46 protein-coding genes and 1 pseudogene (1 of these 47 only partly in view) are annotated in these 57,671 nt (G+C 43.5%); 23 read left to right on the top strand and 24 right to left on the bottom strand.

Annotated elements, in window-relative coordinates:
- The 5 genes from bioB to serB form a co-directional block, all read right to left on the bottom strand.
- A protein-coding gene (gene bioB / locus IE130_RS10800) for a biotin synthase BioB (protein WP_189585824.1) crosses the window boundary here: on the bottom strand, positions 1-797 show its 5' portion. 274 nt of this gene lie to the left of the window's left edge; 797 of the gene's 1,071 nt are visible here — the first part of the coding sequence; its start codon is at positions 795-797; its stop codon lies off the left edge, out of view.
- Positions 798-1,132: 335 nt separating this feature from the next.
- A complete protein-coding gene (locus tag IE130_RS10795; protein ID WP_189585708.1) occupies positions 1,133-1,639 on the bottom strand; it encodes an SCP2 sterol-binding domain-containing protein in 507 nt (168 codons plus the stop codon).
- Between the two features lie 225 nt (positions 1,640-1,864).
- The gene (aciT, locus tag IE130_RS10790; RefSeq protein ID WP_227676203.1) at positions 1,865-2,266 is read right to left on the bottom strand and encodes an AciT family ciprofloxacin tolerance protein; all 402 of its coding nucleotides are present in this window, start codon (positions 2,264-2,266) and stop codon (positions 1,865-1,867) included.
- A gap of 238 nt (positions 2,267-2,504) precedes the next feature.
- A complete protein-coding gene (locus IE130_RS10785) occupies positions 2,505-3,494 on the bottom strand; it encodes a DUF368 domain-containing protein (RefSeq protein WP_189585705.1) in 990 nt (329 codons plus the stop codon).
- 225 nt (positions 3,495-3,719) lie between these two features.
- Positions 3,720-4,910, bottom strand: a complete 1,191-nt coding sequence (gene serB / locus IE130_RS10780) for a phosphoserine phosphatase SerB (RefSeq protein WP_189585702.1) — start codon at positions 4,908-4,910, stop codon at positions 3,720-3,722.
- 460 nt (positions 4,911-5,370) lie between these two features.
- Here serB and IE130_RS10775 point away from each other — a divergent pair, with 460 nt between their 5' ends.
- From IE130_RS10775 to IE130_RS10745, 7 genes and pseudogenes are all read left to right on the top strand, one after another.
- Complete coding sequence (locus IE130_RS10775) at positions 5,371-6,924, top strand: hypothetical protein (RefSeq protein ID WP_189585699.1); 1,554 nt, start codon at positions 5,371-5,373, stop codon at positions 6,922-6,924.
- A 194-nt stretch (positions 6,925-7,118) separates the two neighbouring features.
- Positions 7,119-7,352, top strand: a complete 234-nt coding sequence (locus tag IE130_RS10770; protein ID WP_010201674.1) for a PA3496 family putative envelope integrity protein — start codon at positions 7,119-7,121, stop codon at positions 7,350-7,352.
- A 534-nt stretch (positions 7,353-7,886) separates the two neighbouring features.
- Positions 7,887-8,444 carry a YecA/YgfB family protein gene (locus IE130_RS10765; protein WP_010201673.1) on the top strand — a complete coding sequence of 186 codons (558 nt, stop codon included), beginning with the start codon at positions 7,887-7,889 and terminating at the stop codon, positions 8,442-8,444.
- A gap of 96 nt (positions 8,445-8,540) precedes the next feature.
- A complete protein-coding gene (locus IE130_RS10760; protein WP_189585696.1) occupies positions 8,541-9,065 on the top strand; it encodes a hypothetical protein in 525 nt (174 codons plus the stop codon).
- 25 nt (positions 9,066-9,090) lie between these two features.
- Positions 9,091-9,435 (top strand): annotated as a pseudogene (locus IE130_RS10755) (YbjQ family protein); the annotation flags it as partial.
- 163 nt (positions 9,436-9,598) lie between these two features.
- Positions 9,599-10,084 carry a YbjQ family protein gene (locus IE130_RS10750; protein ID WP_010201671.1) on the top strand — a complete coding sequence of 162 codons (486 nt, stop codon included), beginning with the start codon at positions 9,599-9,601 and terminating at the stop codon, positions 10,082-10,084.
- Positions 10,085-10,478: 394 nt separating this feature from the next.
- Entirely contained in the window at positions 10,479-11,402 is a 924-nt protein-coding gene (locus IE130_RS10745; protein WP_189585690.1) for a bile acid:sodium symporter family protein, read from the top strand.
- Positions 11,403-11,559: 157 nt separating this feature from the next.
- On the opposite strand, the gene IE130_RS10740 is transcribed toward IE130_RS10745, so the two are convergent.
- The gene (locus tag IE130_RS10740) at positions 11,560-12,687 is read right to left on the bottom strand and encodes a formate/nitrite transporter family protein (protein WP_189585687.1); all 1,128 of its coding nucleotides are present in this window, start codon (positions 12,685-12,687) and stop codon (positions 11,560-11,562) included.
- A 356-nt stretch (positions 12,688-13,043) separates the two neighbouring features.
- Here IE130_RS10740 and IE130_RS10735 point away from each other — a divergent pair, with 356 nt between their 5' ends.
- The 5 genes from IE130_RS10735 to IE130_RS10715 all read left to right on the top strand — a co-directional run bounded on the left by IE130_RS10735 (position 13,044) and on the right by IE130_RS10715 (position 20,389).
- On the top strand, positions 13,044-15,989 hold the full coding sequence (locus IE130_RS10735; RefSeq protein ID WP_189585684.1) for a valine--tRNA ligase: 2,946 nt from the start codon (positions 13,044-13,046) through the stop codon (positions 15,987-15,989).
- A 209-nt stretch (positions 15,990-16,198) separates the two neighbouring features.
- The gene (locus IE130_RS10730) at positions 16,199-17,947 is read left to right on the top strand and encodes a hypothetical protein (RefSeq protein WP_189585681.1); all 1,749 of its coding nucleotides are present in this window, start codon (positions 16,199-16,201) and stop codon (positions 17,945-17,947) included.
- Between the two features lie 8 nt (positions 17,948-17,955).
- Positions 17,956-19,248 (top strand): VWA domain-containing protein, encoded by a 1,293-nt coding sequence (locus IE130_RS10725; protein WP_189585677.1) that lies wholly within the window; start codon positions 17,956-17,958, stop codon positions 19,246-19,248.
- 264 nt (positions 19,249-19,512) lie between these two features.
- Entirely contained in the window at positions 19,513-19,935 is a 423-nt protein-coding gene (locus tag IE130_RS10720; protein WP_189585674.1) for a YbaN family protein, read from the top strand.
- A gap of 244 nt (positions 19,936-20,179) precedes the next feature.
- Positions 20,180-20,389 (top strand): cold-shock protein, encoded by a 210-nt coding sequence (locus IE130_RS10715; RefSeq protein WP_010201661.1) that lies wholly within the window; start codon positions 20,180-20,182, stop codon positions 20,387-20,389.
- Positions 20,390-20,682: 293 nt separating this feature from the next.
- Here IE130_RS10715 and IE130_RS10710 read toward each other — a convergent pair whose 3' ends face one another.
- On the bottom strand, positions 20,683-21,768 hold the full coding sequence (locus tag IE130_RS10710; RefSeq protein WP_189585671.1) for a YeiH family protein: 1,086 nt from the start codon (positions 21,766-21,768) through the stop codon (positions 20,683-20,685).
- 248 nt (positions 21,769-22,016) lie between these two features.
- Between IE130_RS10710 and IE130_RS10705 the strand changes: the two genes are divergently transcribed.
- Positions 22,017-22,952, top strand: a complete 936-nt coding sequence (locus tag IE130_RS10705; RefSeq protein ID WP_189585668.1) for a LysR substrate-binding domain-containing protein — start codon at positions 22,017-22,019, stop codon at positions 22,950-22,952.
- Positions 22,953-23,106: 154 nt separating this feature from the next.
- Here IE130_RS10705 and IE130_RS10700 read toward each other — a convergent pair whose 3' ends face one another.
- Entirely contained in the window at positions 23,107-23,568 is a 462-nt protein-coding gene (locus IE130_RS10700; protein ID WP_010201658.1) for a universal stress protein, read from the bottom strand.
- 434 nt (positions 23,569-24,002) lie between these two features.
- Here IE130_RS10700 and IE130_RS10695 point away from each other — a divergent pair, with 434 nt between their 5' ends.
- Entirely contained in the window at positions 24,003-27,080 is a 3,078-nt protein-coding gene (locus IE130_RS10695) for an insulinase family protein (RefSeq protein ID WP_189585665.1), read from the top strand.
- A 72-nt stretch (positions 27,081-27,152) separates the two neighbouring features.
- On the opposite strand, the gene IE130_RS10690 is transcribed toward IE130_RS10695, so the two are convergent.
- A complete protein-coding gene (locus IE130_RS10690) occupies positions 27,153-27,716 on the bottom strand; it encodes an NUDIX hydrolase (RefSeq protein WP_189585662.1) in 564 nt (187 codons plus the stop codon).
- 655 nt (positions 27,717-28,371) lie between these two features.
- Here IE130_RS10690 and IE130_RS10685 point away from each other — a divergent pair.
- Positions 28,372-29,109, top strand: a complete 738-nt coding sequence (locus tag IE130_RS10685) for an NUDIX hydrolase (protein ID WP_189585659.1) — start codon at positions 28,372-28,374, stop codon at positions 29,107-29,109.
- A gap of 54 nt (positions 29,110-29,163) precedes the next feature.
- Here IE130_RS10685 and IE130_RS10680 read toward each other — a convergent pair whose 3' ends face one another.
- Both IE130_RS10680 and nhaA read right to left on the bottom strand, forming a co-directional pair.
- Positions 29,164-30,495 (bottom strand): oxygenase MpaB family protein, encoded by a 1,332-nt coding sequence (locus IE130_RS10680; RefSeq protein ID WP_189585656.1) that lies wholly within the window; start codon positions 30,493-30,495, stop codon positions 29,164-29,166.
- Positions 30,496-30,576: 81 nt separating this feature from the next.
- On the bottom strand, positions 30,577-31,776 hold the full coding sequence (nhaA, locus tag IE130_RS10675; RefSeq protein ID WP_189585653.1) for a Na+/H+ antiporter NhaA: 1,200 nt from the start codon (positions 31,774-31,776) through the stop codon (positions 30,577-30,579).
- 502 nt (positions 31,777-32,278) lie between these two features.
- Here nhaA and IE130_RS10670 point away from each other — a divergent pair.
- Positions 32,279-33,034: a TSUP family transporter gene (locus IE130_RS10670; protein WP_189585651.1), complete on the top strand. Its 756-nt coding sequence runs from the start codon at positions 32,279-32,281 to the stop codon at positions 33,032-33,034.
- Positions 33,035-33,512: 478 nt separating this feature from the next.
- Here IE130_RS10670 and IE130_RS10665 read toward each other — a convergent pair whose 3' ends face one another.
- From IE130_RS10665 to radC, 3 genes are all read right to left on the bottom strand, one after another.
- Positions 33,513-34,889, bottom strand: coding sequence for a dicarboxylate/amino acid:cation symporter (locus IE130_RS10665; protein ID WP_189585648.1), 1,377 nt, complete (start codon positions 34,887-34,889; stop codon positions 33,513-33,515).
- 465 nt (positions 34,890-35,354) lie between these two features.
- Positions 35,355-38,252: an acyl-CoA dehydrogenase gene (locus tag IE130_RS10660; RefSeq protein WP_189585644.1), complete on the bottom strand. Its 2,898-nt coding sequence runs from the start codon at positions 38,250-38,252 to the stop codon at positions 35,355-35,357.
- 541 nt (positions 38,253-38,793) lie between these two features.
- The gene (gene radC / locus IE130_RS10655) at positions 38,794-39,477 is read right to left on the bottom strand and encodes a RadC family protein (protein WP_189585640.1); all 684 of its coding nucleotides are present in this window, start codon (positions 39,475-39,477) and stop codon (positions 38,794-38,796) included.
- A gap of 128 nt (positions 39,478-39,605) precedes the next feature.
- On the opposite strand from radC, the gene coaBC reads away from it, so the two are divergent.
- A complete protein-coding gene (gene coaBC, locus IE130_RS10650; RefSeq protein WP_189585638.1) occupies positions 39,606-41,030 on the top strand; it encodes a bifunctional phosphopantothenoylcysteine decarboxylase/phosphopantothenate--cysteine ligase CoaBC in 1,425 nt (474 codons plus the stop codon).
- 39 nt (positions 41,031-41,069) lie between these two features.
- Positions 41,070-41,852, top strand: coding sequence for a sulfite exporter TauE/SafE family protein (locus tag IE130_RS10645; RefSeq protein ID WP_189585634.1), 783 nt, complete (start codon positions 41,070-41,072; stop codon positions 41,850-41,852).
- 48 nt (positions 41,853-41,900) lie between these two features.
- Here IE130_RS10645 and IE130_RS10640 read toward each other — a convergent pair whose 3' ends face one another.
- The 3 genes from IE130_RS10640 to IE130_RS10630 form a co-directional block, all read right to left on the bottom strand.
- A complete protein-coding gene (locus IE130_RS10640; RefSeq protein ID WP_189585631.1) occupies positions 41,901-42,818 on the bottom strand; it encodes a histone deacetylase family protein in 918 nt (305 codons plus the stop codon).
- Between the two features lie 118 nt (positions 42,819-42,936).
- Positions 42,937-43,770 (bottom strand): YbjN domain-containing protein, encoded by an 834-nt coding sequence (locus tag IE130_RS10635; protein WP_189585628.1) that lies wholly within the window; start codon positions 43,768-43,770, stop codon positions 42,937-42,939.
- Positions 43,771-43,834: 64 nt separating this feature from the next.
- Positions 43,835-44,872 (bottom strand): hypothetical protein, encoded by a 1,038-nt coding sequence (locus tag IE130_RS10630; protein ID WP_227676202.1) that lies wholly within the window; start codon positions 44,870-44,872, stop codon positions 43,835-43,837.
- Between the two features lie 133 nt (positions 44,873-45,005).
- Here IE130_RS10630 and ccmA point away from each other — a divergent pair, with 133 nt between their 5' ends.
- From ccmA to ccmE, 5 genes are all read left to right on the top strand, one after another.
- Positions 45,006-45,635, top strand: coding sequence for a heme ABC exporter ATP-binding protein CcmA (gene ccmA, locus IE130_RS10625; RefSeq protein WP_189585622.1), 630 nt, complete (start codon positions 45,006-45,008; stop codon positions 45,633-45,635).
- Between the two features lie 56 nt (positions 45,636-45,691).
- Positions 45,692-46,429 carry a heme exporter protein CcmB gene (locus IE130_RS10620; RefSeq protein ID WP_227676201.1) on the top strand — a complete coding sequence of 246 codons (738 nt, stop codon included), beginning with the start codon at positions 45,692-45,694 and terminating at the stop codon, positions 46,427-46,429.
- A gap of 218 nt (positions 46,430-46,647) precedes the next feature.
- The gene (gene ccmC / locus IE130_RS10615) at positions 46,648-47,436 is read left to right on the top strand and encodes a heme ABC transporter permease CcmC (protein ID WP_189585619.1); all 789 of its coding nucleotides are present in this window, start codon (positions 46,648-46,650) and stop codon (positions 47,434-47,436) included.
- A 44-nt stretch (positions 47,437-47,480) separates the two neighbouring features.
- Positions 47,481-47,702: a heme exporter protein CcmD gene (ccmD, locus tag IE130_RS10610; RefSeq protein ID WP_189585616.1), complete on the top strand. Its 222-nt coding sequence runs from the start codon at positions 47,481-47,483 to the stop codon at positions 47,700-47,702.
- Between the two features lie 253 nt (positions 47,703-47,955).
- The gene (gene ccmE / locus IE130_RS10605; protein WP_189585613.1) at positions 47,956-48,456 is read left to right on the top strand and encodes a cytochrome c maturation protein CcmE; all 501 of its coding nucleotides are present in this window, start codon (positions 47,956-47,958) and stop codon (positions 48,454-48,456) included.
- A 272-nt stretch (positions 48,457-48,728) separates the two neighbouring features.
- Here ccmE and IE130_RS10600 read toward each other — a convergent pair whose 3' ends face one another.
- The 7 genes from IE130_RS10600 to IE130_RS10570 form a co-directional block, all read right to left on the bottom strand.
- On the bottom strand, positions 48,729-49,577 hold the full coding sequence (locus IE130_RS10600) for an aldo/keto reductase (protein WP_189585610.1): 849 nt from the start codon (positions 49,575-49,577) through the stop codon (positions 48,729-48,731).
- A 357-nt stretch (positions 49,578-49,934) separates the two neighbouring features.
- Positions 49,935-50,894: a MetQ/NlpA family ABC transporter substrate-binding protein gene (locus IE130_RS10595; RefSeq protein ID WP_189585607.1), complete on the bottom strand. Its 960-nt coding sequence runs from the start codon at positions 50,892-50,894 to the stop codon at positions 49,935-49,937.
- Positions 50,895-51,063: 169 nt separating this feature from the next.
- Positions 51,064-51,750, bottom strand: a complete 687-nt coding sequence (locus IE130_RS10590) for a methionine ABC transporter permease (protein ID WP_189585604.1) — start codon at positions 51,748-51,750, stop codon at positions 51,064-51,066.
- 19 nt (positions 51,751-51,769) lie between these two features.
- Positions 51,770-52,540 (bottom strand): methionine ABC transporter ATP-binding protein, encoded by a 771-nt coding sequence (locus IE130_RS10585; protein WP_189585601.1) that lies wholly within the window; start codon positions 52,538-52,540, stop codon positions 51,770-51,772.
- 281 nt (positions 52,541-52,821) lie between these two features.
- The gene (locus tag IE130_RS10580; protein ID WP_189585598.1) at positions 52,822-55,029 is read right to left on the bottom strand and encodes a HAMP domain-containing sensor histidine kinase; all 2,208 of its coding nucleotides are present in this window, start codon (positions 55,027-55,029) and stop codon (positions 52,822-52,824) included.
- A 111-nt stretch (positions 55,030-55,140) separates the two neighbouring features.
- Entirely contained in the window at positions 55,141-55,863 is a 723-nt protein-coding gene (locus IE130_RS10575) for a response regulator transcription factor (RefSeq protein ID WP_010201627.1), read from the bottom strand.
- A gap of 295 nt (positions 55,864-56,158) precedes the next feature.
- Positions 56,159-57,388, bottom strand: a complete 1,230-nt coding sequence (locus tag IE130_RS10570; RefSeq protein WP_189585594.1) for an efflux RND transporter periplasmic adaptor subunit — start codon at positions 57,386-57,388, stop codon at positions 56,159-56,161.
- Positions 57,389-57,671: the final 283 nt, after the last annotated feature.

Below are 57,671 nucleotides of genomic sequence, written 5' to 3'. Positions count from 1 at the left end.
GCCACGGCAATCGTACGAATCCACTCAAGTACAGGCAGCTGACCTTCTGCTAATACCTTATCGCCAATCGGGGTGCCTTTAATGGGCACTAATAGATTGACTGGAATCGACTCTGGCGCTTTGGGCATTTTTAGCAGCTCGTGTACCCAGTCGATGCGATCGTCACGGCTTTCACCCATACCAACGATATTGCCGCTACAGACATTGATACCTGAGTTGCGCACGTTATTGATAGTATCTAAGCGCTCGTCATAGCTGCGCGTGCTGACAACTTGCTCATAGTAGCGGCGCGAGGTATCCAAATTATGATTGTAATAATCCAATCCTGCATCCGCCAATTGCGTTGCTTGATTGGTATCAAGCATACCAAGCGTCATACAGGTCTCAAGACCTAACGCTTTTACTTCTTTGACCAGTTCAACCACATAGGGCATGTCTTTGGCGCTAGGATGTTTCCACGCTGCACCCATACAGAAGCGTGACGAGCCACTGGCTTTGGCACGTTTGGCTGCGGCAATGACCTTATCGACTTCTATGCGTTTCTCTGCTTGCAGGTTGGTGGTATCGCGATGATGACCTGATTGCGAGCAATAGCCACAGTCTTCTGGGCAGTTACCTGTTTTAATAGACAGCAAGGTGCTGATTTGCACTTCATTCGCTTTAAAATGTTGACGGTGGATAGTTTGTGCTTGTAATAATAAATCCATCAAAGGCAAATCAAAGAGCTGAGAAATTTGTTCACGGCTGTGTTTGCTGGTCACATTTTGGTCTGTTTTAATCGCGTCTGTGGCTAGCATCGCCAACAACTCATTGGTTGTATTGGCTTGATTGTTAAGTGTGTCAGTTTGGCTGTCGGCGTTAGGTTCTGAGATACTAAGCAGTCCTGCCATAATATAAGTCCTTTTATAACGGTATTAAAAATATGGATATTTGCGTCTTTTATTGTTTTAAAGTATTTAATGGTTCTAAAACAATAAAAAAGGCTGCGATATAGTATACCGCAACCTTTTTAGAAAGTCAGAACGCGACTAGATAGTATTTAGAATGGCTACAATTAAGCACATTAGAAACATCTTAGAGGCACATCAATAGTCATCGTTGGCTATTCAGTTATCTAACTTTTTATGTCTGACTATTTACCCAATTTATGCTTAGCAACACCAACCCAATGCTCAGCAAATTTCTGTGCTTTATAGGCATAAGGTTTGGCTTTATCAAGATAAGGCTTACACTCTTCTGGAATGGCTGGCACGATGTGTTTGGCAAGCTTGTTGAACCACATCATTAGACTGTAATCACCCTCGATGCTCAGGTTACCTTCTTGTACTGCTGTCATAAAAGCAGGCAGACTGCCTTGGGTCAAAAGCTTAACGCCAGTCATAGAGTCTTTGAAATTGATGGTTAGGTCCGCTTCTTTTGCATGACCGCTGTGTTGGCTAAACTGTCCATTATCAAAGCTAAAAGAACGGGCAATATCAGATTCAGTACTGGCAAATTCAATCGTGACTTTGCGATCAGCAAATAGTGCTTTGACGTCTTCATTGTCGCTATCAGCTAGCATAGACAGGCGATAACCGACCACGGCCAATAATGCATCTAATGGGTCAGATTTGATATCTAATACAGGAATAGTAAACATAGTAGAACTCCTAAAGGGTGGGGCATAACAATAAAGCGTACTTTATACCAGTTTTTATGATAAATATATAATTAGATTATAAACTATTGAGTGGTATCAATTCTTTAGGAGTTAAGTAGAGCGTGTTAAGTATCTTGTAACATTGGTCGTTTAAGGTTGACCGATTGCTTGGCATCTGTGTTTTTGATTATCTACCTTCTGATTAATGGTTTTCTGTTTAGCCGTCTAATGAAAACGCGGCTGATAATCGTCGTCGTAGACAGGTGTGTGCTCGACATAGCGAGCCGCTTCCAACTCGCGCTGCTGACTGACCGACTGACTCACATCATCGTAGCGTAATGCCCGATACAGCACCCAGACCGCCAAAGGTAGCCAGCTTATTCCCATAGCGATGACGTAGCTGTGCCATTCTGAAAGCTCTGATAGTGTAGGGCGACCTGACAAAATATTTTGGATAACTTCGACACTCAACCAGTAGACCATACCGCCAAACAGATATAGCAAGAGCCAACGATGCGATGAGAGAGCAAGTGCCACGACCACACCTGCTAGCACCCCATAACCAAGCCATGCCGCGCTGCTCCACGCATCAACACCGATAAAAGAAAAAATAGTCAGTAACATCATTCATCTCGCTATTCATAAGGTGAATTCCAATGAGGCTATTATGAAAGGTTATTGAACAAAGCTGAAGAGGGTGTAGGCGACTTTGCGACAACCGTTGACGTTTGGTTTTTTGAATGATTTTGACCATTTAGCGTAGGGAGTTGCTAGAAAAAGCGCCGCAAGAATGGGCACTTTTTATTGGTAATGAAGGGAAGGTTTTGTTAATTCTAGATGAGATTGATACAGGCTTGAGGCAGGGCTAAGCTCGATTGGTACGGTTGCCCCACCAAGACAATAGTGAGACTAAAATAGCACCGAGTAGCATAAGTCCGACTGTGCTTAACCAGTGCGCGCCAGTAGGATATTGCCATGGCATGACATTGGTGATCGCCTCGCTATTTAGAGAACCTAAGGCGTCGACTTTCCACGGCCAGACTTTAACCAAAGATCCGGCGATAAAGCCTGTGAGCAAGGCTAATGTAGCTTGATAATAGCGAGACAATAACCATTTAAGCGCACGAGTAAATAATAACAATCCCGTTGCCATACCCGCCATAACAGTAAAAATGACGGTGAAATTATGAGTATGGACAGCCTCCAATACCGTATCGTATGCCCCCATCAACAGTAAGATAAACGATCCTGAAATACCCGGTAAAATCATCGCACAAATAGCAATGGCTCCGGCAAAAAATAGATAAGGTAAGCTTGGAGTGGTGGTCAGTAAAGGCAAGCTACTGATAGTAACAGCTGTTACTATTCCAATGATAAACAGTACTGCTCGCCCTATATTCCAGCGCTTAATTTCGCTTAATAAAATAAATACGGTTGCGACGACCAGCCCAAAAAAGAATGACCAAATCAGTAATGGCTCATTGTCCAGTAGATGCTTAATCATACCAGCCAAGGTCAAAAAACTGGTGGCAATACCGAGTAGCAGACATAACAAAAAAGTGGCATCCACTTGTCGCCAAACCGCAACTAAACCTTTGATGCCACCTTCTTGGCGGAATATCTGCCACAGATGGGGGCCAATGCTACTAAGTGCATTAATCAGGCGCTCGTAAATACCTGCAATTAGTGCAATGGTGCCACCAGAGACACCAGGTACGATATCAGCGGCGCCCATGGCCATACCTTTGAAATAGACGCCTAATAGCTGTTTTGGACTGTCAGTAGTAGTCACACTGGTATCTAATGGTTGCGGCACTGACGACTCGCTTGGTTTGGGTGATTGGGGTGCCGTCATGGACAGTCCTTGAGTGATTTAAGATGAGCGTTGAAGGTGAGTGCCAATACTTAGATTAAAGTCATGAGTTAGACTAAAGTCATGCTCAGGCAGTAAGGTTCAAATGGTGTTATTAAAATAGCGCCATAGTCAGTGGCAACAAAATATAAAAACTATAAATATAAAAGCCAGATTAATGACAAAGACATTAACCTAGCTTTTTATAGTGTGTCCGGCATTTAGACATTACTCAGTAGGAGCAAGTGCGGGATAGCCAAGCGCGTAGAGCACGCCTTCTAGACCAGTCACATTAATCGCTGCATCGGCACGTGCTTGCACAATAGGCTTAGCATGATACGCGACCCCCAAGTCAGCAATCGCCATCATCGGTAAATCATTGGCACCGTCACCGATACAGACCACTTGTGACATCTCGATACCCAAACGCTCAGCAGTATGTTCGACGATAGCGGCTTTTTTGGCACCATTAACGATGGGTAATTGTATGTGACCAGTGACCTCACCTTCGTCGATGTCTAAAGCATTGGCATGAACTTCGTCAATGCCCAATTGCTCAGCGATATAACGGGCAAAATAAGTAAAGCCGCCAGACACCAATACCGTATGATAGCCCAAGGCTTTTAGTGCGCTGATGGTAGTGCGAGCGCCTACAGATAGCGTTAAGCGGCTGCATATATCATCGAGCACATCCGTTGAGATGCCTTTTAATAACGCCACACGCTGCGCGAACGACTCATCAAAATCAATCTCACCGCGCATGGCCGCCTCAGTGATGGCTTCGACTTCTTCACCAATTCCCGCTGTTTTTGCCAGTTCTACGATGACTTCTTGTTCAATCAAGGTTGAGTCCATATCAAAGCAGGCAAGCTTGTGGGTACGCAGCATATGACCGACAGATAAAATATGGCAGTCAACGACGTTTAAGTCGTCCGCAATATCCGCGCTATGCGTGTTTTTATATTGCTCGGTCAACTCATGACGCAAGCGCGTGGTCAATTGATCATCGATGATATGAGCCGCCGCCGTCTTCTTGCCAGGGTGCATGAGAGTGTCGGTTACTGGCATCAGTAGATAGCGGAATACTTGCGCCTGTGTAAAGGGAAGACGTTGTGCATCTGCTGCCATCGGCTCTGTATCAGAAACCGTGATATTGACAAAGCTTGCATCGGTGTCTTCGGCGACGGTCACTAAATGCCAGCTTGGTTGCTCATCGACCCACGACTGAATATATCGATGAATATCCATTGCTGACACTTGAGTCGGCAGCACTACGATGAGTGCAAAAACAGGCAGCGACTGTAGCGCATCAAAATCTTGCAAATTGGTATCATCAGGTAATAATGCCGCAATAGAGTCGACGGCTTGTTGCCATGCTTTGCTGTCTTTTGGTAACGAATAAGAGGTATTTTTTGGCATGGCTCAATTGTCCCTTGTATGCTCATATAAGATTGGGAATAATAACAGTTTTACTGAGCAGCGCCTATAGATGACGCGCAAAGTATCGCAGGTGTCTGAAATTGCCTGTCAGGGCGCAAAAACTGCTCAAATGCGATAAAGTTATCATGATAAATTTATAAAGCGACTAACGCTATAAGGCTTATTATGGTGATATAGTAGATGAGATAAACTGACCACTTGGTAACGATGTTGTGGCAAAGACAGCAGCGGTGTTAATGATGCAGATTGCGATACTATCATGAGTTAAGTTTAGTCCGATGGGCGAGAGCTATTTGACGTCATCGTGGTTTAAATAATGGTGATTGGTTTCAGTAACGCTCTATCAATATGCACGCATCACAATTTTCTAAAAATTAGCCAAAAAATGAGCAATAGCCTCGTTTTTTAATTTCTCTTCTCCAAAAAAGTTTACCATATCATGACGTATTTAGCGCCGCGGCAAGGGTTGTTTGCCATTATTCTTCTGGTTAGTTTTTGTTTGCAGACGCTGTTATTGGTCATCAGTACCGATCAACAGCTGAGCAAAAGTCGTGCGTTAAAAGGCGAGCAGATGGTCGCCCAGCTGATTGATGAGTCAAGGTTGTCTTTAGAAAATAAAGACCGTGTCAGTCTCAGCGTCATTGCCAATCGCTATACCAGCGAGCAAGACGTCACACGGATACTGATTAAAGACAACAACGACGACATTTTGGTGCCTGTTGGCAATGCACCAATGCAGCAAGGTGATACCATTCGTCAGATCGCTACCAATGGCGATTCTGTCATTGGCAGTGTGTCGTTGACACTAAAAGATATTAGCAAGGGCGAGATTATCGCTATGCAATGGCCGTTTGTCATCGGTACTATGCTGCTGCATTTATTGCTTTGGCTGATTTATGGTTATCTGGCTCGTCCTACTAAAGAGCAAATCAATGCGCTCAGCCGTGATGTCGAAGATTTATATCGCGAGCAATATCGGCAGGTTGATCAACGCAGTGACTATCGTGAGAATGCTCGCGAGAATGCTGATGGTGCGAATGGTTCAAATGACAAGCGCTCAGCCGATAACGAGAATGACAATACTAGAAACAGTAGCAATAAAAATGAAGGTCGTAATCTTGATGACAATCAAGGGGCTGGTGAAGCCAGTAATAAAACCACAAATACTCGCAAAATTGACGTCCATAATGAAGTTAATGCCTATCTAAGGGCGCAGCAGAATCAAGATGCGACGACTGAAGACACTGGTCTTAATGCTGACAATGTCGCTGAATATCGTACAGATGATCAGGCCGCCAACGCAACGCAAGACGATGGGCGTAGCAGTGATAATGGCACTCATAAAGTCAATGGCAGTGCCTCTCAGTTATCTACCGCTAAGCTATCTGCCACACGCGCAGTTGACACGGTCAGTGTTCAAATCGTATTTCATGACGAATTTAATATGCTTGAGCGTCTAGCGCCTTCCCAGCGCTTGCCTTACCTTGCGCTATGTACGCAGCTACTCAATCAGGCAATAACCGAACTACTCAAGCAACCACTGCTGATGGGTGTGAGTGCGATGAATGAACCACGCTTTGACGAAAGCGGTGCCTGTGCGGTGCTCAAAGCGGATAATAGCCATGCCAAAGTCGCGCTAGCAGGCGTGATGCTTGGCAAGCTCTACCTGATGCTCAATAAGATCATCCACGACAAGCATATTGAACTGTCGCGTTTTGCCTTGTCAGCCAAAGCTGGGGTGAGTGATGATGCCCAAGCCGATGCCATGACCCAACTGTTACAAAGTGTGGGCAAAAAAGAGCAGATGTTGATATTGCTGCCTAATGCTGGACTCAAACAAATCAGCAACCATGTTCAAGTACACAGCATCATGCGTCCGACAACTGTCTATGAGCGTGAGTGCGCGATATTTGATGGTGGCAATGACTCGATGATTCAGCGTTTGGCAGATGTCCGTAACGCAGTTCTGATGATTGAAGAAACGGATGAGTAATATGCTTCATCGCTATTAATGCTGCCACTTTCTCTACAATTGCCTGCGAGATAGCCTTTACGATTGTTCTTGTGTTTGTTGCTAAATAGGGCATAGTGATAAAAAGGATTGACAATGCCCAGTAGAGACTTTATAAGGCATATATATATTCACGTATTTTTAATACCCTTGCCAAAAAATGATAGGAGTTTGTCATGAGTGACGCTGATATTGACGACGATTTTGATGATGATTTTGTCGACGATGATGATGCAAAGATGGTAGAAGAGGCTGAGACTAGTGTGCGTACGCGCCTAAGTAGTCTTGAGAAGCGTCGACTAATCGATAATTTGCTAGAAGAAAAGCGTTTGGCTAAAGAATTAAAAGACGATCTTGACGATCTAGATAACTTCGATGAAGATGGCGATGATTGGGATGATGATTTTTAGGTTTTAGACTTAAGTTAAGGATCATATTAGGTCAGCCAAGCAGATGATACGATTAAAGTAGGCCCAGTAAACCAAACTAAGCCAATGCCTTAGGGGTTGATCGTGACTGAATTGTGCTAAGCTGGCTGTACCATATTTTGGTTTTGAATGCTTGGTTTTGAATGCTTGGTTTTGAATGCTTGGTTTTAGTTTTTAATGATTGCTGTGCCACTTAGGGCGTGTCATCAATTAGCACATTGATACATTTAGTGGTCTTAAAATGATTAAATTTTGCCAAACATCGTCAGAAATCTTGTCAATAGGTTCATATTTACGTCAATTTCTTTCTTGTTTGGCTGCAATTTTCCTCATTTTAGGCCTCACAATCTAAATGATGACACGCCCTAGCTATATTCAATAAATTTATTTTATAAAGGTTGTTTGGTTTTAGGTGTGTCATCCAAGCAACTGCTATCCCCTTCTTATTCACCATCAGACATTTAATCGGTCGTTTGTGGTGACTGACGCAATCCATCTTTCAAGGATTATTACATCATGAGTAACCAACTAAGTTTTGATGAATTACTAGATTATTTGGACAATCAAGAGAGCCAGTTTGTGCTCGATAGTGTCGCCGCGCATGGTTTTCTGACAGCGACAGTCATCGGTCGTCCATTGCCTAATTGGATGGATGCGCTATTTGAAGGTCATGCTAGTGAGATTCCAGAAAATGTCATCGATGGCATTAAGCGCTGGCGCGACTCTATCATCGCTGAACTAAAAAATGAGACGCCTATCGAGCTACCGTTTGGTGAAGGTGCTGGCGACGAAGAAGTGGCTGTCGATTTTTCAGACGAGTCAGACATCGTTGCTTGGTCAATTGGTTTTGTCGATGCCATGTATGGCGATGAAGCCAGTGATTGGTTTGAAGATCAAGACACCGCAGAAGACGTGGCAGTACTGACCTTGCCAATGATTGTGCTTAGCGGCATCGATGATGAAGATCCAGAGCTATCTGAGATGCGTAAAGATGAAGACAAAATGGTACAGATGGCCAATAGCATCGAAGGCAATTTGACTGAGCTGTTTTTGTTGTTTCATACCAACGACTAACAGTTAAAAAAATACCTTTTATCGTAATTGAGAGTGGTTCTAGCTTTACTTAAAGCGCTGCTATAATAATATTAGCTTGTTAGATTAGAGAGAAATATGAAAAAATCATTACTACCACTACTTTTAATCGCAGGTTTGGCATCAGGATGCGCAACAACTTCTACTCTATCAACTAAAGGCAATGTTAGTGTAGCGAAGGTGAAGTTAGACTCTGTCAATGTCAATTTAAATCAAAAATATGATAACCCTGTATTTTATAGTCAAGGTGATATTGAACACTACCTTAGTGAGTGTTTAGTTACTGAGTTGTATAAAGAGGGCAAGTATCAAGCGAATGCAAAAGCTAGTGTAAATATAAATATAGATTATAAGAGAGTTTATACTGGTGAAGCTTTTGGTATGCAAAAATCAGTTTCTAGACCAAGAATTGCCTATAACTATAAGATATTGCAGGACCGCAAAGTTTTACAGCAGAAAGAAGAAAAAGATTTGAGTATCAATGCAGGTTTATTAGAGAATTTGAAAACAGTAGCTACTATGGATGTAGGTAACACCGAAAAAGAGGCGGAAAACTCTTATTTAGATGCACTGTGTAGACATATAGCCGAACAGGTTTATTAATTTTTCTAATTAGGTCTTAAATATTATGCAGCTCTCCAACCTTGAACACTTACCCAATTATCAAATCACCGAGCGTCTCGATGTGGTGTACGGCAGTACGGTACGCTCAAAGCATGTCGGTAAGGATTTGTTCGCCAGTCTAAAAAACATCGTTGGCGGCGAGCTGACTGCCTATACTGAGCTACTAGAAGAGTCGCGCCAAGAGGCGATAGATCGCATGATTGTAAAGGCCGAAGCACTCGGTGCTGATGCCGTCGTTGGTCTGCGATTTTCGACCTCTAGCATCGCGCAAGGTGCGTCAGAGCTGTTTGTCTATGGTACTGCGGTCAAAGCAGTACCTGTGCAACAGCAGCCTGCATCACCGCAACCACCCCATTATCCATCTGGTCACATTCCACCTATTCAAAATGCACCTACTCAAAATCCGCAAACGCAACCGCCAACTCCAGCGGATGATTTACCACGTTTCAATCCTTTTGGTTAGTTAATTAAGTTTTAAAACACTAAAGCTTTTTTATGATAAGAGACGTGCCATGAATAATTCTATGACTCAATTCCTCATTAACTACGCGCCGCTTATTATATTATTCGTGGTGGGGTGGTTCTTTGGATCGCGTCATGAGCGCCAACACTTAGCACAGCTCAGTATCGCAGAGCAAACCTTGGGTCACATCGTGGTCTCAAGCGAGCGCTTTTATTACCCCAAGCTGGCAGCCGATAGTAAAGGTGAGCTGGTACTCGGCAGCGTGGTGATTGCCCAAGATTACTTTAAGATGATTATCGCTCGGGTACTGAGCTTATTTGGCAAAAACTTAACCACTTATGAGACTTTGCTAGATCGCGCACGGCGTGAGGCTATCGTCCGTATGCGCACGCAGGCACAAGCCAAAGGCTACAATCATATCTATGGTTTACGTCTTGAAGTCACTAGTATCAATCAATTGGGCAGCATGGTCGAAGCCATTGCCTATGGCACAGCAGTGGTCGATATCGACACAGCAACTGACCACCACAAATAGCTGAGCCAATCCCTAATTATCTGTAAGTTTCTATAGCTCTTCGGACAGTTATCAATGCTTGTTTCTTCAATGCCATCGTAAGCATGCCATCCTAAAATTTATATTTACATCTATCAGCGTAAATACCTCAAACCTATATTCCATTACAAAAGCCCATTATTGACCGGGGAGTAACTGAATGATGTAAGTTATGAGCACGCGACAACGCTATACTTAATTTTATCGTTCGATATGCTGGTGTACGTGTATTAGCAGGATTGGCTTATACCGCTAGCGTGAAAAATATCGTTATAAATTCTACAGCAACCTAGCCATTAAGTGCTTTGATCAAGTGCATTAAGGACAAGCGCTGTGTGTCGACCTATAGACAGGTCTTATCTACATGGATGTAGTTATGGAAAATCTTGAAATAGTCACCTTAGTAAACTCAGTCGTTATTCCCCTTTGCCTATTTTTGATTATGATGGGCATGGGTATGACCCTCATTACCAACGACTTTAAACGTGTTTTGAAATACCCAAAAGCGGTCAGTATTGGCTTGCTCAATCAGCTTATCTTATTGCCGATAATTGGTTTTGCACTGGCAAATATCATGCCGCTGCGACCTGAGTATGCGGTAGGGGTCATGTTACTCGTGCTCTGTCCGGGTGGTACCACTTCCAACCTATTTACCTTCCTTGCCAAAGGCGATGTAGCGTTATCAGTCACTATGACGGCCATTGCTAGTGTCGTCACGGTATTTAGTATTCCTGTTGTCCTGAGCTTTTCACTGATTCACTTTATGGGTGCTGGGAGCGAGTTTCAACTGCCGATTATAAAGACAATGATTTCTTTATTCGTCATCACCATTCTGCCTATTAGTATTGGTATGCTGATCAAACGCTTTGCGCCAAGAGTTGCTGATAGCTCACAAGTCATAGTCTCTCGTTTTGGCGTGACGTTTTTGACATTCTTGGTCGTGTTTTTGAGTTATGTACAAAGAGATATCATCGTTGAGGCCTTGATCGCTACCGGACCAGTATCGTTGCTACTAAACCTGTCAACCATGGCGCTTGGTTACTATAGCAGTAAATGGTTGGGCTTAAACCTAGCACAACGGACGTCCATCACTATGGAAGTCGGCTTGCAAAACAGCACCTTATCTATATTTATGGCGCTCACGCTATTGTCTAATTACGACATGTCGATGACACCAGCTATCTATACGTTAGTCATGTTCTTGACAGCAGGTATTTTGGTGCGCATATTTAGCGCAAAGTATAATAAGATGAAGAAGACGGAAATTGAGAAAGGTGTTTTGGCTGCACGTATGCTCTAAATGTGTCGTCAGTGTTGAGCACTTATTGCTTATAAAATATAATTACTCATAAAATATTGCCAGCGCACACTCTTAAATAATGAGTTTGCGCTGGCATATGTTTGTGCGAATCAGAGCCTTTATGAGTTGATAATAATTTGATAGTCATTTGATTGCTCTAGCGATGTCGTCTATCCATCCTCGATATTTGATTGTCTTTATTTTGCTGCTTAACTTTGGCGACATCAAATAAGAAAGTACGGTTTTTGAGAACTGCGACAAATACCACGCCACCGACGGTATTGCCCAATATTACCACCACCAAAAATATCAAGTAACGCCAAAATCCGACGGTGTTGCCATAGAGTAGGGCAGAAAATACCTCAATATTACCCACGATACTATGATGCAAACCCAAAAAGCCAATACTGCCTGTGATCAACGACACCAGCACGATACGGCTAAGGGTGTCGCGTGCCGAGGTGACAAGCCACGCAGCAACGCCCATCATCCAACCTGCTAGTACGGCGCTACCAAATATAACCCACCATTCAAATCCTAAAACATGCTCGGAATAGGCGTCGATATCGCTGACGTCAAACAGATGCATATGCAAACCCAAACCGATCATCAACGCTGCAAATAGACAACCGCCAACGATATTGCCAGCGATGACAATCCCCCAAAGCCGCATGAGTTTGTTTAATGGTTCGATACCATTGAGCACTGGTAGGCTTAGCAGAGACGTTTGCTCAGTGAACAATAGCGATTGACCAATGACGACGATAATAAAGCCAATCGGATAAAGTAATGACGCCAGCACCATGGCATATTGATTGGGCATTACATCGGTCAATAGGGCGAAGGCGGACAAAATCATAAACAGGCTAATACCAATCTCCAATCCTGCGGTAAAGGCACTGGTAAATAACGAGCCAAGCGAGCGATTAAAGGTTTCTTTGGCATCGATGACTTGTTCGACTAAGATGCTGGCATAACTTTTTGGTTCGCTTAAGTTGTCATCGCTGGCCACTTCTTTGATGGTTTCTTTGTCTTCGTCACTGATCTCTTTTGGCAAGTCTTCATCTTTTATGGCGTCACCTTTGGGCACACCTTCATTTTGGTTTGCGTCTTCAGAGCCATTTTGGCTTTCATTTTGAGCGCCATCCTGATTGGTTCCAGTAGCCACTTCTAACGCCTTGCTATTGTCATTCTCATCGGCATTGCCACTACTCTGCGCCGCGTGAATACTAGCTGTCGAGCTCGGATCATTATTTTTATTAGAATTATCTTTGGTATTAGGCATGACAGTAAACTTATATAAGAGGAGCGGTGAGTGAAGGATATAAAAATAACGGTCAAACCAGTGTCAACGTCATAGCCGTCGCCATGTTGCTGCAATGCAAAAAAGCTTATTTTAATAAGTTACAGTAAGGCCATAACGACTGCAAGTATCGAAAAAGCATTCGATACTAACAAAATCTGCCCATATAAGATAAAATCATCCTACTAACTTTTTTGTTTGCTCGAATCACCTATTATTATCCAGCGTTAGCGCTATGCCTGAACCCAGCTTGCGTTGGTTAATTGTATGAATTCAGCGATAACCATACTTTTGCTTACTATTTATTTAATCCATTTACGTTTTAGTCTGAGAGCCTTATGAGTAACCCTAATAGCAAAAATAATTTAACCCAGTCTATCCAAGCCGCCTTAAGCCAATTAGAGAATGCCTACAATCCTGCGGAAGTCGAGGCAGGCATGTATCAAGGCTGGGAAGAAAGCGGCTATTTTAAGCCGACTTTTGACAAAGACGAGTCATTTTCTATCGCACTACCACCGCCGAACGTCACTGGCTCACTACATATGGGACATGGTTTTAACAATGCAATCATGGATGCGCTCACGCGTTATCACCGCATGGATGGTGACAATACGCTATGGCAACCGGGTACGGATCATGCGGGCATTGCCACGCAAATGGTCGTTGAGCGTCGCCTAGAAGCACAAGGTATCAAGCGCCGTGACATGACTCGTGAAGACTTCATCGATAAAGTATGGGAATGGAAAGAAGAGTCGGGCGGTAATATCACCAGTCAAATTCGCCGTTTGGGCAGCTCGGTTGATTGGTCACGTGAGCGCTTTACCATGGATGACGGTCTGTCCAATGCGGTAAAAGAAGTGTTCGTTCGTCTATTTGATGATGGACTTATTTATCGTGGTAAGCGTTTGGTCAACTGGGATCCTAAGTTCCAAACCGCACTGTCAGATTTAGAAGTAGAAAACCACGATGAAAAAGGCAGTTTGTGGCATTTCCGCTATCATTTCACCGATGCAGACCTAACCACTCAAGATGGTAAAAACTATCTGGTCGTAGCAACTACGCGTCCTGAGACGCTACTTGGTGATACCGCCGTTGCAGTCAATCCTAGCGATGAGCGTTATGCGCACTTAGTCGGCAAAACCATTACCTTACCAATCACTGGTCGCGTCGTGCCTATCGTCGCTGATGATTATGTCGAAAAAGACTTTGGTACAGGCTGTGTCAAAATCACCCCAGCGCACGATTTCAACGATTATGAATTGGGTCGTCGTCATAGCTTGCCATTGATTAACATTCTCGATGAGCGCGCCAATATCTTAGCAGCGATGGAAGTCTATCCTGATTTGCAGACGCGTGAGCCAGAGTTAGAGACCACGCCTAGTGAGTATGCAGGACTTGAGCGTTTTGCCGCACGTAAATTCCTTGTAGAGCAAGCAGGCGAGCAAGGCTGGCTAGAAGACATCGAAGACTATGCCCTAAAAGCCCCGCGTGCTGAGCGTGGCGGTACGATCGTTGAGCCGTGGTTGACCGATCAGTGGTATGTCGCTGTTAAAGAGCTTGCTAAGCCTGCGATTGACGCAGTAGAAGACGGTAGCATCGAGTTCGTCCCTGCGCAGTACAAAAACATGTATATGTCGTGGATGACCGATCTGCAAGACTGGTGTATCAGCCGTCAGTTGTGGTGGGGACATCGTATCCCTGCATGGTATGACGATGCGACGGGTGAAATCTATGTCGCCCGTGACGAAGCTGAAGTTCGTAGTAAATACAATCTAAGCGATGATATCGTATTGCGCCAAGATAATGACGTACTCGATACGTGGTTCAGCTCAGGTCTATGGACATTCAGTACGCTTGACTGGGCAGACGTCAACGCCGATCCACGCGTGATGGATACCTTCCATCCAACCAGCGTGCTCGTGACGGGTTTTGACATTATCTTCTTTTGGGTTGCCCGCATGATCATGATGACCATGCACTTCGTGAAAAACGAAGATGGCACGCCGCAAGTACCATTTAAGACCGTTTATGTGCATGGTCTGGTGCGTGATGGCAATGGTCAAAAAATGTCAAAATCAAAAGGCAACGTTTTAGATCCGATTGACCTAATCGATGGTATTGATCTAGAAGCGCTGGTAGAAAAACGCACCAGCAATATGATGAATCCAAAAGACGCGGCCAAAATCGAAAAGCAAACGCGTAAAGAGTTCCCAGAAGGCATCCCAGCCTTTGGTACAGATGCACTGCGCTTTACCTTCACATCCTTAGCCAGTACCGGTCGCGATATCAACTTTGATCTAAAGCGTGTCGAGGGCTATCGTAACTTCTGTAATAAAATCTGGAACGCCAGCCGTTTTGTACTCATGAACTGTGTCGATAGCGAAGGTACTGCCAAGCCTATCGACCAAGCTGCGAACCCTGACGTTTGGGAATTACCAGAAAAATGGATCATGAGTCGCCTGAACTCTACCATTGCCGATATCCATCAGCATTTCGCCCAGTATCGTCTCGATATGGTCAGCCAAGATATCTATGAGTTTATCTGGAATGAGTACTGTGATTGGTACGTTGAGCTTGCCAAAGCCAGTCTAAATGATGACTCGGTGTCTGATGAGCGCAAAGCGCAAATCCGCTATGTGCTACTGCACGTACTAGAGACGGCGCTACGCTTTAGCCATCCAATCATGCCGTATCTGACTGAGCAAATCTGGCAGACGGTTGCACCGCTACTGAATCGCAAAGACACCGATAGCATTGTAGTCGCTGACTATCCAAAAACGGATGACGCACAAATCAGTGAGCAGGTTGAAGCGGATATGGCGTGGCTACAGGAGCTAATCGCTAGCGTCCGTAACATCCGTGGTGAGATGAAACTGGGTAATGCGGTACGTCTGCCAGTGCTGCTGCAAAATATATCTAGCGACGAAGATGCACGTCTGTCACGTATCAAAAACCAGTTCAAAGCGCTTGCCAAAGTCGAGAGCCTAGAGATCGTCAAAGAAGGCGATGAGGTGCCGCTATCGTCATCAAGTATGGTTGGTCAGTTACGTGTACTTGTACCGATGAAAGGGCTAATCGATCCAACGGCTGAGCTGGCACGTTTGGGTAAGTCATATGATAAGTTGAAAGGTCAATCTGAAGGCATCGCCCGTAAGCTAGGTAATGAAGGCTTTGTTAGTAAAGCACCTGCGGAAGTGGTCGATGCTGAAAAGGCAAAACTGGCTGAGCTAGAAGGGCAGTTGACGGCGATGACGGCGCAGATGGAGCAGTTAAAGGCGTTGTGAATAAAGCGTAAGTATCTATAGTAATAAAGAACGCTGTCACATTTGTGATGGCGTTTTTTTATTGTCTACTGGTTAGTTCTCTGAGTAGCTCTTGTCCCTAGTAAATACTGAATATTTGTATGCTATTCTACAAATTTACATCCACAGTATGAGTAAAAAAATTAGTGTGAATAAATTGTATGCGCTTAATTCGATTGGGAAATAAATAAATGAAATGTAAATTACCAAGTGGTTGTAAAAATGATATTTTTCGAGAGCTTGATTACTGTGTTTTGCATTGTTCAGATGAAGGGGTTGAAAAAAAAGATATAGATAATTACTTGGAGGAGTTTGCTAACGTATTTATGGAATACTTATATGAAAATATTTTGAAAAATACTTTCTATAAAGTAAATAAAGATGGAGTAGCTATACGTAATTATTCTATCCATGAATTTAAGCATAAAAATATTATTTTGAATAATGAACTAAAAGAAAGAATGGGAGAAGTAAGTATTATAGTTAAAAATATAGTTTTCCCAAGAAATAGTGGACTTGAAGATTTAATGTTGAATATTAAAACAATAATAAGATATTTAGGTAGTGTTAATTTTGAAGAGTGTCAATTCGGTTATTTATCTTTTAACGGGTTCTATAATTGCTATCACAAAAATTGTAATTTTAATGATGACTTACTGATATATCCATTTTCACAAGTAGTAGATAAAAATAATGAAAACATTATTAAGTACAGATATGTAGGTTGTAAGTTTAAAGAAAATGTACGTTTGACTCCATCAATATTTTCTAACGATATATATTGTAATATGTTTGCAAACTGTAATTTTAAAAAAGATGTATTTATTATTAATTTGACGATACATAAAAATTTATTTCTATTTCCAGACCCTCTTAAAGACTCTGATATCAAGTCTGTAAATATTTATTTTGAAGAATTCAAAAATAGCTATGATATTAATAGTATTCACATAGAGAATTGCATATTTAAATCTGATTTTAAGATAAACGGACTTGATAAGAGGTACATAGATAATTTAAGATTTTATGGATGTACGTTTAAAGAAAATATTCAGAATATAAATATTATAAAAATAATAGATACTAAGTTTGAGTCTAAAGTTGAGATAAAGTATAGGAATATAGAAGATTTTAAATTTATCAACTCTAATGTAGATAAGATATTTGACTCTTTTAAAAGTAGGTTTAAGAAAATCGATTTCAACAAGAGTGTTTTTAATAGTTTTGCAGGTTTTGAAGAGGTTGTATGTGGATTATCGGTAGATGATAAAGATTTAACTGAAGAAGAGAAGTCGTTATTTAAGAGCCCTGAAAGTACTAGACTTAGTTATTTGACGGTGTTCGAGCATGTAACTTTTATGGATTTTTCAAGTTTTAGAGGTGCTAATTTTAATTCAGGATTAGATTTTTCGAAAAATAATTTAAAAGATAAACCTAATTTTTTAGGTGTGAAAATTAATTCACTAAATACTAAACGGGAAACATTTAGAATTGTGAAAAGCTCATTTGATGATGCAGGTAATCAGATTGAAGCGAATAAGTTTTTTATTGAGGAGATGAAAGCTTACAGAAAAGAGCTCAAGGTCAATAGAGGTAGTTTGTTTGAGCGATTTATACTATTCTCTAATAGGTGGATTTCAGACTTTGGTGGCAATTATGTGTTACCTATTGTGTGGCTAGTAGCGAGCATTGTGATATATACGGCAATAATTTACTGGCATCACTCATTTTTCACTGAAGCTAAGAATACATATCTTTGGCATTCTAATTTTGATTATGTATCCATTAGAGCTAATGATTTTGCAAAAAACTTCTTACCCTTTAGTAGATTTCTTACAGGTAAAAGTGGTATAGAGTTCGTGAGTCTATTGTTTTATATATGGTTTGCAGTTTTAATTTGGCAAACTATCGTAGCTGTCAAACGACATACACAACGTTAAGGAAAATCATGAACCATCTCACCGTCGGACAACGCGCGCCTTTAAGTAACTTTGCTATCAACGATACCGCACCCATCACGCTTAAATTCACTCGCCAAAGCCCAATCGAGATGGACATCAGCTGCTTTGCCTTAGACGCAGCGGGCAAACTGATCAATGATGATTACATGGTGTTTTATAATCAGCCAACCTCACCGTGCGGGCAAATCAAGCTCACCCATTACGAGTCGCAGCCAACGGCGAATAAAGGCATCCAAGCCGAGTTTGAGGTTAACTTATCCAAACTGGCTACGAATATAGACAGCTTGTTTTTTGTGTTATCAGCCGACACGCCGCTCAATCAAATTCAATCGTTAGAGATTGGCATTTGGCAGCAGTCACAAAAGGCACAGGCAGAATATCAAGCAGCAGACTTTGCTCAGCAGCAAGCCAGTATGCTGATGCAGCTTTACCGTAAGAGTGGCGTGTGGCGAGTATCTAACGTCGCGCAAGGCTTTAATGGTGGACTTGCCGCCATCGTGCAGCATTTCGGTGGTGACGTAGAAGAGAGCAGCTCGACAGTAGAAGCGACCACAGCGCCAGTTCAAGCAAAACCATCGCTAGAAAAGGTCATGCTAGACAAAGCCCCAAAACTGGTCAATCTGGCCAAAAAAGCTACCATATCGCTTGAGAAACGCCAATTGCAGCAATTAACGGCAAAGGTAGCGTTGGTGCTAGATGCCTCAGGCTCAATGAACAGACAGTACAAAAAAGGCCGCGTGCAAGAAGTGGTCAATCGCATATTGCCATTGGCAGTGAGCTTCGATGATGACCAAGCGCTAGACTGCTGGGCGTTTGCTCGAGATCCGCAGTATTTGGGTGAGATTGGGCTGAGCAACTATGACGGTTTCATTGACAACGCTCATGGCGGCTGGCGCAAATGGGCACTTGGCCCACGCATCAATAACGAAGCAGAGGTCATGAAAGCCGTGACGGAGTTTTATCAAAAGGACGGCTTGGATGTGCCTATCTACGTATTATTTATCAGTGATGGCGGGGTGAATGACAATCGCGGTATCACGAGAGTCATGACGGAAGTGGCGAAGCTACCGATATTTTGGCAGTTTGTGGGCTTGGGTGGTCGTGGTTATGGCATCCTAAAAAAACTAGACGACATGACAGGGCGCGTGATTGATAATTGCGACTTCTTTGAATTAGATGACTTGGACGACATCAGCGAAGAAGCTTTGTATGAAAACATGTTAGAAGAGTTTCCACTGTGGCTAAAAGAAGCCAAGCAACTTGGTATAGTCACGAAATAAACCAATCAGACATTTGTCACTAAAACTAAAAACCGCTCATAGTTTAGACTGTGAGCGGGTTTTTTTGCTAAAAATTCAGTCAAAGGTTGTGAGCTCACTTACTCAACCACTAACCAAACATACTTATTAATAGCAAAAACCTCGTAAAAATAGCCTTGTACCGTTTTGAGCAATATCGCATGCTTAGCTACCTATATAGGTAGCTATTTTATAAACCAGTAGCTACTTACCCCAACTGATACATCGTTGAATGACACTACTTATATGACCAATCATAAAAAAACATTTTACTATAGACCTAATACCAATCAATCGAGAAGCCCCGCAGTGCGTTGGACGTTTGTCATACTGGGTTGGATATTTTTTATATTGGGGATTATAGGAGTGCTGTTACCCGTGATGCCAACTGCGCCTTTTATACTACTGGCAGCAGGGTGCTGGGCACGCAGCTCACGACGCTTCCATTTTTGGCTGATCAATCACAAATACTTTGGGAAGTTTGTCCGTGATTGGGAAAATAATCATGCCGTACCCTTCTATGCCAAGTGGTTAGCAACGATAATGATGACTATATCGACGGCAATGTTATTTTATCGCTTGCCAGCCGATACAATGTGGATGGCATGGGCGGTAGCCACTGTTTGTAGTGGGGTTGCGGTGTATTTGTTCCGCTTGCCAAATGCCTAAAATCGTTGCAATTTGCACCAAAAATGACTAATAAAAGGGCTTTGTTACACGAAATGTCAGATAAGGCTTGCGATACTAGGATGTACCCCTTATAATACGCCCAAGCTTAAGAGCAGTTCTGCACCAAATCATTACCTCGTAGTATTAGTTATAATCCTTCGTTTTAATATTTATCGTTCAGTAGCTATTTGCAAGCGTTACCGGTCACTAGGCCATTAATAAATTAAAAAGTAGGATTATCAATATGTCAGATACTCAAAAAGGTACAGTTAAGTGGTTCAACGAAGCTAAAGGCTTTGGTTTTATCGCTCCAGAAACTGGCGCAGACGTTTTTGCTCATTACAGCGAAATCACTGGTTCAGGCTTCAAAACTTTAGCTGAAGGCCAAGAAGTTGAGTTCACTGTAACTCAAGGTCAAAAAGGCCCACAAGCCCATAACATCGTTGCTATCTAATCTGTCTTTATAGACACTTAGAGCAAGATGAAAAAAAAGCGAACCTTCGGGTTCGTTTTTTTTCGTCTGTCATTTAATATTAGATACAATAATATAGTCAGTGAAAATTAATATCGAACCATCACGCACTGCTGATATCAATTTTTCTTGCTTGCTGTGCCTGTGCAGACAGAGGCTACAAAAAATTGATATCGGCAGTATCATAGCGTTTTTGGGGTATTTTGACTATATATTAAAAAGGCCTCCGACTATAAATAGTTGGAGGCCTTTTTTTAAAGAGTGTGGTGAATCTATCAGATAGAGCTAATACCAATATTAATCAGACCGCCACCAATGATTAGCCAAGCAAACATAATAGCACCTAAGATTAGTGGCTTCACGCCAGCTTGCTTAATCGCGCTCAGATGAGTCGTCAAACCCAGTGCAAACATAGCCATCGTGAGCAAAACATCATCAAACTTGACCATACTCTGCTCAAAGCTATCAGACATCGGCACCCATGTGTGCAGTATGACGATAAGAATAAAAATAAAGGCAAACCATGGCACGTTGACCTGTTTAACGCGGTCTACAAATGATATTTTTTCGCCATGACCATCATTGTCACCCTTAGTCAAAGCAAAGGATAAAATCAGTAGAAAAGGGGCGAGCATCATGACACGTATCATTTTGGTCACGACGGCTGTATTACCAACCTCAGGATTAATCGCGTTACCTGCCACCACGACTTGCGCGACTTCGTGTATGGTCGAGCCAGTATAGATGCCATATTGCTGAGCATTTAACCAAGGCTGCAACCAACCAAGATGATATAGGAATGGGTAGAGTAGCATCGCAATAGTGCCAAAGACGACGACGGTTGCCACAGCGATAGTAACTTTATGCGCTTCTGCTTTTACCACTGGCTCTGCGGCAATCACTGCGGCTGCCCCGCAAATACTCGCGCCTGAGCCAATCAATATAGTCGTTTTTTTATCGACTTTTAGCCATCTTGTACCCAGCCAATAGGTCAATAAAAAAGTCGATGTCAGTACCAGAGCATCCATCATAATCGCTGGTATACCTACGCTAGCCACTTGGGTCATCGTCAGCTTAAACCCATAAAACATAATCGCTAGGCGCAAGATTTGACCTTTGGCAAAGCACACACCAGCATTTAGCTGCTCAGCGAAATTAGGATACACCGTATTGCCCAACAGCATACCGAACAAAATTGCCAATGTTAAGGAAGATAATCCGACGATGCGCCCGTTCGACCAAGTGTCTAGACCAGTATTGAGCCATAAACAAAATAAACTACCGACCAGCACCACGACCAATCCTGCTAAGTGCCGATTGCTTGGAAAGTAACGATTCACTGAGTGGGTAAAAGCGTGCATGACAGAGCTATCCTATTATTGCTAATCGACATAAGCATAAACTTATGAATAGACAGTATAAGATAAGCTGATTTATAATAAAAACAGATTAATAAGATACAAGCTATCGATTTTTTAGGTTAACAGGATTGTATTAATCGTTTGATAGCAAGAATCTGGTATTAAAAAGCTATATTAAAGAGAACAATATCAAGAGATTGATATTAAAAAATTAGTCCTAAAAGACGGGCATAAGGTGTCATTAATTAATGAAAAAAGCGATGCAGACGCTACCGAAGATTACGCTAAAACAATTGGCGGTATTTGTGAGTATTTATCAGACAGGCAGCACCAGCCGTGCCAGGGAAGCGCTGCATTTATCACAGTCAGCCGTCAGTAGCGCGCTGACTGAGCTTGAATCTAGACTGCAAATGCCATTGTTTGAGCGCGTTGGGCGTAGGCTTAATCAGCATCCAAATGCCCATCCCATTTATGTGCAAGCGCAAGCAATTTTGGGGCAGTCACTGACGCTTGAACATTATCACAAGCACCAAGCAGGACAGATTCATATTGGCGCGAGTACGACCATAGGTAACTATGTATTGCCACCGTTGCTGGCTGAGTTATATAAAGCCTTGCCAAATGCAAATGTGAATACTTATATCGCCAATACCCAAGAGGTAGTCGCGGAGGTCGAGCAGCTAAATATAGATATTGCGCTAGTAGAAGGGATGCCGCGACCTGCGGATACTAAGGTCATTGAGCAGCATGCATGGCGAACGGACACCTTGATAGTCTTTGCCAAACGCGATAGCAAATGGCTGACAGATATGGCAGCATATAACGATGTGGATAATTGCTACGAGCTTAGTATTGAACAACTGGCACGATTACCATTATTGGTGCGAGAAGCAGGTTCGGGTACTCGGCAAATTATCGATGAGCAATTATTACAGCATATGCCCGATGCCGAAGTCATCATGGCCATTCAGCAATCGGAGGCGATCAAGCATATGGTCAGTGCCGATATTGGGCTGGGTTGTCTATCACAGCACGTGATTGAGGCAGAATTGGTCAGCGGTAAGTTAGTACAAGTAAAAGTGGCAGGCATCGATTTGTCGCGAACTTGGTGGCTAGTGTGGCACAAAGCCCGCCATCAAAGCCCAATTTGGCAAAGCTTTATTGATATTTTGACATCAGAATGAGGGTTAGAGACATATAATAAAAAACGTCCCATAGCCATGACTATAGGACGTTTTATAAAATGTTATGTTTAGCTTGTAATATAAGCGGCTCAAGTTAACTCATTAAAGCTAAGCCGCCTTTACACTTAAGCATTGTTTATTGAAAGGTGAGCGCTTATTTATTAACAGGCTTATCCAGTCTCACGACTAAGCTATCGCAGGGTACATTTGGCAAAATATTATCTGCTGTTGCCCCACTAAGCCATGCGACGATACCATGGCGCTCATGACGACCGATAACCAGTAAATCAACGTCATGCTTATGACAATAATTGACGATACCTTCGCTACTAGAGATGGCGGTGGTCACCTCGGCATTGACGGCGGTTAAGCCATTACGCTCTAAAAATTGTGCTAGCTTGGCTCGTGCTTCTTGGCAACGCTCATCGTCAATCTGGTCATATAAGCTAGAGGCGGGTACTAGCTCATAGCCAAAACCAACCATCGTATCTTTGACAATATGCAGTACAGACAGCTTAGAACCCGGACGGTTATCGACGATTTGTTTGGCTTTTTGCGCCACTGTGTCGGCATCAGATAACAAATCGGTAACCAGTAAAATATGTTGGTAACTCATGAGGTGCTCCTCGTAGCAAGTAGTCTTAACTATAGCACTACTAATGACTGCTGTTAAGTAATGTCGGCATACTTTTAAAGCGCTAAGGTATTGTCCTTCCTAATTGTACTATAGTTAGATTCAAATAATTTCGATACAAGGAAACCGAGCGCAAGTTATACATTAGTATGCTTAGCGAGGATGACGATGTAGCGGATTTATATGGATTTGACTATATCAGCGCTGCTCTTTATTAGGATAATGCCTTGACTTCTCTGTCTGCTAGCCCCATCTATTAGCGCTAGACCCATTTTTTCATTGCTATAGCTTACCCACCATAAAACCGATAAAATTTTGAGCGTTAAATTTTAATGATCATTTTATCACGCACATTGTTACCATTCTATTTACCCTGAACTGCAGGGCATTATCTACATAATGAGCTAAGGACAACTATGACTGACACCGCATTTACCGCTGACCTAACATTGCACTCCGCATTTGAGTTGATTGAACATCGCCATATTGAGGCGCTATCGATGGATGTGCTGATCAGTCAGCATGTTAAGACTGGTGCGATGCATTATCACTTAGCACATCCAAGTGATGAAAATGCGTTTTTGGTAGGTTTTCGCACCCAGCCAATGGACTCAAAAGGCGAAGCGCACATCTTAGAACATGTGGCTTTATGTGGTTCTGAGAAATTCCCTGTGCGTGATCCGTTCTTTTCGATGATTAAGCGCTCGCTCAATACCTTTATGAATGCGATGACCGCTGCTGATTGGACGGCTTATCCGTACGCCACACAAAACAAAAATGATTACTTTAACTTGCTTGCCGTTTATCTTGATGCGTCATTTTTCCCGAATATTCATCCGCTTGATTTTGCTCAAGAAGGTATTCGTGTTGAGTTAGATGAAAATGACAAGCCGCAATTTAAGGGTATCGTTTTTAATGAAATGAAAGGCGCTATGAGCGGCGAGATTGATCAGCTGTATCATGCCGTTGCCCATCATCTCTTCCCAACGACGACGTACCATTATAATTCGGGCGGTGAACCTGCTGATATTCCTGACTTGACCCATCATGAGCTGGTCGAATTTCATCAAAGCCATTATCACCCATCAAACAGTGTGATTATGAGTTTTGGTAATATTCCTGTCGCTGAGACGCAGGCAAAAATCCATGAAGATGCCTTGATTCAGTTTGAGGCGGGCAAGAAGCATGTATCGCGTCCAGAAAAACGTCTGTCTGCACCGATTAGCGCTACCGACACTTATACCGCTGACGAAGCTGGCCCTGACCAAACCCATCATGTTGTGGCGTGGTTATTGCCATCGATTACCGACCCCAAGCAGCGCCTTGCTTTGCGTCTACTAGAAGGCGTGTTGATTGAGCATGCTGGCTCGCCGTTGCGTGCTTATCTGGACAGCCATCCACTCGGCAAAGCACCAAGTCCGCTATTGGGACTGGATGACAGTCATTATGAAATGGTCTTTTATACGGGTCTGCGCGGTTCAAACCCAGAGCATGCCGAAGCAGTCGAGCAGGGCATTATTGATTTGCTGACCGAAGTTGCAAACTCACCAGTCGATGACGAAACGATTGAAACCATCCTGCATCAGATTGAGATAGATCAGCGTCATATCGGCGGTGACAGCATTCCTTATGGTTTGAATCTCATGCTAGAAGGCTTTAGTACCGCCATTCATGATGGCAATCCAATCGATGTGTGGGAAGTTGACGAGCATTTGCAATGGCTGCGTGAGCAAGTAAAAGACGAGCAGTGGTTGCCGAATTTAATTAAGACTCATTTGCTTGATAATCAGCACCGTGTCCGCGTTACTCTGACGCCTGACAGCGAAAAAACTGCTCGTTTAGCGGCAGCTGAGCAAACGCGTCTCGACACTATCGCCATGGATTTGACTGCTGATGATAAAGCCATTTTGCACAAGCAAGCATTAGATTTGGCAGCGCGCCAAGCGGCACCAGATGATTTGAGCTTATTGCCAAAAGTTGGCTTGGATGACGTACCGACGGATATCAGCTTTAAGCAAGGCAAGCAAAAACAAGTGAATTTGAGTGGCCAAGACAGCACCTTATTTGAATATGAAGCAGGCACCAATGGCTTGTATTATTATCAAGTGATTGTGCCGTTGACCGATGCGATTGGTAATGCAGGTACAAGCGAGTTACCCGTCAATGAAGTCATTAATCATCCGCTACTGCCTATTTATTTAAGCTTACTGTCTGAGCTGGGTACCGACTCGCTAAGCGCCCATGAAATGCAAGCCAAGCAAGCGGCGCATTCGTCAGGTGTGACAGCGCGTATCAGCCAACGTACCAATATCGATGACAGCCAGTCTATCAGCAGTTATTTTGTGGTGGCAACGCGCGCGCTAAACCGCAAGCCTGAGGCGATTGATTTACTCAAAGAAGTGATGGAGCACAGCGTCTTTACGGAGCATGACCGTATCAAAGAAATTCTGCAGCAACGCCAAGCAGGTTGGCAGTCAAATCTTGCTGGTTCAGGGCATGCTTATGCGATGCAAACGGCCAGTCGTGGTATGAGTCGCCAAGCGCAGTTAGAGTATGTGCGTAGTGGTCTGCCAGCATTGAACGCGTTAAAGGACTTTTTAACCCATGCCAGCAATGATGATGCGCAGTGGGATAAGCTTGCCACCAGTTTGATGGATTTACATCAACGTTTCATCAGCCTCCCTAAGCATGCCGTCATCATCTGTGAAGCCGAGCAAACTGAACGCTTAAGCCATTTGATTGTCGATAGCTGGAAAGACAGCCAAGCGCCACGTATTGCCGCGCAGCTAAGCAGCTCTGATGCTAGTATTGAAGACAATATCCCAAGCGAATTTGCTGAGTTGCAACTTGATGCGGCACTAAATGGTGAGAAAGACGTTGTCAAATCGTTAGAAAGTGGTGCCGCGCTCGATGTTGAGGACTTGGCATGGTTAGTGCCGACCAATGTCTATCATAATGCCAGTGCCTATACGGTTCCAGCGGCTGATCATCCTGATACAGTAGCCTTGATGGTATTAGCGCCTTACTTGCGCAATGGCTATTTGCATAGCGCCATCCGTGAGCGCGGCGGTGCTTATGGTGGCGGTGCGGGCTACGATGCCAATGCTTGCGCCTTTAAGTTCTTTAGCTACCGTGATCCGCAGTGCGCTGAGACCTTTGCTCATTTTGATGCCAGTATCGAATGGTTATTAAATGAGCCGCAAACCGATGAGCAATTGGAAGAAGCTATTTTGGGGATTATCTCCGGTATGGACAAACCGGGATCTCCAGCAGGCGAAGCGATCAAAGCATGTTTTTCTGATCTGCATCATCGCGGTGCTGACTGGCAGCGTAAAATGCGTGCGTCAATTTTAGCCGTGACAGTCGCTGACTTACAGCGCGTTGCCAAGCAATATTTGCAAGGGCAAAAACATGTGCGTGCAGTCTTAGCGCCTTATGACAAAGAAGAAAAGGTAAAAGAGCTTGGTTTTGAGGTTTGTAAAATAAAAAGCTAAGGTGGTCAGACTTACCATGAGGCACAAAAAAGCCAAGCATCAAGCTTGGCTTTTTTGTGCCTAAGCACTCAATTAATACCGTTTAATGCTTTGGTCTTTGCCAATATAATCTTGATGCACAGGGAATTTATCATGGCTATCGAATTGCTTACGATCTTCAAAGTAACTGGTTAGTGTGCGACGTACCGCTTCAAAGGCGATGCTATCCCATGGAATGTCTTCTTCACTAAATAACGCACAATCAAGACTCTCAGAGCCAATACCATAAGCGCCATCTTTGAGATCGTTCAAGTAAATCGCATAAATTTGCCCAATATCAGGGATATCATAGAGGCAGTATAAATGAGGGTTGGTCACCACCGCTTCAGCTTCTTCAAAGCTCTCACGCGCCGCGCCATCAGCGATGGTTTCGCCATTCTCCATAAAGCCTGCTGGTATCGTCCATAAGCCATATTGTGGCTCAATCGCTCGGCGGCATAGCAATACTCGGCCCTTGTGAACGACCAATGAGCCACAGATGACCTTTGGGTTTTCGTAGTGAATATAGCCACAATTTGGGCAGACCAAACGCGGGATATTATCGGTGGCCGGTATTTTACGTTCAGCCTCGTTGCCACATTGTAGACAATAGCGCATATAAACTGCCTTGTTATTATGATAAGAAAGGATATGGGGTGTCACTGTAATAGCTTGGGTGTGCAGCGTTATACTTAGGGTGCAACAGTCATGCTGCCGTACGATCGTAAATAACAGCCATTACCTTAAGATAGCACATATTTTCTTTGCACAGAATGATGATAACAGTAATGTATAGTCAGAGCACTTTCAAACCGCTACCGTGTTACCCGTCCTAGATGTACTCAGTGTACTATCTGCGGTCGATCGCCTTTTAGCGATTCTAAAATTCCTTGACTATATCATTTCACCGCAGAGTCGTTGTTTGTTGCTATAAAAGAAAGGCTCTCAATTAATTCTTGTGATACAAATAGGCAGTCACATAAATAGCATGCAGTAAACAGGCGATTGCGCTAATCTAGATTGAGACATTATTTTGGGTCTTTAATTAGCACACGCTCTAGGGCATGTCCTCAATACTATGTTCCTTGTTTGACTGCAATTTACCTCATTTTTATCACCATTTTTAAGATGAGGACACACCCTAGCATTTATTAAATCATTTAATGATAAATCTATAGATTTGATGATGATAACTATCATTTTATGACTATTGTTTTTATGAATATCTTATTGTGACAAAGCTTTATACCGATAAAAATACAAGGCAATTATAATGTTACTTCCCCCGCAGTCTGTAAGTTTTGATGAATTGTCAGTCGCTGTGCCAGACTTTATTCGTTATCCCACTATTAGAAAATTGGCAGAGCGAGTGCAGCATGAGACATTAAATGCTGTCACCAGCCCAGCAATGTACAACGCTGGTGGCACCTCTCGCCGTACTCGTATTTTAGACAGCCTATATCAGACGCCCATTGCTGATGCCTCGGTGTTGGTTGCCATCACCCATGAACGTCATCCTAAGCTGCTATTGACACGCCGCGCTGCCCATATGAATAGTCATGCTGGCGAGGTATCTTGTGCAGGCGGTAAGCATGAAGCTGGCGATGGCAACAATGTCGTTACCGCATTACGTGAGGCTTGCGAAGAGACGGCGCTACCACCCAATAAAGTCCAGCTACTTGGTCAATTGCCGATCCAAACGTCCAAAAGCGGTATGAGTGTACGCCCGATTGTCGCGCTTATTGCGCCAGATTTAGTATTAGTACCTGAGCTTGGCGAAATCTCACGCATTTTTTGGGCAGATTTTGAAACCTTATTAACTCAGCCCACCGTAGAGTATGCGATAGAATATGCGATGCAAGATCAAATGGCGACCATCCTTACGCCCAGCTGGCAAGTGGATGGTGAAACAGTATGGGGTTTAACAGGACGAGTCATCGCTAGCTTATTAGAAACGGGGTTTGATCGGCAGCTTGAGTGGTATTACCGTATACAAGATACGCGCAATTAACACGCAGGGCAGTTGAGTTTTTCGCTTAAAATGTTCAACAGACCCTAGTCATCATTACTTATAGTAGTCGTCATTTTTTTTGAGCCACCAATTCATATTGTCTTGCCGTTTGGCACGGAACGCTTCTAATTTATGCGCCACAGCTTGATTGTGCTGGCGCGCTGTATCGAGAGCAAAGAGAATCGGTACTGATGATAAGACGCCAAAGCGGATCTTTGATTTTGGCAAATCCAAGCCATCACCGATATCATCACCGACTAGCGTCCGTGTCACACTGGCATTGACCATTTCAACGAAACGCCCACGGCGATTGTCTTCTCCCATCAGCTGACGCGGCAAATCATGCAGGGCTTTTGCTAGCGGCTGTCCCATCTTAAAATCTAGTTGTTGTATAGAAAGGTAGGTATATAACCATTCCCAACAAGCCGCTTCGTCTTTTGGTAGGCGATCTAGATCAACGCCCATCCAGTAGCTGGCCAGATTCCATAAATGTAAAATCCCTTCTGCTTCCTCAGGGCTGATGCGTGCACCCAGTAGGCGTAGGCCGCGCATAATCAACAACGAAAACTGCAAATGGGTAGCAATCATGTCGGTTTGATTAATAGGAAGACCCCAGTAATCCGTGTTCCAGCTGCCATCTGGATTATGATGCTGGTCGGCATTTGCTATGACACCTTTAGCAGCATTCCCTTTACCTTTAAGCAGGTTTTGTCGCACCAGTGTATGGATTTGTCGTACCTGAATGGACTGCCGCCACCCCTCAGAGCCAATCGCTAGCACTTGCTCGATGGGCTGGCGGTCGTTAGCCATATTGGCAGTTGATTGTGGATGCTCAGAGACCGCTAGAATATAAGCATAAGTACGCATCAAGCGCGGTAGCGCATCGTGCATCAAAGCACCAGTTTGAATCAAAGGCAAGGAAAGAGCAGGGATGCTATAGCCAGCCATCAGCGCGACGTTACGAAGTAGCCAAATAAGCATCAGCGGATAACGTCGATAGGCGACTGCGCCAATTTGCGCAAGCTTAGGATCAAACCAATCTGGATGGCTGCTAAATTGTTCAGTTAAGGCGCTAAACGAAGAGTGGGTTATGGGGTCATGGGTCGGAGTATCGTCAAGAATGATGTGCTGTAAGGGTTTAGAAAAACGAATACCGTCAGCCGCTAAAGCATCCGCGAGTGGATCACCGATATCATAGCCTGCGACTATCTCGTCTAATAAGTCTTGCGAGATGGCAAAGTCTTTTGGTAATAAATAACGTTTAATGCGTTTTAGGACCTGTAAGTCGCTATGATCATCGACAGCAGTGGTACGGCCATGACGCTGATAAGAAGTTGCCGACTGACGATAGGTGTCTAAATTTAAACCATTGTGCTTTTTGTTCATATTCATCCTTACACCTATCATCTATCGCGTGCGTCTGTTGCTTATCAATTACCTCATTGTCCTATTGGTCCATTAATCGAATTAATGACGGGTCAGATCTACCGAAGTACTGTTAATGTCTTCTTTTAGCGTTGCTTTGAGCATCATGTAACCGGCGATACCAGAGACAATTGAACCCATGATAATACCCAAACGCTCATCAAATAAGGTCGTGTCGCCTGCGAATGCTAAGCCACCGATAAACAAACTCATGGTAAAACCAACCCCGCATAGTAAGGATGCACCGTAGATTTGCTTAAAGTTCATCCCTCTTGGCATGGTCGAGATACCAAGTTTAAAGATTAACCAGCACATTATCATCACGCCCAGTTGCTTACCGATGAAAAGACCAGCGGCGATACCTAGCGGCACTGAGTGAAATAACTCAGCGAAGCCTGCACCTTTGAGCGAGATACCCGAGTTGGCAAACGCAAACAGGGGCAAAATACCAAAGGCAACGGTGTTGTGTAGATCATGTTCTAGCTCTTCTACTGGCGAGTGCTCAGGATCAGTACGATCGAACATAGGAATAAATAGGGCTAACACCACACCTGCCAATGTCGCATGAATACCAGATTTGAGTACCGCAATCCACATAATCACGCCGATGAGTAGATAAGGGGTGATGCTCGTCACATTGCGACGATTGAGTAAGTATAAAAACGGCAGACACAAACCAGCGACAGCTAATGAGCCCAGTGACAAGTCGTTGGTATAAAATAAGGCGATGATTAAAATGGCACCAATGTCATCAAAAATAGCAATAGACACCAAAAACACCTTTAATGAGTTTGGTACACGATTGCCAAGCAGGCTTAAGATACCCAAAGCAAAAGCGATGTCTGTCGCCGCAGGGATCGCCCAACCTTTCCAAAAATCAGGTTCATTATAGTTAAAGAGCAAATAGACAATGGCGGGCATAATCATGCCACCCAGTGCCGCTCCAGCAGGCAGGATAATCTGCTTAATGTTAGAGAGCTCACCAATCAAGACTTCACGCTTTAGCTCAAGTCCGACTAAGAAAAAGAAAATAGCCATCAGACCATCATTGATCCAATGACTGGCATCTTTGGCAATACCAAATTCGCCAATACGAATGGATACAGGGGCATGAATAAAAGCCTCATACCAAACGCTGAGGGGGCTATTGGCAATGATCATTGCAGCAATGGCAGCCAATGCTAAAACGATACCGCCTGCTGCCTCAAATTCGAAAAATGCCTTAATTCTTTTTATTGCCATATCATCCTCATTTACTAAATACAATTTGCTAAATAATGCAATAACCTCAAGTATCTATACTGTTAAATTGGACAGTGTCGCAGATAGACGTTAACAGTTTCTCATAATCTCATTCATATACACAACAAAATCTGTAAAACTGAAACCATAAACCTATCTTACCCTATCAATAAGAGCGAAATGCCAGCGCTATGGCGAGAGGCAAAGCAGGAATAAATCATAAAATCTGTCATTGATAAAAATATTATTCTTAAATATTTCAATAACCTGTTAGACAAATCTAGCAGACTTCAGCTCGTTTTTGGCTTTTTTTAGTCTTTTATCTCTATAATGAGCGGCATTACGCAGTGTTCTGTCACAGCTTTGATACATATCAGCAGTACTATTGGCTAGCTACTAGCAAAGTTGGTAGCAACACTAGTAGTGATGATTTATTCTCAGTTCTTAAAGCCAGCTCTTAGGGCTTCTTCATTTTTCATCATAAAGTTTACAGGTCGGTGTTATGGACTTATCATTCTCTCTAGAGATTATTTTAATGCTGACAGCCGTGGCAGCGCTGGCAGGTTTTATTGACGCTATCGCAGGTGGTGGTGGCTTATTAACCATACCAGCCATGCTACTAGCCAATATTCCCCCAGTGCTAACGCTGGGCACTAACAAGCTGCAAGCCGCTTCAGGTGCGCTAGCAGCGTCCATTACGATGATTAGAAAAGGGGTCGTCAAGCCACAACGTATCAAGGTGGCCATTATTGCTGCTTTTATCGGTTCAGTTATCGGTACGATCGCCGTACAGATGTCACCACCTGATTTGCTCGAAAAGCTGATTCCGTTTTTAATCGCAGCGATTGGTCTCTATACGCTATTTGCACCCAGACTTGGTGAAGTAGAAGCCGCACCGCGTATCTCAGAAGGCAAATGGCAAAAAGTCGTGGCACCTTTAATTGGTTTTTATGATGGTTATATCGGCCCAGGAACTGGCATGTTCTTTGCGCTTGGTAATGTGGCTTTGCGCGGTCGTCAGATCATTGAAGCGACAGGCGCGGCAAAGGTCTTGAACTTATCGACCAATATTGGCTCGCTGATTTTCTTTATTTTGGGCGGTAATGTATTGTGGAAAGTGGGGCTAGCAATGATGGTTGGGCAAACGATAGGTGCGTATTTTGGCTCGCACATGGTGGTTAAAGGCGGTAGTAAGCTGATTCGTCCGATGATTGTATTGGTGTGTTTTGCCATGTTGACCAAATACGTTTTTGGTTAAATAACAATAGGGTCTGTTGAACATTCAAATATTAGGACTGCTGATCGCTAAAATCGTATCAAACGTTTTATCAAATCAGGCGTAAACTGACGATAATGTCGAGACCTTAGCTAGGTTTACAACAACGTTTGGGGTGATTTTAGCATCAGCCTTTCAGGGCAGGGCTATTTTTTGCCAATACATGGCGAAATTGTCTACCCTAGAATGACTAGGCGTCAAAAATTTCACTGCGTATTGTCTAAAAAATAGCCACTGCCAGTGCCACATTTGAATGTTCAACAGACCCTAATAAATAATCTTATATGTCTCAAAAAAACCTCAGCCGATTTGGCTGAGGTTTTTTATTTTATGAACGTCTATTTATAGTCGATTCAATTTAAAAGTAGTACAAGGCAACCGAGTGTAGATGTATATGTGATACTTCAAGCGAGGTTAACGCTGTAATACTTTTATAGTGGAATGACTATAGCAGTGTTGATTAGCGACGACGATCTACATCATCATACTCACTACCCATGATGCCATCACTGAAGACTTCAGAGAATTCACGCTCGTTGTCTTCATCAATATGACCGTCAAATACGTCTTTCGCGCCAGCGTCAGGATCGTTATAAATAGCCAGATCCATTTTGCCTTCTGATTTTGCTACGATGGCAGTTACTGCCGCATCACCACCAACGTTGACAGCGGTACGTAACATATCAAGAATACGGTCGACACCTAAGATTAAGCCAATACCTTCGATTGGTAAGCCAACTTGAGCAAATACCATAGAGAGCATGATCAGACCAACACCAGGAACACCAGCAGTACCAACAGACGCCAGTACCGACATCAAGATAACCGTCAGATACTCGGTCACGCCCAAATCAATACCATAAATATTGGCAATGAAGATGGTCGCTGTACCTTGCATGATAGCCGTACCATCCATGTTGATGGTGGCACCAAAAGGAACGGTAAACGAAGCGACAGAGTTATTCACACCCATACGCTTGGTAACGGTACGCAAGGTAATAGGAATCGTCGCGTTTGAGCTTGATGTACTAAAAGCAAAGATCTGAACTTCGCGCATTTTTGCCAAAAAGGTCTTGATAGACAAGCCTGAAGCAAGCTTAAGTACAATCATCATGGTGATAAAGAAATGGAAGGCCAATGAACCGACCAATACCGCAACATAACCAAGTAATGACCAAATTAAGTCTAAACCAAGGTCAGCCATCGCCTTGGTCAATAGGGCAAAGACACCATATGGTGCAAGATTCATAATGATAGTCACCATCTTTAAGATGACTTCATTAATTAATTCTAAGCTTTGTACCAAGCCTTTGGCAGGCTTACCAACCATCAGAATACTGACACCGATGAGAATGGCAAAGAAAATAATCGACAACATATCACCATTTGCCATCGCGCTGATGGGGTTGGATGGGATGATGTTTGAGAAAACATCAAGCAATGGCGGCGCTGATGCTGCTTCAAAAGTGGCGTCAGTGCCAATGTTCATGCCCTTGCCGATACCAAATAGCGAGCCAAGTCCAATCGCCGTCGCAATAGCAAGCGCGGTGGTGAACATATAAATCATAAAGGTTTTGGTACCAATACGACCAAGCAGACGAATATCACCAATACCGCACACACCGCAAATCAATGAGATAAGTACTAGCGGTACGACCAACATTTTGAGTGAGTTAACAAATAGCTTGCCAATAATAGCGAGGAAGCCGTTTGTAATATACGTATTAACAAAGCCGCCTTCTGCGTTTAGTCCTGAATAGTTTATAAACAAACCCAGTATGATACCGAGCGCCATGGCAACCATGATCTTGCCCGTCAGTCCCATATTTTTCCACATAACCTCTATCCTTTTATATGCAACGCTCAGTAGTCAGTACGGCAATAAATCAATATATCTATGATTGTTATCTCAACGCCTGATGGTGTTACGTCTATATGTTTTTGTGTATTACTTAGTGTCAGTTTTTTTGACAATATAAAATAATTGTTAAGGGTACTGCAAGATTTTTTTATCATTTAAATATCGTGACATTAGCGATTTTTTCCGTTTCACTTATTTTATTGTCATAATAAAGACCTTAAACGCGAGTAAAGTGCATGTTAAATAGTAAATATAGACGGCAATTTTTTTGGCAAAAAAAGCGAGACCGCCTATTTTAGACGGTCTCGCTTTTGCTTATTTATCTGATTGATTTAAATAACTTTTTGACAGTAAGGGTTTCGTATGATTAAAAGGTTAAAGCGATATCTATCATAAATAGACGCCTGTCAGTGATTGCCTGTACCTTTAAACCTTACCCCTTTAGACCTTGTCGCTTTCATCGCGACGGAGGCCATCTTGCCATTTGCTGTCCTTGACTACCTCAGGTTGAGTATTGGTTGAAGTAGACTCTGAATCGTTAGATACTTCAAAGTCTGTTTTATTCAGACCATGATTATAGCTCATACGCTGGTTAAGCGTTGATTCGGCATCACGATAACGAGGGTCAAGTGCTTCTGCTTCTGGATCAGATGCCTCAAAATGTGTTTGCCCGCGAACTTCTTCGACGGTACTTTGCTCGTCCACCATTTTTACATCGCCATCGCTCTCATAGCCGTGATCAGGGTTGGCATCACCCGTTTGATCTTGAGGATCTGTGGCTACCATCGAGCTGCTAGACGCTGTGCCATTTTTTGCTTGGGCCTCATTTTTTAGCTGCGCATAATCAGTCAGCTTGTGCACGGCGTTCTCTAGGGTATGTGGGTTTTCACGCTCTTGCGCTTTCAATAGATGTCCATCGAACACATCTGTTAATAATGAATCAAACCGTAGCCCATTATATTGAATCAGTTTCTCAGCTTCTTCTTCAGTGATATCACCATTTTGGCTGGCATAGACCACATGATCTTCGAAGGTTAAGCCTTCAAAGCTGTCTTTATGCTCTGCTTTTTTGAATTTCTGCCACAAGGGTTCAATGTCAAGTAAGGTTTGATACGCATGCTCCATGCGACCGCTGACATCATCAGGCAAGGTATTATAATAGACCATGGTCTTGAGATAATCACGGAAGGGGTTGGCTTCATGGTCATCCATAAACACATCGCCCAGTTTGGTTTTCAACTCATCGCTCGCTGGGGTAAAGATACGACCACTCGGGAAAGTCACGAAGCTGACGACACCAGCCGCCATACGATTTGGGAAGTTGGCAAAGAAAGAAACAAAGGCTTCTTGAATGGTATAGAGGCTGTTTTGTAGCGCGACCTCGGCATGTAAGCGTTCAGCTTCTGATTTGCTGCCATGCTCATAAAACTGCAAAATAGCGGTCGCAATGAACAAGTGACCATGAATATCTGCCAAACGACCAGAGAGCATCTCTTTGCGCTTCAAATCACCAGCTAACAATCCTAAAGCCATGTCAGCTGTCAAGGCAAAGCTAGCACTTAGACGGTTGATATGTTTGTAATAAGGGCGGGTAAAGTCATCGGCAAAGCTTGGCGCATCGCTACTGCCACCGATATAACCAGCGATAAAGGCTTTTGCCCCGCGGTTAAAGGTATAGCCCAAATGTTTAAAAAATAACGTATCGAACTCTTTGGTCGCAGATTCTTTGTCTTCACTTTGTAAGAGTTGTAATTCGTCAAATAAATACGGATGACAACGCATCGCCCCTTGACCAAAGATCATCAAAGAACGCGTTAAGATGTTGGCACCTTCAACAGTGATAGAAACGGGAATCGCTTGGTATGGCGTCGCCAAAAAGTTACGTGGCCCCATTTGTACAGCGCGTCCACCGACGACATCCATACCATCGTTGACAACGCTACGCATGGTTTCTGTCGCATAGTATTTTGCCATTGCTGTCATAACCGATGGCGTACCACCTTGGTTGAGTCCGCAAGTGACCAAATGACGGAACGCTTCTAACATATAAGTATTACTCGCCATACGGCTAGTGGCGTCTTGTACACCTTCAAATTTACCTACTGATATCTTGAACTGCTCACGAACTTTGGCAAACGCACCAACCGACAGATAAGTCATCTCACTGGCTGAAGTGGATAAGGCTGGCAGCGAAATACCGCGACCCACACCCAGACACTCCATCAGCATGCGCCAACCGCGCCCAGCGTTCTCAACACCACCGATGATATAATCTAGTGGGATAAAGACGTCTGTGCCATCGACCGTACCATTCATAAATGGCGAGCCGATTGGGTTATGACGCGGCCCTGTGATGACGCCTTCGTGGCTAGCAGGAACCAACGCACACGTAATGCCATAATCGGTTTTGTTAGGGTCACCAAGCAGACCTTCGGGATCGTGCATTTTAAATGCCAATCCAACCACAGTAGCGATAGGGGCAAGGGTAATCCAGCGCTTAGAAAAGTTCATACGCAGACCAAGCATTTGCTCGCCTTCGTGAGTTCCGTAACACACCACACCTGTATCAGGAATAGCGCCAGCATCCGAACCGGCCTCAGGACCAGTCAGACCAAAGCATGGCACTTCTTCGCCTTTTGCTAAACCGGGTAGCCAGCGTTGCTTTTGCTCATCCGTCCCATAATGCATGAGCAGCTCACCAGGGCCGAGTGAGTTTGGCACCATACAGGTCACGGCTGCGGTGGGTGAGCGCGAGGCAATTTTACTCATTACCCGACTTTGGGCATACGAGCTAAACTCAAGACCACCAAATTCTTTAGGAATAATCAGACCCAAAAAGCCATTACTCTTGATAAATTGCCACGCTTCGGGCGACAGGTCTTTATCTTCATGCTGAATTTTCCATTCATCAAGCATGGCACACAGCACTTCTACTTCATTGTCTATAAAGCTTTGTTCTTCTTCTGACAGTTTTGGATATGGGTAATTGGCAAAAGTGTCCCAGTTAGGCGCACCCATAAACAGCTCTTTTTCCCACCAGCTCGTACCCGCATCGAGAGCTTCACGCTCAGTATCACTCATGCTTGGCATTGCGCCAGCGAGTATCTTATAAACAGGCTTGGTAATCAATGACTGACGGATAGGCGCGACAAGCAGCACCAAACACAATAGCAATATCGGTATGCCTAAAATAAGTGACCATGGACTGATGATGGTGGTCACGACCACGGTAATAATGGCGACGATACTACCAGTGACGCGCGATAGAGACAGCAAAAAGATGGCCAAAACTGTGGCTAACTGTATGATTACTGCCAAAATAAATAAGCCAACTGCCATGACTGTCTCCTTGGTAAAACCTAACTGGAAAATGAGGTAAAGCTCAGAAAGAGATTATATTAAGAAAGCATCTTATTTAAAATAATGGGTTTTAAATCAATTAACTTTGAATCTAAAACCTTTTAGAATAAACAATGTCATTATTTTTATAGCAATCATATTAAAAATCTATTGGTGAACAAACTTATAAACGTCTATCACAACGTCATTCTGACTCAAAGAACCATTCTTGAGTCAAAAGGATGCGATAAAACTAGGATTGCTGACCATTAGAAACATACATTTGATGCTCTACAAAAACTAATGTATCAAAATATAAATAACTGAGCGAAAGTTAGCTACTAATATGAAATAGTTATCGATAACTATCAATAGCGAAAATGCTATTCTGTGTCGAGGATATGTATCATATATCTAGATATATCTTCAATAAATCAGCGTTATAATTGATTCAAGATAACTGCGTGTCCATTATCAAAGTATCATGGCGTTAACCTCGCTTGAAGTATGGTGTATAAGTCTTTACTCGAATATTTTTCGATTAATCGAAAGGCGCTAAGCAGCTTTCGGCATAAGATAATGTCTGATTGCGTCCAACGATGATGTGGTCAATCAAGGATAAGTCTATCAAATCGCAGGCTTTCTTTAGCTCGTAGGTCAATAGATTGTCTGCCGTTGAAGGGGTCGCATCGGTATGCGGATGGTTGTGCGCGACGATGAGTTGACTGGCAGCATGGCTCAACGCATGACGGAGTACGTGTTTGATACAGACGGAACAGGACGAGATACCGCCAGTAAACAGTATTTCAAAGTTTAATAGGTTTAGCGCATTGTCTAAGCAAAGGACGGCAAAGACTTCACGGTGCTCACCGCGCAATTGGGTGCTGATATAGTCCTTGACGACTTGTGAGCGTCCCAGTGCTTGACCTGTCTTTAGCTTACTGTCTAAATAACGCGTACCCATCTCAAGCGACGCCAATATCTGTGCGTACTTGGCAGGGCCAATACCATGACAAGCAAGCACAGTCTGTGGCGGCGCTGCTAAGAGTTCGGCAAGACTGCCAAACTGATCGATCAGATGACGTGCCAGCTCAATTGCCGACTGCGACTGCGTGCCAGTGCGTAAAAATATCGCCAATATCTCAGCATCTGTTAAGTGAGCGGCGCCAAATTTTAGCAGTTTTTCTCGTGGTCTATCATCTTCATGCCAGTCTTTAATCGCCATTGTCACTCCTTAATGAGGGTTGGATGCTAGATATATGATATAAATGCGGAAAACGTTACCCAACTTATCTCATAATTGTTACTATAAGCGCAATTTTATCTTTCAATTTTTTTACTGATGCCACGCTTATGTCGAATGTTATCCTTGCTATCACCGGCGGTATCGCCGCTTATAAATCTGCTATATTTGCCCGTCTGCTAATCAAGGCAGGCTTTGATGTGCGTGTCATTATGACCACAGGTGCGCAGGCTTTTATTACGCCATTGACCCTACAGGCATTGACCGGTAATGAGGTGCATACGTCCTTACTTGATGAGCAGGCAGAGGCGGGGATGGGTCATATCGAGCTTGCTAAGTGGGCGGACTTGATCGTCATTGCGCCAGCCTCTGCCAATACACTGGCTCGCCTCGCGATGGGTATGGCTGATGATTTGTTGGCGACTGTGTGCTTAGCAACGACGGCTCCCGTTATTATTGCTCCAGCGATGAACCAGCAAATGTGGGCGCATCCAGCAGTGAATCTGAACGTCCAGACCCTACGCGATATGAATTATCAAATTATCCAGCCCGCTAGTGGTCAGCAAGCCTGCGGTGATGTGGGGGCAGGTCGTTTGCCTGAACCTGAGCAGCTATTGGCAGAAGTATTATTATTCAATGCCATGCAAACCACGCCGCAATTATTAGCAGGCAAAAGAGTGGTGATTACTGCTGGACCAACTGTCGAAGCGATTGATCCGGTACGCTATTTGTCTAATCACTCGACTGGAAAAATGGGCTTTGCATTAGCACGTGCTTGCGTGGCTGCTGGTGCAGACGTTATTTTGATTGCGGGTGGCAAAGTGGCACTGCCTACACCGCTCAATGTCACGCGCATTGATGTGTTGTCCGCGCAAGAGATGCTAATTGCTGTACAGCAATGTGTGGATGGTACGCACAGTGCGCTACAGTATGTGCCTGAAGATGAGCATGACCATTCTCACGATCATTCTCACGATCACAGCCATGAACATGCGCATCATCATGAACATCATGGCGAGTGTGATTGCGGTGATGATCGTAGCCATAACCACAGCCATGAGCTTGATAATAAGCATCATGCTCATAGCGAGAATCAAAATGTAATGGCGGATATCTTTATTGCCACTGCGGCTGTCGCCGACTATCGTACTGAAGAAGCTGCTCCGCAAAAAATCAAAAAGACCCAAGATGCGATGACGCTAAGTTTGGTCAAAAACCCTGATATCTTAGCGACCATTTCGCTTGCGCATCCAGAGCTGTTTGTCGTTGGTTTTGCGGCAGAAACGCAAGATATCGAGCGCTATGCTCGCGGTAAGCTGGTGGCTAAAGATTTAGATTTGATCGCTTGTAATGATGTCTCACGAGCAGACATTGGTTTCGCCAGCGATGACAATGCCATGCAAGTGTTTTTCTCTGAGCGCTATGAGCAAGCGGCAGTGACGCTGGAGAAGGCGAGCAAAGATAAGATTGCTGAGCAGTTGGCTGGCATCATTGGTGAGACAATATGGCAACGCCACAATGGTCACAGTGCCTAGTTATGTCACTCTTAATCCAGATGTTAGGTCTTAATAGTTATGGCTAATATAATGGATAGTGATAGCACCCAGACGTTGTTACTGATGGTAATCTTTGCGCTGGCATCGTTGCTACATGGTATTAGTGGGCTGGGTGTGACGTTGGTGACGACCACTGCGCTTGCTAGCATCTACCCGTTACCACATGCCATTGTGCTAGTTATCTTCCCTTCGTTATTGCTTAATGCCATGACTTGGCTGGCGGGTGGCGGGCGCACGATCTGGCAAAATTTCATCTATTACGGCAGGCGCTATTGGTTATTGGCGTTGACCAGCTTACTTGGTAGTATTCTAGGCGCGAAGCTCTTGCTATGGGTCGATAGCGCATATATTTTATTGCTATTGGCAGCGGTTATTGGTTTTTACGTCATAAGCAGCTTGCTTGGTAAGCAACTCCGGCTACCTGCTACCAAGCCTGTATTAATCATCGTTGGCTTTAGTGCAGGTGTGATTGGCGGCTCGACCAATGCCATGTCGACCATATTGATGATGTATCTACTGTCTGCCAGCGATGATAAGAACACCATCGCCAAAGTCGGCAATATGTGCTATTTCTTAGGTAAAATTGCCCAAATCATTGTATTACGTGAGCCTATTATGGCGCTCAGCAGTGGTGAATGGCAGCTGATTACTTTGCTCAGTGTTTTATCTATTGCCGCGCTTTTAGTTGGTATCCGCTTACGTCGTTATTTACCACAAGCACGCTTTCGTCAGCTTATTTTATTGATACTTACAGTGCTTGGTATTCGTGTCGGCTGGCAGGGGATTGTAGCGTTTTTATAAACTAGTTCGCGAGGCAGCTGGCTGTTTCAATGCTATTTTATGCGCGTGTTATTCTGTTATTTCATCAAAAAATATCTGTTGCGCCAAACGAAACGTATTGCAGTGCGCTTCAACCACATCTTCAATATCTTCTGAATAGCCGCCACCCATGACGATAGCGACAGGAATGTTGGCAGCTTTTGCTTGGCGTAACACATATTCATCACGCGCCTTACAACCTTCTATCGTCAGTCCAAGTTTTCCTAACTTATCGGTCGCCAGTACATCGACAGCAGACTGATAAAAGATCATATCTGGTGCAACGTCGCTAATTAAGCGCGGTAGCGTGTCCTCTAATATCTGTAAATACTCAGCATCACCAGTATCGTTGGCAAGTTCAATATCTAGGTCAGATAGTTCTTTGCGAAATGGATAGTTCTTGGCGCCATGCATACTAAACACAAAAACCCGTGGCTCATTCGTCATGATACTGGCATTGCCGTTGCCTTGATGCACATCTAAATCGACCACCAAAATCTTTTGCGCCTGTCCACGATTTAATAATAAATTACTCGCGATACAAACATCATTAAACACGCAAAAGCCCTCGCCATGATCGGCAAATGCATGGTGCGTACCGCCAGCAACATTCATCGCCACGCCATATTGCTGAGCATAAAGCGCACATTCATAAGTTGCATGGGCAATATGACGACCACGATCGACTAAAGCTTCGGTCATCTCAAAGCCGATAGGGCGTGCTTCCTTGCGCGGTAAGGTTTGGGTTTTAAGCTTATACCAATAGTCCATAGTATGAGTGGTCAAAATCTCTTCTTCGCTTAATCGCGCAGGGGCAAAGAAATTAACCATACTGATAGTGCCTTCAGCCAATAGCCGCTCAGGAATCATGGTGTATTTTTGCATGGGAAAACGGTGCTTTTCAGGCACGGCATATCGAAAAATATCAGAGTAAGCAATTTTGAGCATAGCGTTAAAGGATGTCTTTGTTGAGAGGGGTTTTAAGGATAGATAGGTTTAAGCGCTTTGAAAGTAAGGTATTGGTGAGAAATTGTAAAAACCGCAAATATCTATTGTGATCAGTTGATTACTGAACAAACTGCGTTGGCAAAAAGAAGGTTTTAGAATCTGATTGTTGACGCAGCTCTATTAATAAAGTCTGCATGTCTTCAGCAGGATCTTGATTATTGAGCAAGTCACTAAACAGCTCATTTGCCACAGTGGTCATTGCAATGACACTTTGTAGTAAATGCTCGATAATTTCGTCATTAATACCAACGGTTTCAACATCGACAGCGTGTTTATAGCGTATCTCGCCATCGTTAATATCCATTTCTAGGTTACCAATCAGCATGTCATAATTGATCTGAGTAATCAGTAGCATCGCTGCACTTTGATAACTTTCTGGTATTAAAAATGGCAAAATTCCATAGACTGCCAGTAGCTTGGTTTTTTCTTGTACACGGAACAAATAACCGCAGTTCAGTTGTTTATGACGCATTCTCAGCGACAAATGATGCGTTGTTTGGCTGTCAGTGCTTTTATCGCCACTGGTTTGGGGTCGATAGTGAGTATAGTGCCATTGCTTATCATTAAAGTACTGTTTTAGGCAGTCGATAATGGAAGTGTCATTAGGCTCGTGTTGTGATGCTTTTAATTTTGCCTCAGCTTGAGAACGCTCGCTGTCATTATTATCACGCTGACCGAAAAAACTGCCAGTAGAGTCAGCCGTATTCGCCTCATCGCTATTACGAGTGTTGGCGCTAGAGATTCCGGCCTGCATCAGATCAAGATCAATTTCATCGTCAGCCGCTGATGACTGCGTCGACAAGTTTGCGCCATCGACAACAGACTGCGGTGCTGAGGCAGTCAGTAACCGTTTGAGTTTTTGCCACAAGCTGAGTTTGTTACGTTGACTCATAAGTATTGTGCTGACAAGTAAATGGATGATATTAAAAACTGACCACTAAGTAAAAAACAGTCAGTTACTTATTGTTAAACATCAAACCCTCTTTGATAGCGGGCTGTGCATAAAATGCTTGCAACATCTCACGTATATGCGCTGTAAACCACTCGCTTTCAATGGCATCATGTACTACAGGCAATAGAGCTGTACTCAATTGCGTCATGGCTTGATCATCTATATATAAACTTGCGGCTACCGTTGCCATGCTATCGCCTTGATGGTTGGCATACCACGTATCGATGCTGGCTGACACGAGGCTGTGCAGATAAGGCGACATGCGCAGGCGGTTGTAGCTCTGTTGGATGCTGGCTTCGATATGCTCGATACTACTATTACCAGGCTCATCACTTAAATAATTTTGCAGTTGGCTAATCGGCTGATCTTTGATTCTTGCCCAACCGCTTACTAGTAACCGAGCGACTTCGTCATTTGATAAGTGCTCTTGGGCATTGGCTTCTGCACGACGTGCTAAGTCTTTAATATTACGATGCAAATACGTCTGTAGTTTTTCATCAAGATTTCTATTGGTCGCCTTTTCAAAAGAGCTGCGCCCAAACTTCATCAGTTTGCCAGCAGCGCCCGCTTTATCCAGCGTGGTTTCCATAAAGTCGTTGATCGCGTGATAGAGCGTTTGCGTCAGCAAATCTGCAAAAGTCTCGTTGCCGACCAGCGTATGAATCAAGATATTACGCTGCTGCTCATGGCTACCCACATAATTGGCTAGGGTCTGCACTTGAGTGTCATCCACCAGCTCAGACAACGGGACATTGTCATTGACTGGATGATAAATAATCGTATGCAAGATATCGCGAATATCTTTACGTATCACATCCGTCATCGGTTGGTTCAGTAGCCAATCGTTGATCAGATGTTGCAAATCATCGGCGCTGACATATTTATTCAATGGCTGGGCAGCAAACCACTGCCAAGCCTCTATGCTTAGCGGTTCTGCTTGTTGCCGCAACCATTGCTGCATAAAGGCAACTTGTGCGTCGACTAAGCTATCTATTGTTAGCGCTGGCGTATCTAAATTTTGGCTATCTTTTGAAGTCTGCATAGGTTTTGAGGTCATAGTTATCGACAATTTGTTATACTGTGTGGTTGGGGTAAGCATAAAGTATTATGCCACGAACATGATATTTGTTGGTGACGAATATTGACTGCTGCTTGATAAATAATGAGAGGTTTGAATGACAGCTCTGAATACCGCCTTACTTACGCTTGATGAGCTGACCGTTCAGCGCGGTGAAATCCCTCTATGTGAAGGCGTTGCGCTCGATTTACCTGCGGGCAGTATTTGTCACTTGATTGGTGCTAATGGTACGGGCAAAACGACGCTACTGATGCAGCTGGCTGGATTATTACCAGTGTTGGAAGGTCAAGTTTACTATCAAGGAACAGCCAGTTTACCGGTTCAGCCTTTATATGTGTCGCATCAGTTGGGCATACATCCAAATTTGACCGTCGCGCAAAACCTGACCTTTTTGCTGAATTTATACGGCATTAGCCCAAGTGTTGCTGATATTGATGACGCCTTAGCTTGGGTCGGACTGCAAGGCTTTGAGACGATTAGCTCAAGCCATTTATCTGCTGGACAAACTCGCCGTATCACCCTTGCGCGCTTATATTTATTGACCCCTGAGGTGACACCGTTATGGCTACTTGATGAGCCTTTTACTGCCCTTGATGTCGATATGGTGGCGCGGATGGAAGACAGATTGCGTGAATTTGCCAACATGGGCGGCGCTATATTAATGACCAGTCATCAGGCAGTCGGCGTAGCCAACCAAGTGCTCGATTTATCCGGTTATATGGTTTGAATGCTAGGGCGTGTCATCAGTATAAATGTGCCAAGCATCCGTGGAAGAGCGAATAAATGATAGAAACAGACAATCCAGTACAAGTAGCGCATAAAAGCTCAAACGTTAGCGCATCGGCTGCGCGCGGTATCAGCTTTGTGCAGTTATGGCGACGCGAGTGGCACGTGAAGCAGCAAGGAGCGGTACAGTGGTTGTACCCTTTGGTGCTGTTCTTAGTGATTATTACCTTATTTCCGCTAGCGGTTGGTAGTGAGCCTGCGCTATTGCAGCGCCTTGGCGTGTCGGCGGTGTGGATTGCCGCTCTGTTGTCACTGGTGATGGGTGTCGACGGCTTGTTTAAGCCTGCTCTTGATAATGGTACGCTGGCACAATTGGTTGTTGCCAAAGCGTCGCTGCCGTTATGGGTGTTGATTCGTTTGGTTATCCATTGGATCTTTAGTAGTGGTATTGTGGCAGCGCTGAGTTTGCTTGCCGTGCCATTGTTTCAGCTTAGCTGGTTTGAGGCGTGGATATTGATGGCTTCTATTGTGACGGGCAGTCCGATGCTATTGATGTTATCAGCGGTTGCCAGTAGTTTGACGCTGTCATTAAAGAATGGCGCGGTGCTGGTGCCTTTGATTGCTTTGCCGATGCAATTGCCGGTATTGATTTTTGCCACAGGTGCGGTTGATTTATTTGCCACTGGTCTTAATGGCTTACCGATACTGGCATTATTATTGGCAGGCAGTATTATTTCAGTATTAATCATGCCATGGGTGATTGCGATGACCTTAAAAATGTCATGGCTCAATTAAACAGTAGACTTTCTTTACTATCAAAACCCAGTCATTTAAACCCAATGTATTAACAGCATGTTGAAAACTGGCAACTTTGCTATAATAGCCAGCTAACTAAGCAAACAATCACTTGTAGATTCTATCCAGTGTTTAACGCCGGCAGGTTGACAGATAGTCGCGCCCATGATGCGCTATATCGGTTACAACCAATACGCTGTGCCAATAGGTTTATTCTCATGCCCAACCTGAATAACGTCTCATCTCCTAGCCTGTGGCAGCGCATCTGGCAGGGCTTTTTGACCACTGTGGGTACCAAGCAGTTTTTTCGCATTTTTTCGCCTTGGGTCAAGTGGCTGGCAATATTAGCCACTATTTGTCTTGTGATCGGTAGTGTCTGGGGTCTCGCTTTTGCGCCGCCTGATTACCTGCAAGGTAATAGCTACCGCATTATCTTTATCCATGTGCCTGCTGCTAGTATCGCCATTTCTATCTATTTTGCCTTAGCAGTGCTCGGGGTCATTTATTTAGTTTGGAAAATCAAGACGGCCAGTCTAGTGGCGCAGGCGCTTGCTCCGCTGGGATTCTTGCTCTGTGTGGTTAGCTTAATCACGGGCTCTATTTGGGCAAAACCGACGTGGGGTACGTACTGGGTTTGGGATGCACGTTTGACCTCTATGCTCATTTTGGCGTTTTTGTATGCTGGCGTGATGGCGTTATTTGCAGCGTTTGAGCACACGGCCAATCGTGGTAAAGCCGCCGCTATTTTGTCTATTGTTGGTGCAGTAAACCTGCCTATTATTAAGTATTCGGTACAGTGGTGGAACACCTTGCATCAAGGCTCGACCTTTACCTTAACTGCTGCACCAAAAATGTCAGCGGATATGTGGATGCCATTATTACTGATGATTATTGGTAGTTATTTATTGGTCGCGACGTTAGCGATTTATCGTACCAACACGCTGATTTTGTATCGTGATCAAGGCAAAGCGTGGGTCAAAGAATATATCCGCGGACAATCCAAATGACTGCAATGACTGTCGCCAAAACAAATAACGGCTAGGAAAATATTATGCAGCCTTACTTTTATAGCGTCTCTGAGTTTCTCGCCATGGGTAAGCATGGTGTTTTTGTTTGGTCATGCTGGGCCATTACCGTTGGCGTGATGCTGGCTTTTATCATTTATAGTCGCAGGCAGCGACAGGCCCTCATCAAGCAGCTGACCATTCAGCAAGCACGGCAAGCACAGCGTACGGCTAAAACCCCTAATCCTGAAACCAAGCAACCGATGTAAAAAATATTTTAATATCATCGCTTTAGCTCAAAAAATTATGACCTCTTAATTGTAAAGATATGACCTCGTCAGTTGCTAAGGGCTTATTGATTTATACGAAAAATGCTACCATATAGCCATTAGAAGAGTACGATTAGAAAGACATTTTTAGAACGTTTTTCTAATGGTAGTTTCTTTAATATTTTCTGTTTTATATTTTTGTATGTCATTAAATATAGTTTATAAAACAGCGACTCATCAATGAGGTAGTGGTATGAACGCAGTTCGTCGCAAAAAACTGATGTGGGTTATGTTTACGTTGGCAGGGGCGGCAATCGCCGTCGTATTGGTGATTTATGCCATCGGACAACAAACCGACTATTATTTCGATGCCACAGCCATTGCGCAAGGTGAAGCACCCCAAGATAAGCGTATTCGGGCGGGCGGCATGGTAGTCGCGGGTAGTGTCCGACGCGCAGAAGACAATCCATTGAATGTTGAATTTGCTATTACTGATTTTCAATCGACCGTACCTGTGACTTATCAAGGTATTTTGCCAGATTTATTCGCTGAAAACTCAGGCGTCGTCGCCACGGGCAAAATGCAAGGCGATACCTTTGTGGCAGGGGAAGTATTGGCTAAGCATGATGAAAAATATATGCCGCCAGAAGTGGCCAAATCAATGAAAGAAAACAACCGTAGCGGTGCAGTGCCTTCTTCTGAGCAATACAATCCTGCTGAAAAGGTACATGAGACGGACACTTTACAGCAGTAATTTTCTAGGGCGTGTCTTCATTTCAAAAATGGTGATAAAAATGAGATAAATTGCCGTCAAACAAGAAAAATAGTGCAGATAATATCGGGATATTAACCAGCTATTTGACGATGTTTGGCAAGATTTAGCAATTTTTAGCCCATTCAGATGACTATCGAGTGAATTGAAGACACGCCCTAGTCAATTCAACAGTAAAAAGAGCCGCTAATAATGTATTAGCGGCTCTTTTTTTATACGAATTTTGGTACTAACAGATCTTTATTATCCAGACCTTAATCATCCCATACAGGGCTGTAATCAGGATGCTCAATTTTACGACCATCGCTACTGGCCAGTTTGCCAATCTTCTCTAACTCATCTGCACTCAACTGCACTTTCATTGCATCCAAGTTACCTTGCAAATGGTCAGGGTTAGACGTCTTCGGAATGGCAACACGGTGCTTGTCTGATAGAATCCAAGCCAATGATATTTGTGCTGGCGTGACGTTATGCTTATCAGCGATTTCTTTAATAATCTCATTATCGAACACATCACCGCGTGCAAGTGGCGAATAAGCTTCCAATAAAATATGGTGATTGTTTAAAAAAGTCTGTAAGGTATTTTGCTTAATAAAAGGGTGAAACTCAACTTGGTTGACCACGATTGGTACATCCGCATATTTCTTGGCTTCAATAATATTAGCAATATTAAAGTTGGAGACACCGATATGACGCGTCAACCCTTGCTTCTGTAATTCGCACAATGCAGGAATGGTTTCAGATAAAGGAACACGGTCATCCGGCCAATGCAAGAGCAATAGATCGACATAATCTGTACCCAAATCTTCTAAAGAGCGTTTAGCGGCTGCGACCAATTTCTCTGGCTCGAACTTCATGTCATCAGGGAAAATCTTTGTCGTCAAAAAGAATTTATCACGAGCGACACCGGATTGCTTAATACCTGCGCCAACTTCTTTCTCATTACCATAAGCTTGGGCAGTATCGATATGCTCATAGCCCATTTTAAGACCTTGGCTGACAACATCAATACAATCTTGACCGGTTGACTGCCAAGTACCAAGACCTAATACCGGAATGTTTGCTTGTCCAGCAGTACGAATATTATAATTTTTTGAACTCATATTATTATCCTTATGTGCAAGTTTTCATATTATTAGTTGATGACTTTATTCAGTTCATTAGCATTTGGTTCATTGGCTCAGATTCCACTTCGAATACTGATCATGTAGAAAGCCAGAACCGATTCAACTGCACTTACTATAAGGAAAATGAGGACAGTACGATAGAGTAGGTGACGCTTTCCTACAAAGGGCAAACAGGCTGTAACGTCATTTTTAGTAACTGGTAACCACTAGAGACAGGTTTAAAAGAGTAATAATCACAAAATCGAGGCCATAAAAAACGCCCACTACTATTCAGCAATGGGCGTTCGTCATTAGCATAATACCTATATGTTCAGGTATTTTTTGATCTAAAAATTATTGAGCAATAGCTTCTACTGGTGCAGATTCTGTCGCGGTATCCGTGTTTGCACCGTGATCAGCGCCCCAGATTTTTGGGTACTTATAACCAGGGAAAGTATCATGAGCATACTTTTTGAAAGCTTCAGAATTATAAGCATTGGTTACGTCTTCAACCCATTTTTTACCAGTATCCGCTGATTTAATCGCTGACCAGTTGACGTAAGCAAAGCTAGGCTCTTGGAACAAGGCTTCAGTCAGTTTGATACCAGCGTCAGTAGCATAGTTACCATTGATCACTGCAAAGTCAACTTCATCACGCGCGCGTGGTAGTTGGGCGGCTTCTAGTTCAATGATTTCGATGTCGTATTTGCTGTTATCAGCGATATCAGCTTTTGACGCAGTCAATGGATCGATGTCGTCTTTTAGCTTAATCCAGCCAAGATCATTCATCATGACCAAAGCACGAGCAAAGTTACTTGGATCGTTTGGCGCAGAAACACTCATGCCTTTAAAAGCAGCATCAAGATTGGCTTTTTTACCTGAATAGATACCAAGTGGTGCTGTTGGTACTTGGAATACCTCAACTAGGTCAAGGTTATTTTCTTTTTTGAAGGTATCAAGGTAAGGCTTATGCTGGAAAATATTGATATCCAAATCACCTTCAGCCAGTGCAAGGTTCGGGCGCACATAGTCGGTAAAGGCAATCAGCTCAACTTCATAACCTTGTGTTTCAAGCGTGTTTTTCACTTGATTGCGAACCATATCAGCAAAGTCGCCTTCAGTGGTACCGATAATGATTTTGGTATGATCAGGATCGATATCGCTAGCGGCAGTCTCTGCAGTTGACCCTTCGGTAACTGGCTCTTTGGTCGCTTCTGGTGCTGATGAATTGCTGCAACCGACTAAGACCAAGCCTGATACACCAACAGCGGCAAATGCGGTCGCTAACTGACGGCTGATATCTGTTAATTTCATAATATGTCCTTTAATGAATGGGATTGAGTAAAACGTTTATCGTCTGAAAATTAAAAAAGCAACATTATCAATAGTAATGCTGCTTTTTGGTATAAGCGCTGAGATAAGGGTTGAGTATGGCCAAAAATAAACCTAGTCGCTCGTGATGTCAAGTATTCTCTAAAGCGGTTTAACGTTTATCTAAACGATTGGCGAGCCAATTGCCAGAGGCTTGGATTGAGATAACCATGATTGATAATACAATCACGATAAAAATCATCACTTCAGTTTGATAGCGATAATAGCCATAACGAATGGCCAAATCACCCAAACCGCCACCACCGATCATACCAGCCGCCGCTGAATAAGACAGCAGACTGATACAGAGGATGGTCACTGATAGCACCAATCCTGAGCGCGCTTCGTTTAGTAAAACTTTTATGATAGTAAAAGGTCGTGCACCCATAGACTCGGTTGCTTCAATAATACCGCGTGGCACTTCACGTAAGTTTTGCTCGACCAGACGGGCAAAGTAGAACGAACCTGCAATCGCGAGTACTAGCGATGCGGCGATGGGTCCAATACCTGTGCCGACGATGGCTTTAGTAAATGGGCTCATGGCAATCATCAAAATCACAAACGGGAAAGCGCGCATAAAGTTGGTGATGCCGCCAAGTACCCCGTAGAGGGTTTTGTTTTGCAAAAACTGTCGATCACTGGACAAAAATAAGAATATGCCAAACAGTCCGCCAATGACAATGGCGACTGTTGTAGAAATACCAAGCATAACAAAGGTATCGATAAAGGCACTTATAATTTCTTTGCGCAGCACCAACAGTTTATCGATTGAAGCAGATAATTCAGTACCAGTTAACATATGTGTTTCTCCTGCCTCATTAGTCTTCGTGCACTAAGCCTTTGCCAATCGGAGTAGTGGCCTGAATAAGACCATCGCGAATATCTGCCACTTCAAGTAATTGTCCTTGGTGTAGTAATGCTGCACGATGACAGAGCCTACGAATGACGCTCATCTCATGAGTCACAATGACAATGGTGACGCCAAGTTGTTCGTTGATATCGCGTAGACAGGTCAGTAGACTGCGCGTCGTCGCAGGATCAAGCGCACTGGTCGGCTCATCGGCTAACAGTACTTTTGGACTGGGTGCAATTGCGCGGGCAATACCCACACGCTGCTTTTGTCCACCTGACAGCTGCGCAGGGTAGTGGCCAGCACGATCGATCAAGTCAACAATCTCAAGACAATCCATAACCCGTTTATGAATATCACGGCTTGGATAACCAGCAACGGTCAAATTAAATGCCACGTTATCAAACACCGTGCGATTGGACATCAGATTAAATTGCTGAAAAATCATACCAATGTTGTGACGAGCGATACGCAAATCGCTAGCAGACAAGGTGGTCAAATCAGTACCATCTATCACTACTTGACCAGAATCTGGACGTTCAAGTAAGTTAATCAAACGCAAAAGGGTAGATTTCCCTGCGCCTGAGTAGCCCATCAGACCAAAAATTTCACCTTGCTGAACAGACAATGAAGTCGGTTCGACAGCGGTAAACCAATGCGGCTTACCGTCTTTATCTTTGATTGATCGGTCGCTTAAAAAACTTTTGGTCACATCGTTTAAGACAATCATGTCACTCATGGAGGGCTCAAAATTTAATAGGTTTATGATGGTTATAGAATAATTAGGCTGCAACTTACTAATGACAGCGTCAAAGTGGATGGTCGCTACCATTAACAATGCAATAAGGGGCGGTAATATAGCATATTATGTAATGTTTTGGATATGCACATCCGTGAACGGCTTATGACTAATGGTTATTAGTTATAAGCTATCTGGAAAATTTAAGTTGTTGTATGAGAAGGAGGTCATGACCAGCAGAGTAGAGGAGGTTCTGCCAGTTGCTAGTGATGATTATCGTGCTAGTGGTTATTGTCGTGATAGTTATAATGTGGATCTTGCTTTACGGGTATAACGACCAAAAATCTGGTGTGACCATTGATAGTATCAGTCACGATACGCCCTTGATGAGCAGTGACGATTTGCGAAACCAAGGATAAGCCCAAACCTGAGCCTTTGTTTTTTTGTTGCAAGCGCACGAATGGACTAAAGACTTCTTCGCGTTTGTCTTCAGGAATACCTTCGCCTTCATCAATGACCGCCAGCACAACGTATTTTGGTAGCGGGCGTATTGGTTCGGCTTTGGCTTTTTTCATGTGTTTAGTGAATAAATTTTCTTTACGCGCTGTGGTCGGCGTCTCGCTCTCGCTTTGAGCATTGCCTTTAATATCATCTTTGCTAACAGTTTCATCGGTCGTTAATTTACTGGTTTTCCGAGATTGGATATTATCATTTAATAGCGCATCAGTGGATTTACTGATCGCTTTACTACTAATAATTGCTTCGTTATGGCTACAGATTTCTACAGATTTTTTACTGTCAGGAACGGCTTTCCACATGACTTTTTTAATTTTCTCAGTCAATTCCGTGGTAAAACTCTGGTAGTTAGCGATTAGGGACGATTCTGAATTAACGTTGAGCGTATTGTCACTGATTATAGAATCTCCAGCAGCATTTTCTTCAACATCGGCACAATTGCTAGCGTCTGTTGCTGAGGTGCCAGTTTCTAGCCCAGTCATGTCAGTTATTTTAGTGTTGTCAGTGATGACGTCAGTTACATCCACATTTGAACCGTCATCATCAGCATCGTTATTATCAAACACAATGCTCTCACCATTTCGATAAATCGGTGGTGCTGGTAGTGTGATTAGCGCTGCTACTTTTTCTGCTTTGTCTTTGTCAGTATTAGTTGTAGGAGACCCATTAGAAACTTCGTTAAGTTGTGCCGACGTTTGCTGTATTAAGTTATCAGGGGCATGTGATTCATCATAATGGTCAAAATCTGAACTGTTATAATCAGCAAAGCTACTACAAACCACTGTTTGCAGCAAATAATCTGGAATGGTATCGGCTTCATCAACAGTCTGAATGCCATAGATCAAGACGGTAACCGGTGGCTTACCATGTAGCATGGCATTGGTTAAGAGGTTGCGAATGAGATGGGTCAGCATCGGTGCCTGACCATCAATGACGATATGCTCACCTATCAAAGTGGCTTCAGAGTAATGCTGACGCTCTTGATTCACTAAGTCATACAAATCCAAATGCTCGACTTGCTGCATGACATGACCAGCATCTAAGCGACTTACCAATAAGATACTTTCAACCAAATCATTAAGCCCCGACAAATCTCGGTTGATCGCTTGCGCACGTTTATCAAATTTTGCTTTGGTATCTGTTGGCATCGCATTTGCCAGCATATCCATCATCTCGATTTGTAAGCGGATACGGGTAATCGGCGTACGCAGCTCGTGAGAGGCATGCGCCAATAGCAGATTGTTGGCATTAATAAGGTGCTCAATTTTTTGTGCCGCTTGGTTAAAGCCGCGTGCTAACGAAGCAATTTCATCGTTACCACGTGCATTAACTCTTACCGTAAAATCACCATCACCCAATTGGGTCATTTGCTGGCTCATCTGATTGATACGCCACGTCATAGTGCGAGCAATCAACCATAGAACGCCTGCCATAATTAATAGCAGCAATAGGGTACCAGTAAATAAATTTAAGGCAGCGGAAAGCACGGGTTTTTTTGGCGGCAAGCGTGATTCGTACAGTAACGTATAACCAGTGCTGCTATATACTTGAGCTTGCTTGGTAGGGGAGGTGTCTGAAAGGGATGGAAAAACTTGTGAAAATAAAGAGGGAGTCGGCGGTAGCACTAACGGCAAGTCACTATTGTCAGTCTGCATAAGCAAACGACCTTCGTTGTCATATAACCCCATCTTTGCTTGTAAGGATTCGTCAAAGATATCAAAGCTTTTTTTGACCACCGCCAGCATAAAGCGTGACTGTAAACGGTTGTCCTTACTAATGGAGATATTCAGCTCATGCAAAAAAGGATCAATTTGACCCAAAATCTGCGTGGCCAATACTTCTGAGCGGATACCCGCATCTTTGTCATGCACCAGCTGTGTCAATAGCACCATGGCGACTGCAAATAAGGTAAGTGCCAGCATCACACTGGCAAATAACTTGGCAAATACGGAGCGAAAACCCAGTTGCTGCATTAAACCATCTCTATTGTCAGATGCTCGTATCAATTCATATCACGCCATTCGTCTGATTTAATCCAAACTATGGTGACAGGCTCGATTAATTGTATATCGAGCCATTTAAGATCAAACCTGATCGGTAGCAAACTGATAACCAACACCGCGTACAGTGATAATACGCTTTGGTTGGCGTGGATTGTCTTCGATCAAGGCACGTAAGCGTGAGATATGAACATCGATAGCACGATCAATATTGTCTGAGCTGTCATCATTTGGCATGGCTTGCCACAATTGCTCACGATTCAGTACCTTACCAGAATGGGTGGCAAAGTAGTGCAGCAATTGAAACTGATGCGTCGTCAAACGCACAGGCAGCTCATCGATCGTTACTTCGTGGCTATCAGGGAACACACTGAGACGGCCAAAGGTCAAACTGTCTGATTGACTGTCTGCTTGATTTGGCTGCTCGTGACGACGAATGACCGCTCGTATCCGTGCCAATAGTTCACGTGGCTCGAATGGTTTAGAGATATAGTCATCAGCGCCCATCTCAAGACCCAATACGCGATCGGTAGTATCGCCTTTTGCCGTTAGCATGATGATCGGCACTTTATTGGTCATATTGTTTTTGTTACCGCGTATCTTTTGGCAAACCTGCATGCCATCCATATCAGGTAGCATCAAATCAAGAACCACCAAGTCAATACCGCGCTCTTTGGTGTCTAGCAACTCCAGACCTTCTTGACCAAGTCCTGCATGATGCACATCATAGTAATTCATGGTCAGATAGTCGCTGATTAGTTCTGCTAAATCTGGATCATCTTCAATTAACAAAATCTGCTTACTCATAGCTTGTCCTCTAGTTGTTGTTATGGTTTGTCAAGAAATCGCTTTTTATTAAAGTTCTAGCGCGCCTCGATATCTATACTATCCTAAATCTGCATTATTCTAAATCTAAGTGCTTCTAAATCGTTATTGTCCTTAATCATAAGACATTGACCGTTAAGATAGGGTTAAAGAAACATGATTAAGCTTTCAGTCAATATAAGACAAAGTAATAATACTATATTGCCTAATTAACACGTGACTAAACAAGACACGCTTTGTTAATGTTTCTACACAATGTAACTGTCTCTACTGCTCTCTAAGAAACCACCACTTTTTTACCTTTAGATTCAATGGTTAAGTCGGCAAGACAAATTAAACTGTCATTGCTAATGCCTGCAATTAAATACTGCTTGGTAATAGGATCGTATTCGACGACCTCAACTGGCTGACGAGTTAGGCGTTGGTCTTGCTTAATAATCCATACATTGGCGCTCAAGGGTCTTAACGGTTTATAGGGTGGGCGCTGCAACTCTGTTAAGTCAACGTCATGTAACGCGCGTTCGGGGACAATCGTACCGACATCGATCTGACCATAATTGACACGCCCCGTCACTTGCATATCAGGCTGTAATTTCTCGCGACTGATTTCATTATTGACGACATTTACATGAACCAAAAGCTGTTTGGGCTGAACTGTTGCCGTCAACCTGCTAACTTGTCCAGTAAACTTATCCGACATGCCTTCAGCGGTAAAATTGACCGTCTGTCCGACAGAAAGCTGAGGCTCAGCTTGAATGGGTACAATGCCGATGAAATGTAATTCAGTTTCATCACTGAGCTGCAAAAGTGGTTGGCGTGCGTCTATTTTTTGTTCAGCTTCGGCATACAGCTTTTCGACACGTCCTGAGAAGCTGGCACGCACCGTCATCAATTTGTAGGATGGTTTGGTACTAGCAGGTGCATTTTTGCTGGCTATTACATTATTTTTATCAACGCTAGTTTTATCACCGCTAGACTGAGGCGCTTCAGCGTTATTTTCATTAGCCTTTATCGATGTTGGTGTCGGCTTCGTTGTTTGGCTTAGGTTATCAGTCTTGTTCTCTGTTTTACTATTTTGTGTAGATTGGTCTGATGTTGCAAATTCTGTATTTTCAGCCGTTGAGGTAGTCGCTGACTCTGTGGGTTTACTAGCTGCTTCCTGACGCTGGACAATTAACAGTGGCGTGCCTTTTTCTACCCATTGATTTTCTTCTACCAATACTTGCTGGACAGTGAGCGCTTTTGCTGCGGTGAACTGGGTCTTCTTGATTGGTTCAATACGGCCTTGGAGTCCTATGCTGGGCTGATAGCGTGATGGCTTTATACTTAAAATATGGTCAGGCGTCATGGTAACGCTATCGTCATCAATGATAATGGGTGTCTCTACCGTCTCACTATTTTCAGCGGTCACAGGCTCATCAGTAGGGGGCGAGGGCTGACAGGCAGCAAGCAATAATAAAGCACTGCATAAATACGCACTATTTTTTAGACCTATAAAAACTCTCATACCAATTGCCCTCATAAACATTGGTTTATTATATAGTGAATCAGGGCGAGGGCAAATAATAGTGCGATATTTACGCAACGAGACAGAGTTATTGATTTCAAACGCATGACTGGAAGAGGAAGAGTCATAATCAGAGTATTTTTGCTAAACCGATGATTAATTTGAACATAAATTCACTAAATAACTGGAAAACAACGAGTAACTGTGCTAAAACGAACATATTAAAATACAGTGATACATATTTATCACAAATGAAGATGATTCGGTAAGATAACTGTTGCTT

Origin of the sequence: Psychrobacter glaciei, assembly GCF_014652895.1 — a bacterium.
GTDB classification, from domain to species: Bacteria; Pseudomonadota; Gammaproteobacteria; order Pseudomonadales; family Moraxellaceae; genus Psychrobacter; species Psychrobacter glaciei.
Note: the sequence above shows the minus strand (reverse complement) of the source record. Positions and strands in the feature narration are given on the sequence as shown.

What these genes read in the sequence shown, in the direction of transcription:
- IE130_RS10795 (WP_189585708.1), bottom strand. Translation starts at nt 1,639, where the DNA reads ATGTTTACTATTCCTGTATTAGATATCAAATCTGACCCATTAGATGCA.
- aciT (WP_227676203.1), bottom strand. Translation starts at nt 2,266, where the DNA reads ATGATGTTACTGACTATTTTTTCTTTTATCGGTGTTGATGCGTGGAGC.
- IE130_RS10785 (WP_189585705.1), bottom strand. Translation starts at nt 3,494, where the DNA reads ATGACGGCACCCCAATCACCCAAACCAAGCGAGTCGTCAGTGCCGCAA.
- serB (WP_189585702.1), bottom strand. Translation starts at nt 4,910, where the DNA reads ATGCCAAAAAATACCTCTTATTCGTTACCAAAAGACAGCAAAGCATGG.
- IE130_RS10775 (WP_189585699.1), top strand. Translation starts at nt 5,371, where the DNA reads ATGACGTATTTAGCGCCGCGGCAAGGGTTGTTTGCCATTATTCTTCTG.
- IE130_RS10770 (WP_010201674.1), top strand. Translation starts at nt 7,119, where the DNA reads ATGAGTGACGCTGATATTGACGACGATTTTGATGATGATTTTGTCGAC.
- IE130_RS10765 (WP_010201673.1), top strand. Translation starts at nt 7,887, where the DNA reads ATGAGTAACCAACTAAGTTTTGATGAATTACTAGATTATTTGGACAAT.
- IE130_RS10760 (WP_189585696.1), top strand. Translation starts at nt 8,541, where the DNA reads ATGAAAAAATCATTACTACCACTACTTTTAATCGCAGGTTTGGCATCA.
- IE130_RS10750 (WP_010201671.1), top strand. Translation starts at nt 9,599, where the DNA reads ATGAATAATTCTATGACTCAATTCCTCATTAACTACGCGCCGCTTATT.
- IE130_RS10745 (WP_189585690.1), top strand. Translation starts at nt 10,479, where the DNA reads ATGGAAAATCTTGAAATAGTCACCTTAGTAAACTCAGTCGTTATTCCC.
- IE130_RS10740 (WP_189585687.1), bottom strand. Translation starts at nt 12,687, where the DNA reads ATGCCTAATACCAAAGATAATTCTAATAAAAATAATGATCCGAGCTCG.
- IE130_RS10735 (WP_189585684.1), top strand. Translation starts at nt 13,044, where the DNA reads ATGAGTAACCCTAATAGCAAAAATAATTTAACCCAGTCTATCCAAGCC.
- IE130_RS10730 (WP_189585681.1), top strand. Translation starts at nt 16,199, where the DNA reads ATGAAATGTAAATTACCAAGTGGTTGTAAAAATGATATTTTTCGAGAG.
- IE130_RS10725 (WP_189585677.1), top strand. Translation starts at nt 17,956, where the DNA reads ATGAACCATCTCACCGTCGGACAACGCGCGCCTTTAAGTAACTTTGCT.
- IE130_RS10720 (WP_189585674.1), top strand. Translation starts at nt 19,513, where the DNA reads ATGACCAATCATAAAAAAACATTTTACTATAGACCTAATACCAATCAA.
- IE130_RS10715 (WP_010201661.1), top strand. Translation starts at nt 20,180, where the DNA reads ATGTCAGATACTCAAAAAGGTACAGTTAAGTGGTTCAACGAAGCTAAA.
- IE130_RS10710 (WP_189585671.1), bottom strand. Translation starts at nt 21,768, where the DNA reads ATGCACGCTTTTACCCACTCAGTGAATCGTTACTTTCCAAGCAATCGG.
- IE130_RS10705 (WP_189585668.1), top strand. Translation starts at nt 22,017, where the DNA reads ATGAAAAAAGCGATGCAGACGCTACCGAAGATTACGCTAAAACAATTG.
- IE130_RS10700 (WP_010201658.1), bottom strand. Translation starts at nt 23,568, where the DNA reads ATGAGTTACCAACATATTTTACTGGTTACCGATTTGTTATCTGATGCC.
- IE130_RS10695 (WP_189585665.1), top strand. Translation starts at nt 24,003, where the DNA reads ATGACTGACACCGCATTTACCGCTGACCTAACATTGCACTCCGCATTT.
- IE130_RS10690 (WP_189585662.1), bottom strand. Translation starts at nt 27,716, where the DNA reads ATGCGCTATTGTCTACAATGTGGCAACGAGGCTGAACGTAAAATACCG.
- IE130_RS10685 (WP_189585659.1), top strand. Translation starts at nt 28,372, where the DNA reads ATGTTACTTCCCCCGCAGTCTGTAAGTTTTGATGAATTGTCAGTCGCT.
- IE130_RS10680 (WP_189585656.1), bottom strand. Translation starts at nt 30,495, where the DNA reads ATGAACAAAAAGCACAATGGTTTAAATTTAGACACCTATCGTCAGTCG.
- nhaA (WP_189585653.1), bottom strand. Translation starts at nt 31,776, where the DNA reads ATGGCAATAAAAAGAATTAAGGCATTTTTCGAATTTGAGGCAGCAGGC.
- IE130_RS10670 (WP_189585651.1), top strand. Translation starts at nt 32,279, where the DNA reads ATGGACTTATCATTCTCTCTAGAGATTATTTTAATGCTGACAGCCGTG.
- IE130_RS10665 (WP_189585648.1), bottom strand. Translation starts at nt 34,889, where the DNA reads ATGTGGAAAAATATGGGACTGACGGGCAAGATCATGGTTGCCATGGCG.
- IE130_RS10660 (WP_189585644.1), bottom strand. Translation starts at nt 38,252, where the DNA reads ATGGCAGTTGGCTTATTTATTTTGGCAGTAATCATACAGTTAGCCACA.
- radC (WP_189585640.1), bottom strand. Translation starts at nt 39,477, where the DNA reads ATGGCGATTAAAGACTGGCATGAAGATGATAGACCACGAGAAAAACTG.
- coaBC (WP_189585638.1), top strand. Translation starts at nt 39,606, where the DNA reads ATGTCGAATGTTATCCTTGCTATCACCGGCGGTATCGCCGCTTATAAA.
- IE130_RS10645 (WP_189585634.1), top strand. Translation starts at nt 41,070, where the DNA reads ATGGCTAATATAATGGATAGTGATAGCACCCAGACGTTGTTACTGATG.
- IE130_RS10640 (WP_189585631.1), bottom strand. Translation starts at nt 42,818, where the DNA reads ATGCTCAAAATTGCTTACTCTGATATTTTTCGATATGCCGTGCCTGAA.
- IE130_RS10635 (WP_189585628.1), bottom strand. Translation starts at nt 43,770, where the DNA reads ATGAGTCAACGTAACAAACTCAGCTTGTGGCAAAAACTCAAACGGTTA.
- IE130_RS10630 (WP_227676202.1), bottom strand. Translation starts at nt 44,872, where the DNA reads ATGCAGACTTCAAAAGATAGCCAAAATTTAGATACGCCAGCGCTAACA.
- ccmA (WP_189585622.1), top strand. Translation starts at nt 45,006, where the DNA reads ATGACAGCTCTGAATACCGCCTTACTTACGCTTGATGAGCTGACCGTT.
- IE130_RS10620 (WP_227676201.1), top strand. Translation starts at nt 45,692, where the DNA reads ATGATAGAAACAGACAATCCAGTACAAGTAGCGCATAAAAGCTCAAAC.
- ccmC (WP_189585619.1), top strand. Translation starts at nt 46,648, where the DNA reads ATGCCCAACCTGAATAACGTCTCATCTCCTAGCCTGTGGCAGCGCATC.
- ccmD (WP_189585616.1), top strand. Translation starts at nt 47,481, where the DNA reads ATGCAGCCTTACTTTTATAGCGTCTCTGAGTTTCTCGCCATGGGTAAG.
- ccmE (WP_189585613.1), top strand. Translation starts at nt 47,956, where the DNA reads ATGAACGCAGTTCGTCGCAAAAAACTGATGTGGGTTATGTTTACGTTG.
- IE130_RS10600 (WP_189585610.1), bottom strand. Translation starts at nt 49,577, where the DNA reads ATGAGTTCAAAAAATTATAATATTCGTACTGCTGGACAAGCAAACATT.
- IE130_RS10595 (WP_189585607.1), bottom strand. Translation starts at nt 50,894, where the DNA reads ATGAAATTAACAGATATCAGCCGTCAGTTAGCGACCGCATTTGCCGCT.
- IE130_RS10590 (WP_189585604.1), bottom strand. Translation starts at nt 51,750, where the DNA reads ATGTTAACTGGTACTGAATTATCTGCTTCAATCGATAAACTGTTGGTG.
- IE130_RS10585 (WP_189585601.1), bottom strand. Translation starts at nt 52,540, where the DNA reads ATGAGTGACATGATTGTCTTAAACGATGTGACCAAAAGTTTTTTAAGC.
- IE130_RS10580 (WP_189585598.1), bottom strand. Translation starts at nt 55,029, where the DNA reads ATGCAGCAACTGGGTTTTCGCTCCGTATTTGCCAAGTTATTTGCCAGT.
- IE130_RS10575 (WP_010201627.1), bottom strand. Translation starts at nt 55,863, where the DNA reads ATGAGTAAGCAGATTTTGTTAATTGAAGATGATCCAGATTTAGCAGAA.
- IE130_RS10570 (WP_189585594.1), bottom strand. Translation starts at nt 57,388, where the DNA reads ATGAGAGTTTTTATAGGTCTAAAAAATAGTGCGTATTTATGCAGTGCT.